At 39.3% G+C, this 57,671-nt stretch carries 59 protein-coding genes and 1 riboswitch (2 of these 60 cut by a window edge); of the genes, 50 read left to right on the top strand and 9 right to left on the bottom strand.

From position 1 onward, the window contains the following. Together JFL43_RS12710 and JFL43_RS12705 are read left to right on the top strand one after the other, a co-directional pair. Positions 1 to 339 carry the 3' portion of a DUF423 domain-containing protein gene (locus JFL43_RS12710; protein WP_200749322.1) on the top strand. 39 nt of this gene lie to the left of the window's left edge, so the window shows 339 of its 378 coding nt (coding positions 40-378); its start codon lies off the left edge, out of view; it ends in the stop codon at positions 337 to 339. 109 nt (positions 340 to 448) lie between these two features. Beyond that, positions 449 to 1,510: a beta-carotene 15,15'-monooxygenase gene (locus tag JFL43_RS12705; protein WP_200749321.1), complete on the top strand. Its 1,062-nt coding sequence runs from the start codon at positions 449 to 451 to the stop codon at positions 1,508 to 1,510. Between the two features lie 43 nt (positions 1,511 to 1,553). Here the strand turns inward: JFL43_RS12705 and gerQ are convergent, their stop codons facing one another. Continuing rightward, positions 1,554 to 1,898 (bottom strand): spore coat protein GerQ, encoded by a 345-nt coding sequence (gene gerQ, locus JFL43_RS12700; RefSeq protein WP_100794892.1) that lies wholly within the window; start codon positions 1,896 to 1,898, stop codon positions 1,554 to 1,556. A gap of 20 nt (positions 1,899 to 1,918) precedes the next feature. Then, a complete protein-coding gene (locus tag JFL43_RS12695) occupies positions 1,919 to 2,338 on the bottom strand; it encodes a cell wall hydrolase (protein WP_200749320.1) in 420 nt (139 codons plus the stop codon). A 97-nt stretch (positions 2,339 to 2,435) separates the two neighbouring features. Here JFL43_RS12695 and JFL43_RS12690 point away from each other — a divergent pair, with 97 nt between their 5' ends. Continuing rightward, on the top strand, positions 2,436 to 2,903 hold the full coding sequence (locus JFL43_RS12690) for a YbaK/EbsC family protein (protein WP_234447759.1): 468 nt from the start codon (positions 2,436 to 2,438) through the stop codon (positions 2,901 to 2,903). Positions 2,904 to 2,948: 45 nt separating this feature from the next. Continuing rightward, entirely contained in the window at positions 2,949 to 3,710 is a 762-nt protein-coding gene (locus tag JFL43_RS12685) for an HAD-IIB family hydrolase (RefSeq protein ID WP_200749319.1), read from the top strand. 83 nt (positions 3,711 to 3,793) lie between these two features. On the opposite strand, the gene pnuC is transcribed toward JFL43_RS12685, so the two are convergent. Then, positions 3,794 to 4,483: a nicotinamide riboside transporter PnuC gene (pnuC, locus tag JFL43_RS12680; protein ID WP_200749318.1), complete on the bottom strand. Its 690-nt coding sequence runs from the start codon at positions 4,481 to 4,483 to the stop codon at positions 3,794 to 3,796. A gap of 122 nt (positions 4,484 to 4,605) precedes the next feature. Next, entirely contained in the window at positions 4,606 to 5,358 is a 753-nt protein-coding gene (gene hemQ, locus JFL43_RS12675) for a hydrogen peroxide-dependent heme synthase (RefSeq protein WP_100794887.1), read from the bottom strand. 162 nt (positions 5,359 to 5,520) lie between these two features. Here hemQ and JFL43_RS12670 point away from each other — a divergent pair, with 162 nt between their 5' ends. After that, positions 5,521 to 6,360, top strand: coding sequence for a lipoate--protein ligase family protein (locus JFL43_RS12670; protein ID WP_200749317.1), 840 nt, complete (start codon positions 5,521 to 5,523; stop codon positions 6,358 to 6,360). Between the two features lie 121 nt (positions 6,361 to 6,481). Here the strand turns inward: JFL43_RS12670 and JFL43_RS12665 are convergent, their stop codons facing one another. Then, positions 6,482 to 7,135 (bottom strand): RsfA family transcriptional regulator, encoded by a 654-nt coding sequence (locus JFL43_RS12665; RefSeq protein WP_200749316.1) that lies wholly within the window; start codon positions 7,133 to 7,135, stop codon positions 6,482 to 6,484. Positions 7,136 to 7,361: 226 nt separating this feature from the next. On the opposite strand from JFL43_RS12665, the gene JFL43_RS12660 reads away from it, so the two are divergent. The 3 genes from JFL43_RS12660 (at position 7,362) to JFL43_RS12650 (ending at position 9,807) form a co-directional block, all read left to right on the top strand. After that, positions 7,362 to 7,598 carry a DUF1450 domain-containing protein gene (locus tag JFL43_RS12660; RefSeq protein WP_200749315.1) on the top strand — a complete coding sequence of 79 codons (237 nt, stop codon included), beginning with the start codon at positions 7,362 to 7,364 and terminating at the stop codon, positions 7,596 to 7,598. A 378-nt stretch (positions 7,599 to 7,976) separates the two neighbouring features. Further along, positions 7,977 to 9,275 carry an HD domain-containing protein gene (locus tag JFL43_RS12655; protein ID WP_200749314.1) on the top strand — a complete coding sequence of 433 codons (1,299 nt, stop codon included), beginning with the start codon at positions 7,977 to 7,979 and terminating at the stop codon, positions 9,273 to 9,275. A gap of 25 nt (positions 9,276 to 9,300) precedes the next feature. Continuing rightward, positions 9,301 to 9,807 carry a YwgA family protein gene (locus JFL43_RS12650; RefSeq protein WP_100794882.1) on the top strand — a complete coding sequence of 169 codons (507 nt, stop codon included), beginning with the start codon at positions 9,301 to 9,303 and terminating at the stop codon, positions 9,805 to 9,807. Positions 9,808 to 9,884: 77 nt separating this feature from the next. On the opposite strand, the gene JFL43_RS12645 is transcribed toward JFL43_RS12650, so the two are convergent. Next, positions 9,885 to 10,070, bottom strand: a complete 186-nt coding sequence (locus tag JFL43_RS12645) for a 2-hydroxymuconate tautomerase (RefSeq protein WP_200749313.1) — start codon at positions 10,068 to 10,070, stop codon at positions 9,885 to 9,887. 67 nt (positions 10,071 to 10,137) lie between these two features. On the opposite strand from JFL43_RS12645, the gene JFL43_RS12640 reads away from it, so the two are divergent. Beyond that, entirely contained in the window at positions 10,138 to 10,653 is a 516-nt protein-coding gene (locus JFL43_RS12640; RefSeq protein ID WP_200749312.1) for a YwhD family protein, read from the top strand. A gap of 259 nt (positions 10,654 to 10,912) precedes the next feature. On the opposite strand, the gene JFL43_RS12635 is transcribed toward JFL43_RS12640, so the two are convergent. Both JFL43_RS12635 and JFL43_RS12630 read right to left on the bottom strand, forming a co-directional pair. Beyond that, positions 10,913 to 12,967: a transglycosylase domain-containing protein gene (locus tag JFL43_RS12635; protein ID WP_200749311.1), complete on the bottom strand. Its 2,055-nt coding sequence runs from the start codon at positions 12,965 to 12,967 to the stop codon at positions 10,913 to 10,915. Between the two features lie 158 nt (positions 12,968 to 13,125). Continuing rightward, positions 13,126 to 14,211, bottom strand: coding sequence for a GGDEF domain-containing protein (locus JFL43_RS12630; protein ID WP_200749310.1), 1,086 nt, complete (start codon positions 14,209 to 14,211; stop codon positions 13,126 to 13,128). 222 nt (positions 14,212 to 14,433) lie between these two features. On the opposite strand from JFL43_RS12630, the gene JFL43_RS12625 reads away from it, so the two are divergent. The 24 genes from JFL43_RS12625 (at position 14,434) to JFL43_RS12510 (ending at position 42,258) form a co-directional block, all read left to right on the top strand. Next, positions 14,434 to 14,871, top strand: a complete 438-nt coding sequence (locus tag JFL43_RS12625) for a DUF1934 domain-containing protein (RefSeq protein ID WP_200749309.1) — start codon at positions 14,434 to 14,436, stop codon at positions 14,869 to 14,871. Further along, on the top strand, positions 14,871 to 16,538 hold the full coding sequence (argS, locus tag JFL43_RS12620; protein WP_200749308.1) for an arginine--tRNA ligase: 1,668 nt from the start codon (positions 14,871 to 14,873) through the stop codon (positions 16,536 to 16,538). The genes JFL43_RS12625 and argS overlap by 1 nt, the downstream gene beginning before the upstream one ends. 722 nt (positions 16,539 to 17,260) lie before the next feature. Further along, a riboswitch (cobalamin riboswitch) is annotated at positions 17,261 to 17,451 on the top strand. 130 nt (positions 17,452 to 17,581) lie between these two features. After that, positions 17,582 to 18,535 (top strand): ABC transporter substrate-binding protein, encoded by a 954-nt coding sequence (locus JFL43_RS12615; protein ID WP_200749307.1) that lies wholly within the window; start codon positions 17,582 to 17,584, stop codon positions 18,533 to 18,535. Between the two features lie 20 nt (positions 18,536 to 18,555). After that, positions 18,556 to 19,527, top strand: coding sequence for a FecCD family ABC transporter permease (locus JFL43_RS12610; RefSeq protein ID WP_407701978.1), 972 nt, complete (start codon positions 18,556 to 18,558; stop codon positions 19,525 to 19,527). A 2-nt stretch (positions 19,528 to 19,529) separates the two neighbouring features. After that, positions 19,530 to 21,002 (top strand): adenosylcobinamide amidohydrolase, encoded by a 1,473-nt coding sequence (locus tag JFL43_RS12605; RefSeq protein ID WP_200749305.1) that lies wholly within the window; start codon positions 19,530 to 19,532, stop codon positions 21,000 to 21,002. Position 21,003: 1 nt separating this feature from the next. Continuing rightward, the gene (gene cbiB / locus JFL43_RS12600; protein ID WP_200749304.1) at positions 21,004 to 21,960 is read left to right on the top strand and encodes an adenosylcobinamide-phosphate synthase CbiB; all 957 of its coding nucleotides are present in this window, start codon (positions 21,004 to 21,006) and stop codon (positions 21,958 to 21,960) included. Continuing rightward, the gene (locus JFL43_RS12595) at positions 21,947 to 23,041 is read left to right on the top strand and encodes a pyridoxal phosphate-dependent aminotransferase (RefSeq protein ID WP_200749303.1); all 1,095 of its coding nucleotides are present in this window, start codon (positions 21,947 to 21,949) and stop codon (positions 23,039 to 23,041) included. Before cbiB ends, JFL43_RS12595 begins: the two co-directional genes overlap by 14 nt. After that, entirely contained in the window at positions 23,014 to 23,586 is a 573-nt protein-coding gene (locus JFL43_RS12590; protein WP_200749302.1) for a bifunctional adenosylcobinamide kinase/adenosylcobinamide-phosphate guanylyltransferase, read from the top strand. Before JFL43_RS12595 ends, JFL43_RS12590 begins: the two co-directional genes overlap by 28 nt. 32 nt (positions 23,587 to 23,618) lie before the next feature. Beyond that, positions 23,619 to 24,389 carry an adenosylcobinamide-GDP ribazoletransferase gene (gene cobS, locus JFL43_RS12585; RefSeq protein WP_234447766.1) on the top strand — a complete coding sequence of 257 codons (771 nt, stop codon included), beginning with the start codon at positions 23,619 to 23,621 and terminating at the stop codon, positions 24,387 to 24,389. Beyond that, complete coding sequence (locus JFL43_RS12580; RefSeq protein ID WP_200749300.1) at positions 24,362 to 24,961, top strand: histidine phosphatase family protein; 600 nt, start codon at positions 24,362 to 24,364, stop codon at positions 24,959 to 24,961. Before cobS ends, JFL43_RS12580 begins: the two co-directional genes overlap by 28 nt. Beyond that, a complete protein-coding gene (locus tag JFL43_RS12575; RefSeq protein WP_200749299.1) occupies positions 24,913 to 25,314 on the top strand; it encodes a bifunctional adenosylcobinamide kinase/adenosylcobinamide-phosphate guanylyltransferase in 402 nt (133 codons plus the stop codon). The genes JFL43_RS12580 and JFL43_RS12575 overlap by 49 nt, the downstream gene beginning before the upstream one ends. A 21-nt stretch (positions 25,315 to 25,335) precedes the next feature. Further along, on the top strand, positions 25,336 to 25,932 hold the full coding sequence (locus JFL43_RS12570) for a cob(I)yrinic acid a,c-diamide adenosyltransferase (protein ID WP_200749298.1): 597 nt from the start codon (positions 25,336 to 25,338) through the stop codon (positions 25,930 to 25,932). After that, positions 25,901 to 26,422 (top strand): ECF transporter S component, encoded by a 522-nt coding sequence (locus tag JFL43_RS12565; RefSeq protein WP_234447758.1) that lies wholly within the window; start codon positions 25,901 to 25,903, stop codon positions 26,420 to 26,422. The genes JFL43_RS12570 and JFL43_RS12565 overlap by 32 nt, the downstream gene beginning before the upstream one ends. A 3-nt stretch (positions 26,423 to 26,425) precedes the next feature. Next, a complete protein-coding gene (locus tag JFL43_RS12560) occupies positions 26,426 to 27,103 on the top strand; it encodes an alpha-ribazole-5-phosphate synthase (RefSeq protein ID WP_100794864.1) in 678 nt (225 codons plus the stop codon). A 400-nt stretch (positions 27,104 to 27,503) separates the two neighbouring features. Beyond that, positions 27,504 to 29,657, top strand: a complete 2,154-nt coding sequence (locus tag JFL43_RS12555; protein ID WP_200749297.1) for a (Fe-S)-binding protein — start codon at positions 27,504 to 27,506, stop codon at positions 29,655 to 29,657. Between the two features lie 183 nt (positions 29,658 to 29,840). After that, complete coding sequence (locus tag JFL43_RS12550; RefSeq protein WP_100794862.1) at positions 29,841 to 31,046, top strand: acetyl-CoA C-acetyltransferase; 1,206 nt, start codon at positions 29,841 to 29,843, stop codon at positions 31,044 to 31,046. After that, positions 31,046 to 31,900 (top strand): 3-hydroxybutyryl-CoA dehydrogenase, encoded by an 855-nt coding sequence (locus tag JFL43_RS12545; protein WP_200749296.1) that lies wholly within the window; start codon positions 31,046 to 31,048, stop codon positions 31,898 to 31,900. The genes JFL43_RS12550 and JFL43_RS12545 overlap by 1 nt, the downstream gene beginning before the upstream one ends. Positions 31,901 to 31,915: 15 nt before the next feature. Then, the gene (locus JFL43_RS12540; RefSeq protein ID WP_200749295.1) at positions 31,916 to 33,052 is read left to right on the top strand and encodes an acyl-CoA dehydrogenase; all 1,137 of its coding nucleotides are present in this window, start codon (positions 31,916 to 31,918) and stop codon (positions 33,050 to 33,052) included. A 39-nt stretch (positions 33,053 to 33,091) separates the two neighbouring features. After that, positions 33,092 to 34,228, top strand: coding sequence for an acyl-CoA dehydrogenase (locus JFL43_RS12535; RefSeq protein WP_100794859.1), 1,137 nt, complete (start codon positions 33,092 to 33,094; stop codon positions 34,226 to 34,228). A 4-nt stretch (positions 34,229 to 34,232) separates the two neighbouring features. Beyond that, positions 34,233 to 34,865: a TetR/AcrR family transcriptional regulator gene (locus JFL43_RS12530; RefSeq protein ID WP_100794858.1), complete on the top strand. Its 633-nt coding sequence runs from the start codon at positions 34,233 to 34,235 to the stop codon at positions 34,863 to 34,865. A 150-nt stretch (positions 34,866 to 35,015) separates the two neighbouring features. Then, on the top strand, positions 35,016 to 38,264 hold the full coding sequence (gene icmF / locus JFL43_RS12525) for a fused isobutyryl-CoA mutase/GTPase IcmF (RefSeq protein ID WP_200749294.1): 3,249 nt from the start codon (positions 35,016 to 35,018) through the stop codon (positions 38,262 to 38,264). Positions 38,265 to 39,195: 931 nt separating this feature from the next. Next, on the top strand, positions 39,196 to 39,729 hold the full coding sequence (gene rpoE, locus JFL43_RS12520; RefSeq protein ID WP_200749293.1) for a DNA-directed RNA polymerase subunit delta: 534 nt from the start codon (positions 39,196 to 39,198) through the stop codon (positions 39,727 to 39,729). A 153-nt stretch (positions 39,730 to 39,882) separates the two neighbouring features. Then, positions 39,883 to 41,475: a CTP synthase gene (locus tag JFL43_RS12515; protein WP_200749292.1), complete on the top strand. Its 1,593-nt coding sequence runs from the start codon at positions 39,883 to 39,885 to the stop codon at positions 41,473 to 41,475. A gap of 216 nt (positions 41,476 to 41,691) precedes the next feature. Next, positions 41,692 to 42,258: a hypothetical protein gene (locus tag JFL43_RS12510; RefSeq protein WP_200749291.1), complete on the top strand. Its 567-nt coding sequence runs from the start codon at positions 41,692 to 41,694 to the stop codon at positions 42,256 to 42,258. Here the strand turns inward: JFL43_RS12510 and JFL43_RS12505 are convergent. Then, a complete protein-coding gene (locus tag JFL43_RS12505; protein ID WP_200749290.1) occupies positions 42,225 to 42,749 on the bottom strand; it encodes a DUF2529 family protein in 525 nt (174 codons plus the stop codon). The two genes, JFL43_RS12510 and JFL43_RS12505, sit on opposite strands and share 34 nt — an antisense overlap. 140 nt (positions 42,750 to 42,889) lie before the next feature. On the opposite strand from JFL43_RS12505, the gene JFL43_RS12500 reads away from it, so the two are divergent. The 17 genes from JFL43_RS12500 to JFL43_RS12420 form a co-directional block, all read left to right on the top strand. Beyond that, positions 42,890 to 43,249 carry a response regulator gene (locus tag JFL43_RS12500; RefSeq protein WP_100798036.1) on the top strand — a complete coding sequence of 120 codons (360 nt, stop codon included), beginning with the start codon at positions 42,890 to 42,892 and terminating at the stop codon, positions 43,247 to 43,249. A 96-nt stretch (positions 43,250 to 43,345) separates the two neighbouring features. Then, positions 43,346 to 44,200: a class II fructose-bisphosphate aldolase gene (locus tag JFL43_RS12495; RefSeq protein ID WP_100794853.1), complete on the top strand. Its 855-nt coding sequence runs from the start codon at positions 43,346 to 43,348 to the stop codon at positions 44,198 to 44,200. Positions 44,201 to 44,286: 86 nt separating this feature from the next. Then, complete coding sequence (fsa, locus tag JFL43_RS12490) at positions 44,287 to 44,937, top strand: fructose-6-phosphate aldolase (protein ID WP_100794852.1); 651 nt, start codon at positions 44,287 to 44,289, stop codon at positions 44,935 to 44,937. A 33-nt stretch (positions 44,938 to 44,970) separates the two neighbouring features. After that, entirely contained in the window at positions 44,971 to 46,263 is a 1,293-nt protein-coding gene (locus JFL43_RS12485) for a UDP-N-acetylglucosamine 1-carboxyvinyltransferase (protein ID WP_100794851.1), read from the top strand. 97 nt (positions 46,264 to 46,360) lie between these two features. After that, the gene (glpX, locus tag JFL43_RS12480) at positions 46,361 to 47,329 is read left to right on the top strand and encodes a class II fructose-bisphosphatase (protein ID WP_100794850.1); all 969 of its coding nucleotides are present in this window, start codon (positions 46,361 to 46,363) and stop codon (positions 47,327 to 47,329) included. A gap of 136 nt (positions 47,330 to 47,465) precedes the next feature. Further along, complete coding sequence (gene rho / locus JFL43_RS12475) at positions 47,466 to 48,749, top strand: transcription termination factor Rho (protein ID WP_100798035.1); 1,284 nt, start codon at positions 47,466 to 47,468, stop codon at positions 48,747 to 48,749. 195 nt (positions 48,750 to 48,944) lie between these two features. Beyond that, positions 48,945 to 49,145, top strand: a complete 201-nt coding sequence (rpmE, locus tag JFL43_RS12470) for a 50S ribosomal protein L31 (protein WP_100794849.1) — start codon at positions 48,945 to 48,947, stop codon at positions 49,143 to 49,145. 221 nt (positions 49,146 to 49,366) lie between these two features. Further along, positions 49,367 to 49,960 (top strand): thymidine kinase, encoded by a 594-nt coding sequence (locus JFL43_RS12465; RefSeq protein WP_200749289.1) that lies wholly within the window; start codon positions 49,367 to 49,369, stop codon positions 49,958 to 49,960. Between the two features lie 147 nt (positions 49,961 to 50,107). Then, positions 50,108 to 50,842: an N-acetylmuramoyl-L-alanine amidase family protein gene (locus tag JFL43_RS12460; protein WP_200749288.1), complete on the top strand. Its 735-nt coding sequence runs from the start codon at positions 50,108 to 50,110 to the stop codon at positions 50,840 to 50,842. A 134-nt stretch (positions 50,843 to 50,976) separates the two neighbouring features. Further along, a complete protein-coding gene (gene prfA, locus JFL43_RS12455) occupies positions 50,977 to 52,047 on the top strand; it encodes a peptide chain release factor 1 (RefSeq protein WP_100794846.1) in 1,071 nt (356 codons plus the stop codon). Beyond that, positions 52,040 to 52,906 carry a peptide chain release factor N(5)-glutamine methyltransferase gene (gene prmC / locus JFL43_RS12450; protein ID WP_325166678.1) on the top strand — a complete coding sequence of 289 codons (867 nt, stop codon included), beginning with the start codon at positions 52,040 to 52,042 and terminating at the stop codon, positions 52,904 to 52,906. The genes prfA and prmC overlap by 8 nt, the downstream gene beginning before the upstream one ends. Positions 52,907 to 52,949: 43 nt before the next feature. Next, positions 52,950 to 53,684, top strand: a complete 735-nt coding sequence (locus tag JFL43_RS12445; RefSeq protein ID WP_200749287.1) for a stage II sporulation protein R — start codon at positions 52,950 to 52,952, stop codon at positions 53,682 to 53,684. A gap of 104 nt (positions 53,685 to 53,788) precedes the next feature. Next, a complete protein-coding gene (locus JFL43_RS12440; RefSeq protein ID WP_200749286.1) occupies positions 53,789 to 54,829 on the top strand; it encodes an L-threonylcarbamoyladenylate synthase in 1,041 nt (346 codons plus the stop codon). A 110-nt stretch (positions 54,830 to 54,939) separates the two neighbouring features. Next, positions 54,940 to 55,866, top strand: a complete 927-nt coding sequence (locus JFL43_RS12435) for a hypothetical protein (protein ID WP_200749285.1) — start codon at positions 54,940 to 54,942, stop codon at positions 55,864 to 55,866. A 192-nt stretch (positions 55,867 to 56,058) separates the two neighbouring features. Continuing rightward, on the top strand, positions 56,059 to 56,556 hold the full coding sequence (locus JFL43_RS12430) for a manganese efflux pump (RefSeq protein WP_200749284.1): 498 nt from the start codon (positions 56,059 to 56,061) through the stop codon (positions 56,554 to 56,556). A gap of 53 nt (positions 56,557 to 56,609) precedes the next feature. Further along, a complete protein-coding gene (locus JFL43_RS12425) occupies positions 56,610 to 57,050 on the top strand; it encodes a low molecular weight protein arginine phosphatase (protein WP_200749283.1) in 441 nt (146 codons plus the stop codon). A 2-nt stretch (positions 57,051 to 57,052) separates the two neighbouring features. Beyond that, positions 57,053 to 57,671, top strand: partial view of a methyl-accepting chemotaxis protein gene (locus tag JFL43_RS12420; RefSeq protein ID WP_100794840.1) — the 5' portion only. 677 nt of this gene lie beyond the right edge of the window; only the first 619 of its 1,296 coding nucleotides appear in the window; it begins with the start codon at positions 57,053 to 57,055; its stop codon lies beyond the right edge, outside the window.

Here is a 57,671-nt window from a genome sequence, read left to right as displayed (position 1 = left end):
TTGGCAGTTGCATTAGGCGCATTTGGTGCGCATGCACTTAAGGAGAAATTATCAGATCACTATGCAACAGTATGGGATACAGCTGTACAATATCAAATGTTCCATGCAATAGGTTTAATCGCAATTGGTATATTAATGAGCTCCTCATTAATCGGACCTGTTGCTCAATTATCCCGCGCTGGTTATTTAATGCTTGCGGGTATCGTATTTTTTGCAGGAAGCTTATACGTTTTATGCTTAACAGGTGTCGGCGTTTTAGGAGCTATTACACCAATTGGTGGCGTGTTATTCTTAGCTGCTTGGGTTATGGTTATTCTTGCAGCACTTAAACTTGCTTAGTTTTAAAAGAAATCCTACTTGTTTACCGGGTAGGATTTTTTAGTAAAGGTTGATATGTTTTTGAAAGTATATGTTTTCTTTTTTTGTAAAATAAAAAAGAGGTGATGAAATGGTAGCAACAGAAAGAGATTTGAAAAGCTATATTTGGATGGCGTTACTTGTACTTGTCCTTTCTACGAACTTTGCATTATATCGCACGCCATTGTCGGGAATTATTTTGCAAGAGGAGACTAAAGCTGTTATTCTTGGAAGTCTTTTAGATTTAGCAATTGTTATACCGTTATTAATCCTCGCAATTGATCGAAAAAACAAATTTACTATAAAGCGCTTTATTATGCTGATGGCTGGTGGATTGATTTTCGCAAAGTTATTAATTCCAGCGCATCATCTTGAACCATTTGTAGCATTCTCTTATGTAGGATTTGCTATTGAAGGCTCCGTAGTTTTATTGGAGTTGAGTTTGATAGGTTTACTTTTCATACTTATGCCAGCGGTCATGCGAGAAGTACGTACGTATGATGAAGACTTATTATTTGCCTTCCCAAAGGCGGTACAACAAAAAGTATCTAAGAAACGAATCGTGCAGATGATTGTTTCTGATTTACTTATGTATTACTACGCCTTTGCTTCATGGAAAAAGCCTATTCCAGTAGCATCCAACACCTTTACTTTACATAAAAAATCCAGTCTACTCGCATTTCAAATTATGCTTATACATGCTATCGTGATCGAAACAATCGGTATCCACTGGTGGCTCCACGAAAAATCAATGGTACTGTCAATTATCTTACTGGTTTTGAATGTGTACACCGTTATCTTTTTCCTTGGAGATATCCAGGCAGTACGTTTGAATCCAGTACGTCTGAAAGAACAGAAACTATATTTATCTTTAGGCTTAGCAAAGCAGATGGAGCTTTCGATAGATGACATTGAATCAATTACGATAGATCAAGAAGAGCTTGAAAAAAAGCTTGATTCTAAAACAGCGATTGAATTCGTTGCAAGAGATTTTGAAGTCGTGCACCCACATGTCATTTTAGAACTGAAAAAACCTTGTACAGCATCTATTTTGTTAGGGTTTAAAAAGCAATATTCACGTGTTGCGATTCGTTTAGATGACCCAGCAACTTTTAAACAAGCCCTTCAACAACATTTGCAAGTTGAAAAGTAAACGATAAAACCCTTCCACTAAAATGGAAGGGTTTTATCATTTATTAAGGTCGATTTTGATCAAAGTAATTTAACGGTTCGTCAAATTCAGCATAATCAAAGTAAATCATCGGGAAGAGAAATCGGTGATTCGTTCTGAGATCACTTAAAATGACATGATCGCGCCCAGCCGCCTCCACGACACCGCGTACATTAAGCGTGTTTTCGCCACCATTTACTTTATGCTCAAACGAAAAGTGAAAATTCCCCGGCTTCCCACGATTTAATCGCAAAATATTTTCGATATAAGATTCCTCTCGTGGTAGACCACCCGGTGGTCTACCACTCGGAATTGTCATCTGGGGAGGAGTCATTTGTTGGTAGTTCGGTGTCCAATAGTACTGGACCATTCATTCATCCTTTCTAACAGTTAAATTTGTGGACAGTCACTTTCTGTTGGAGAGAAGAAACAATGCGATTTAAAGCGTCCTGTATTCCACTGACCATACCACTGTGCAGGACAAGCACCTTCAGGCATGAAAAACCATAGCGAGCGCGAAGCTGGGTGAAATCTTTCGCCATTAATCACTCTGCGTGCTAAACGTTTATCTTGTTCACGTGCCCGTTGATAAAAATAACCCTTAATCGTTGCTTCAAACCCACCTGGTCGTTGAAAAACCATTTGCTCAAGTGTTCGAATATCATTGAAGTCAAGGCAGCTAGCAATTACCCGGTTTACCCCAACATTGCCAACCATCAGCATGCCAAGTTCACCGTCACCTTCTGCCTCAGCTCGCATTAATCTTGCTAGTAATTCTAATTGCTTTTCCGTCGATTGTACGACAGGCATCGTAAAACCTCCTCTTTAAAATATATGCACTATTATGAAAATAAGACCGGTAATTCATGTATAATGAAAAAAATATCTATTTTAGGAGATGTATTCAATGAAAGAAAGCGCACTTGCAATTCAAACGACATTACAATCATTAGGTTTTGAAAATCAAGTAGTAGAGTTACCAGATAGCACGCGCACTGCCCAAGAAGCGGCAGATGCTATTGGCTGTACTGTTGCCCAAATTGCAAAATCAATCATTTTTCGTATGAAAAATACTAATGCGCCACTTTTAGTTGTTGCAAGTGGTAGTAATCGTATAAATGAGAAGCTAATTGCCAAAGTTGTAGAAGACAAGCTCGGTAAGGCGGATGCAGATTTCGTACGTGAGCATACAGGCTTTGTCATCGGCGGAGTTGCGCCAATTGGACATACATCGGAAATTGTTACGTTGATTGATGAAGATCTTTTTCAACATGATACAATTTGGGCAGCGGCGGGTCATCCAAAAGCTGTGTTTCAACTGACAGCAGATGAGCTCGTACAGCTCACAGACGGCAAAATTGTCGCAGTAAAATAACAAGAGGACAAAACTCACGAACCCTCAGAGAAAGAAGTGTCACACATGTATTTTGTTTTCGATTTGGATGGTACGATTTGCTTTAAAGGCCAACCAGTCACAGAACCCATTTTACAAAGCTTGGAGCAGCTAACAGCAAGCGGCCATGAAGTCGTCTTTGCTTCCGCACGTCCAATTCGTGATTTATTGCCAGTGCTAGATAAAAGATTTCACGGCTACAAAATGGTTGGTGGCAACGGTTCACTTATTTGTCAGAATGGGAATATTAAACAGGTAGCGGAGTTTAGCTTCATGATATTAGTACAGCTAAAAGCAATATTAGAAAAATACCGCGCTACATATTTAATTGATGGAGACTGGGATTATGCCTACACAGGCCCTGCAGATCACCCGATTTTAAACAATCTCAATCCTCATAATTTGGCAGAGAAGAAGCCACTAGAAAGACTAAACTCTATCGTCAAAGTACTCATTTTAACTTCGTATAATATGGATGCACTTTATGAAGAATTGAAGCCGCTAGATATTATTATTCATTTACACAAGGATGAAGGGGTTCTAGACATTAGCCCAACAGGTATTCATAAATGGAGCGCTTTGAAGCAACTATGTATTCCTCAAGGTAGCTATATCGCATTTGGTAATGATACGAATGATATCTCTATGTTCAAGCACGCCCATCATGCCGTCATGATCGGTCATCATGATATGCTTGCACCTTATTCTGATGAGACTATTTCAAATGATTTTAATGTTGAACAACAGATTATTGAGAAAATAGCAGAATTCAACGTGCGTTATGCGTGATATTTTAAAAATAAAACGTTTTTCGATTAAAAATGCACACTAAAAAAGTGAGCTCTTTTAAATATAGAGCTCACTTTTACAATTTATTTTACTTCTGAAAGCTGTTGCCCCTTCGACATTTTAATCCAGTTATAGTAGCCAAAGACCGAGTTGAAGAGGAAGGCGATCCACATGACAAGCATACTCCAATCATTCCCGCCTGATTGTGTTAATGTAACAACCCACAGCACTACAGATAAAGCATTGACGACAATCCACATAATCCATTGCTCAGCATAGCGCTTGATCATTAGGAACTGTGCAATAATCGATAATACTACAGCCATGGAGTCAATCCGAACTTGTTGCGCATTAATTAATGACAACAATTCTGCGTAAATCAGAGAAGCTACGATACTAATTGTAATAACCGTAATCCATCCCTTTTTAGTTAAACGTTTTACTTCAACATCTTCTCCAATAACATCATCTTTTACTTTATGTTTGTTCCACATATAAAGTCCGATAAATTGAATAGGAAAGTAAAATAGCCCATTTAACATGGCCTCTCCATACAATCCATATGTATACGAAATATAAGCATATGTAGATGTTTGAATCATACCGAAATAGTAGTTTGACATCTTCCCTTTTGCTACTAATACAACACAAAGCATTCCTGTAATTGAACTGATTAACCCTAATAGAGTATCATCCCAAGCAAAAAATAGATAAATATTAATAAGGGTAAAGCTGGTTAACCATAATTTTTCAAATAAAGTCCAATCTTTCATAATGCCCTCCAAATGTTATTTTTCACAAAGTATACACATAAATATTACAAGTGTAAATACACATAGTGCAATAAAAAAAGTAAGCTCTTTAAAATAAAGGGCTTACTTTTTTGGAATTGAGATTAAACAGATAGAAGTTTCACTAATTTTTCGTTGTCTAAAATATTACCAACGAAGAACGCGCCGAACTCAGCATAACGAGCACTTACTTCATCAAAACGCATTTCATATATTAGTTTTTTGAATTGTAACACGTCTTCAGCAAATAGAGTAACGCCCCATTCGTGATCGTCGAAACCGACAGAACCAGAGATGATTTGTTTTACTTTACCCGCATAGCTACGACCGATTAAGCCATGGCTGCGCATTAACTCTTTACGCTCATCCATTGGTAACATATACCAGTTGGCACCTTCTTGACGGCGTTTATCCATTGGGTAGAAACAAATATGATTCCAACGTGGTAATTCAGGATATAAACGAGAGCGTACATGTGGATTTTGGTAAGGATCTTCGTCAGATTCTTTACCTGCTAAATAGTTTGAAAGCTCAACAACTGAAACGTAAGAGTAAGAAGGAATTGTGAACTCAGCAATTGCTAGTTTGTTAAATTCTGTCTCAAGTTCTTGTAATTCTTCCATTGTTTCGCGTAATGTCATAAGCACGAAATCTGCTTTTTGACCAACGATTGAGTAGAAAGCATGGCTTCCTGTCTTCGCAATGTCAGCTTCGTTAATTTTTTCTAGATATTTGATGAATTCATCAATCGTTTCTTGGCGTTCTTCTGCAGAAATTAGTTTCCAAGAAGCCCAGTCGATTGAACGGAAATCATGTAATACGTACCAACCATCTAATGTTTGTGCTGCTTCGATCATTGTTATGGACACTCCTTTTAGTGAGAATCATTCACGATAAGTTTAGCATAAAAAGGATGATTAAGTCTCTTTCTTACTTGAAAGTCACGAATTTGACATGAGAAGTTTGACCGATTCGTGTATGCTAATGAAGAAAACCATTTTAGGCCAGGAGAATGAAAAATGTTAGCATACTTACAGCAAAAAATATGGCGTTTTTGGGATCAATCCGTTAGCGGGATAGGACATTCACCATTAGAATCATTCGCAGCTGACGACACACTTTGCCAGTTAGTTGGTCAAGACCTATCACCAGCAACAGTCCGCACATGGGTGCATGATAATTCAGTTGTACTTGGCATTCAAGATCATCGCTTACCTCATATTACAGAAGGCATGGCATTTTTATCAGCTAAAGGCTTTACGCCAATTGTTCGAAATTCAGGTGGGCTTGCTGTTGTGTTAGATCCCGGTGTTTTAAATATTTCTATTGTGTTGTCTGAACAACAATCAAGAATCGATATTAATACAGGTTACGATGTGATGGTCGAGCTCATCAAAGCATTATTTCCAAAAGCAGCTGAGCATATTGAAGCATATGAAATCGTCGGTTCTTACTGCCCAGGCTCATATGATCTCAGCATTGGTGGTAAAAAATTTGCAGGCATTTCACAACGCAGATTACGCCAAGGTATCGCTGTGCAAATCTATCTATGTATAGAAGGCAGCGGATCAGAGCGTGCAAATTTAATAAGAGAGTTCTATGAAGTCGGTTTGAAAGGTGAGACGACGAAATTTACCTATCCACAAGTACGCCCAGAAGTAATGGCCTCATTATCAGAGCTACTAGATGAAAAGTGGACAGTTCAACAGACGGTTATAGATTTACAAAGATTATTAATGGGACTTAGCGATGAACTTAAGATTGGATCATTGCAACAAAATGAGATGGAACTTTATAGTTTCTATTTGAATCGTGTTTTTGAACGTAATAAGAAAATGCTAGGAAATGAAAAGAATTAAAAAGTAAACCCGACTCTCAAGAGAGTCGGGTTTACTTTTGGTTTAAGGGTATTTGAGATTGAGCTATGAATCAGTAGTGTGAAAGAGTGTATGGGTAGCGCCACTCACTCAGAATCTCCACCTAATTCATAGGAGGCTCTTTCACAACTAAATTGCCATTGCGCTCCATAGTGAAAACTGGAGCAATATGCTCTTCCTCTTCATCTAGCGTAATCATACGGCGAGCGCGATTCATGATTTGTGCGAATTGCTCGTAATCTTTACGCATGTGGCGATTCTCCTTCTCTAGCTTCTCGAAATCGGCCTCTAAGCGTGCTACTTTTTCATTTGCAACATGCGCTAAATGGCGCCATCTCGTTGTCTCGGAATCGTTACCACTGCCCATATGCTGCAAACGCATTAAATAGGCAATGACAATATCGAGTGATAGCGATGATAGTGGAATGGAACGCTGTTGCTCGACAGGGCCAGTACTTTCACCCGCTCCACTATTAGGAAGTAGATAGATTCCTGTATTACGACGGCGTACAGTTTGCCCAAAAACGCGCATGCGCTCCTTGCGTTCCTTTTTTGCCTCTGCTAATTCATTTTCATAGATTTTTCGTACGACTGCATTCCAACGAAATCCACATGCAGCTGCAGTACGGTTTAATGCATCTCCAGCTTCTTCAAAGGCATTTAATTGTGTGCTACCTTCTTTTACGTGACGAATGACTGCTTCTGCTAATAATTCATCGTTTTCTTTTAACCAAGCATCTTGTCTGATTTTTACCATTTTATAACCTCCTACAATGTTGATAGTGTCAGCGTGCACACTTTCTCTATTTTTTATTCACAAACTTGCAAAATATTATGCTAGGTGTTGTGGCGCTTACTTTGCAGAGGTATAGTTTGTGAGTGTATGTGGCATGAAGTTCTATAATCCGCTTGAATGACTAGCTGTAAATGCGATACAATGACTGTTAGAATTCATACTTAGATATAGAAAGGGTTGTAGACAGATGGCAAACGAATTTCGAGTTTGCGATGAATGTCAGGCCGTTCATTTAAAAACATTAATTCCGAAATTAAAAGAAATCGATGCTGATGCTTCAGTCAATATCGCATGTCAGTCATATTGTGGTCCAGGACGTAAGAAAACGTTCGCATTCGTCAATAACCGCCCATGTGCTGCTTTAACAGAAGATGAATTAATGGAAAAGGTACGCGCCAAATTAAAATCACAGAATCGACTATAAAAGTCGTTTAATATGTTGATATGACAATCATTAGTAAAAAAATGTAACAAAACTTTCGGCTTATTAGCTCGGCAATTAGTTCATAATCTTACTAATTTCTTGACTAGAAGTCCGACTTTTGCCGCCTTTTCGAAAGGTGGTTTTTTCATTTATACTAAAAAGATGAACTTCATCGATAAGAGAGTGTGGAATCGCAATTTTCTTGTTATTTAGTGAGGAAAATCATGAGTAGTAGGTCGTTATATTTAATAGACTACGTATAAAAAGTAGTTGCCTGACATTCAAATATTGTGAGCTTTAGATTTGACTATTCTAAACATTAGTAAGAGCCATATATATTCAACTGAAAAATATGATCATCGGAAGTGGGGTGCCTTTATGAGTTACGCGACAGCAAAGCTAGAGGAAGAAAAGGTATTTAAAGACCCTGTTCATCGTTACGTGCACGTGCGAGATCAGGTTATTTGGGATTTAGTCGGAACAAGAGAATTTCAGAGATTACGCCGTATTAAGCAACTCGGTACAACTTATTTAGTTTTCCACGGGGCCGAGCATAGTCGATTTAATCACTCGCTTGGTGTCTATGAAATTGTCCGTAGAATGGTCGATGATGTGTTCAAAGGTAGACCAGAATGGGACGAAAGTGAACGACTTGTCGTTCTTTGTGCTGCATTGCTACACGATTTAGGGCATGGTCCGTTTTCACATGCATTTGAACATGTTTTTGACCTAGATCACGAAGAATATACACGCCATATTATTATGGGCGATACCGAGGTCAATGAAGTGCTGCGTCGCGTAGCATCCGATTTCCCACAAAAGGTTTCGAATGTTATTGCAAAAACGTATGTTAATAAACAAGTTGTCAGTATGATTTCGAGTCAAATCGATGCTGATCGTATGGATTATTTACAGCGGGATGCCTATTATACAGGTGTTAGTTATGGCCATTTTGATATGGAGCGTATTTTACGCGTTATGCGTCCACGTGAAGATCAAGTTGTTATCAAATCTAGTGGAATGCATGCGATAGAGGACTATATTATGAGTCGCTATCAAATGTATTGGCAAGTTTATTTTCATCCTGTTTCACGCAGTGCCGAAGTAATTTTGACGAAAATTTTACATCGTGCGAAAGCATTAAGTGAAAAAGGTTATACATTTTTACATGAGCCGACACATTTTCGTGCATTTTTCGTTGGGGAGATTAAACTTGAAGATTATCTTGCGCTTGATGAAAGTATTTTGTTGACGTACTTTCAATTGTGGATGCAAGAAACGGATCCCATTTTAAGCGATTTAAGCCGTCGATTTGTGAACCGTAAATTGTTTAATTATGTAGAAATTGACCCTGCTAAAGATTACCAGAAACTACGTGAGCTTGAGGAGTTATTCCGTAAGGCTGGTATAGATCCTACTTATTATTTAGTACTCGACTCCTCTTCAGATTTACCGTACGATTTTTATCGTCCTGGTGAGGAAGAGGAACGTTTGCCCATTCATTTATTAATGCCGAATGATGAAATTCGTGAGTTATCAAGATCGTCGGACGTTGTGGATGCCATATCTGGAAAACGTCGAACAGACCATAAATTATATTTCCCAGAAGATATTTTACAAGAAAGCGGTAAGAAAAAATTACTCAGAAAACAAATATTAGATATATTAAAAGGTTAGTAACCGCTCGGAAGGAGATTGAAAAGTGCTAGAAGAACACGCAAAAGTCGTACAATTTGTGTCGTTAGCAGGACAAGTCACTGGTCGCAAAAAATTACAGAAGATGGTCTATATCGCAAAGAAAATGCAATTCCCGTTCCAAGAAAAATACCAATTCCACATATATGGGCCTTACTCAGAGGAGCTTACATTACGAATAGAGGAGCTTTGTAATATGGGCTTTTTATCAGAAGAGAAGGAAGATAAAGGATCTTACGTTCAATATCGCTATGCAGTGACGGATGAGGGGACAAGCTTTTCCTCTATGCTTAGCAAGCAATGTGACAAGCTACCAACTGTTATCGAACTGATGAATGACAAAAGTGCGCGCTTTTTAGAGCTTGTGTCAACGCTACTTTACTTTGATGAGCTTTCAAAAGAAGAACGTATTGAAAAGGTACATGTTGTAAAGGGAAAGCTGAATTTCACAGAAGAAGAAATGTCGGATGCTTTTGAATTTATTGCGCAGCTAGAGCAACAATCGATTAACTAAAGATCCTCAGTATGGTGTTTTTTCGTACAAAAAAAGCTATCCCAAAGCGAGACAGCCGATCAGGCAAACGTATGTAATTATTGATCGCTCTTACGTACGCCACCAATAGCGAAGTGTGCTTTTTGCATTTCTTCAATGATAATTGTGATGTTTTCTTTTGGTGCGTCTACAGATTCGGTAATTGCAGCGGTTACTTTCTCTACTAAATTGCGTTTTTGATCGTCAGTGCGACCTTCAATCATTTTTATTGTAACTACAGGCATAAAGAGCCCTCCTCATTTAAAATATAGTGTATATTCGTTATAATAACAGAACGGAGGGATTATGCGAATGACTAATGAAGAAAAACCGAAACAAAAATTAGGCTTTACGATAATAAAAAACGATCCAACTGATGGCCATAAAGGATTTGGCATAGGTTCTTTAACACTTGAAAACGTTTCGCCAGTCATCATTGACATCGAGGAAAAAAAAGCAACAGTTGAAGTTGGCGCAATGCACGCTCGTAGTGATATTGAGCGCGGCATTAAATTTACGACGAATCGAGAAGATTCAGCAGGTGGCAAACGATATTGGCTAGTATGGGTCACAATCGATCATAAAGAAGAAGGCGCGTATTTTGCAGGTGTAACAGCTTGTGAGATGATTGTCAATAGAGAAAAACGACGCGGCTATAAAATTTTAGCTGACCATGTCAATAAAATGGATAAATCAATGAAACGACATATCATTGTGGACCATATGGATGACGAGTCAAAACAAGTGTTAGGCGAGTTTTTACACAGCTTCAACGAGGAAATATGGACTCGTAGTACAGAACAATTGCATAAAGAATTAAACTTCTAATATTTTGCAAATCATTGAACAAAGTGTGACATTTCGAAGCAGTCTCAATCCATGGTTGAAACTAACATTGAAAGGAAGTACACTTTAACTACAGCTTACAAAAGTAAGCTAGGACATTAGGTAACCGATTTCACATGAGAGACATGCGGCATTTTAACAAACCCAAGCCGAATGCCCCATGTAACTCATGTTTTCGAGAACCAAAAAGCTTCCTCTTCCAATGGATAACGGACTCCTTGGAAGAAGAAGCTTTTTTTTGTTATTCGAAAAGCGAAAACGGAAACAGATGCCAAGATGATTCATCTTTTTTCGTTAAATCACTTACAATACTAGGATCAGTACAAAGTTTTTTCGGAACATCCTTACTTTTCATGTAAACAAGTCGCTGTTTATCACAGCTTGCTGTTGCAAGACCACCTGTTTTCACATCAACAATAACGCCTTCAATACCATCTGGTGCCATAAACGGCTCACTTGCAAGTCCTTCATGTGCTTTTTCCATAAACTCAATCCAGATTTGCTTCGTTGCACGTCCATCTTCTGCGTCCGTCATTTGTTTCCCTTTATCATAACCGTTCCATACACCGGCTGTTAATGTAGGAGAATAACCGACCATCATCTGATCTGTTAACGTCGTACCAGATTTAGCTGCATAAGGTCTTGTTTGTTTATTTCGAATCGAAATGCCTGTCGAAGGTGCATAATCATTAAATACAGGATCGAACATACCTGTCATCAATTGTGTAATTAAAAACGCATCATCTTTTTCAATCACTTGTTTCTTTTTCTGCTTCTTATTTGCTTTATACACGATTTTGCCGTCTGCATCTGTAATCGATAAAATCGTCGTTGGCGTCTTTTGAACACCATTTGCTGCCAAAGTATTATAAGCTGACGTTAAATCCATCAAGCTTACTTCAGAAGTGCCAAGAGCCACTGCGGGTGAATTTTTCAACTTACTTTGAATTTTAAAGCGCTCCATCACATTGTTGAATGCCTTAAAGCCAATTGTCTCAAACGTCTTTACTGCGTAAATATTATCCGAAATCGCAATTGCCTGTGCCAAAGACATTGGATGATTTGCAAATTCACCATTTACATTTTTGGGCTCATATTTAGAACGCCCATCATCATAAGTGAAAATGGTCTTGCTAGTATCTAAAAACGTTAACGGCGTATAACCTTTTTCAAGTGCTGCACTATACAAAAATGGTTTAATAGCAGAGCCAGGCTGCCTTTTTGCCTGTGTCACGCGATTAAAAGTACTTGTTAAATAATGACGCCCACCAACTAAAGAAGTGATATAACCAGTAGTGGGATCCATGCTAACAAAACCAACTTCTAGCTCATCATTAGGTAACCACTTTTCAACAGCTTTCTCAGCGGCTTCTTGATGATACGTATTCAAAGTCGTTTTAATCACCCAGCCACCTTCTTCAAAACGGCGTCCTTTGGAAGTCAGTATACCTTTTGCTTCCTGCCAAGCTGTATCTAAAAAGTATGGTGCTAGGGACTTCGAATTTTCCCATTCTTCAAATTTAAAAGCGAGTTGTTCATTTTTAGCTCGGTTTAGCTGTTCTTCAGAAATGGCCTTTTGATCAGCCATCAACCTTAATACTAATTGCTGACGTTCAATTGCTTTTTCCTTATTCACAGCAGGGGAATAAACGCTAGGTCCTTTTGGAATTGCAACGAGCATCGCAGCCTCAGGTAATGTTAAATCTTTCGCAGCTTTTGCAAAGTAAAATCTACTTGCAGCCTCCACACCATACATACCATGGCCGAAGTACACCGTATTCAAATAGCCTTCCAAAATCGTATCTTTATCATAAAAAACTTCTAGACGGTATGCATAGAGCGCCTCATTCGCCTTTCTCAACCAAGTCTTCTCATGAGACAAATATAAGTTTCGGGCGTATTGCTGTGTAATCGTACTCGCACCCTCTACTTTGCGCATCGCCTTCACATCTTTCAATAATGCACCTGCAATACGGGTATAATCAAAACCGTTATGCGAATAAAAATTTCGATCCTCCGTTGCAACAAGAGCATCTGCAACGAAAGGAGAAATCTCATCCAGGCTTACCCAATAACGACGTTCTTGTGAAAACTTATCGCCGGCTTGGTGCCCATCTGCATCTAAAAAAACGGTCGCCTTCGGAACAGCGAGAGAAGGCGCACCAGCAATTTGCGCGTATATTCTGAGAGACAGAAATGCTGTTAAAACAGCTGTAATGCTCAAAACACTCCACATAACAGTGCGTTTCCAGCGTTTGTTTATCCTTCTTTTGCGCCAATAGTCTGCTCGATTCATAAGAACAGCTCCGTTCTACCAATTTAACGGTAGTATGTGAACAATAATGATAAAATAAACGGACAAAAAAATTTAAAAAGGATTAATTTGGTAATTATTTGGAAGCGACAAAAAACGCTAAAAGAGTAGATTATACTCTTAGCGTTTTCTAAAAAACATTAATTATTCAATTGATTTACGTGAACGATTTGATTTTGTCCTTTCTCGATTGCTTTCATCACAGCTCTGTCTGCTAAAAACGCAAGATCTGTTAATGTTTTACCATTATCGGGATAAGAACAAATCCCGATGGAGACTGTAATAGTGATGACATGTCCAGTAGACACAACGAACGGAGTTTTGGCAATTTGCGTACGAATTCGATGCGCATCGTGAATGCTAATAGCAGGTGCAGCATCTCTACAGACAACGTAAAATTCCTCACCACTAATGCGAGCTGCTTCACCATTAATCGTTGTCACAAAATCTTTTAGCTGGGCACCGATTTTCTGTAAAATTTCATCGCCAACAGGATGACCGTAAGTATTATTAACCTTTTTAAAAGAATCAATATCAATTAATAGTAATGAAAAAGGTTCATCATTCGTAAGTAATTCATCGATCACTTGTTGAAAGCGTCGGTTATTTGCCAGTCCTGTTAAATAATCAGTTTCAGCCATTTCTTCAATTTTACGCATACGTTCAAATTGGTTTCGAAAGGATTTTAATACTAGTAAAGTTACATAAAGTACACCAAAATTAAAAAGCAGGGTTTGAATCGTATTTTGAAAACCATATATCCAATTATCTGAAAGAATGAAGATGACTATGCAATCTTGTACAATCAGAAAAGTAAAATAAAAATAGATATTGCGGAATGTAATTGGCCTTTTCCATGAAACGAAAGCCAGGACACACCCAATTACTAAAATATCTACCCCAGCGGAAATGGATGTTTCTGATAAGCCATACACGTAAAATCGAAAGATCCCAACAATGACAGAAGACACCGCAATTGCAATTGGACCGCCAACTAGGCCGCTGATCAAAATACTTACAAAGCGTGCATCACCGATAATGCCATTTTGGAAGTGAACAGCAGTGCCCATCAAAAGCAAGCTCGTAATACCAGCTACTAACCCTACAATCCAAGGATGTAACTCCATATCTTTAAATTGATAAGGCTCTAATGACTCGTATATCCAATACGAAAGAACAACAAATGTAAATAAAATAGAAAAATTAATGATCAAATCGAGTAACATGTAGATTCTCTCCTACCAGTTAATCCCTCAATTATAGCACTCAATTCAACAAGGAAAGTAAATAAATGTTTATTTTTCGCTAAGAAGCGACATGAAATATTTGAGTATTGGGAATTTGGAGGAATCTAAAATTCTTCAAACTTCACTTCTATCTTGAAAAGATAACCTAACCTAACCTATAATAAGAAGGTTATATAAAGAATGAAACGGAGGCGCATAAGTATGAAAACTGAACTTAAAGCACCCGTAAAACTAAAGCTAATTACGACAATTCGACAAACTGAAGCTGAAACAGAAACTTATGAGCTTTGGTCAGAAGGTACGCTTGTTCAAAAAAGAGGCCAAACGTACTTACAATATGAAGAAGTACAAGAAGATAAACAAATTCGTTCTACTTTAAAATTCGGCAATAATGAGGCTGTTATTCTTCGCAATGGAGATGTGAAAATGCGTATGCCATTTTTACTTCATCACGAACAAAACGGCCATTATAATAGTGAGTATGGTACACTGCCGATTGTGACGTATACGAAGGAAATGCAATTCGAACCGCATGCAAGCGAAAATAGCGGACGATTTTATTTACAATATGACTTACTCATTGGCGGACAATCAGCCGGCGAGTACACTTTAGAAATGATCTATACGGAGGGAAAATAATGAATGCAGTAGAACAAGTGCAACAAGCAATCAAAGAAGCGCTTCTTGCAGCAGTAACCAAAGCAGGTCTTGTAGAAGACACATCAACATTGAACGTACATTTAGAAACACCAAAAGATAAATCAAACGGTGACTATGCAACAAATATTGCAATGCAACTAACAAAATTAGCGAAAAAGCCACCGCGTTCAATCGCTGAAGCTATTATTGAAAACCTGGATACAACAGGCACAGCAATTGAGAAAATTGACATCGCAGGTCCTGGTTTCATGAATATTATACTTCGTAAAGATTACTTAGCAGAAGTGATCACAACCGTTTTAGCACAAGGAGCAGATTACGGTCGTTCTCAAGCAGGTGCAGACGAAAAAGTCCAAGTTGAATTCGTATCAGCGAACCCAACTGGTGACCTTCACCTAGGACATGCACGCGGTGCTTCTGTTGGCGATTCACTTTGTAATGTATTAGATTTCGCAGGCTATGATGTCTCACGTGAATACTACATCAATGATGCTGGAAACCAAATTAACAAACTAGCAGCCTCTTTAGAAGCTCGTTACAAACAAGCATTAGACTTAGCAGCTGAAATGCCTGAAAATGGCTACCACGGCCAAGATATCATTACGATTGCTGGCAATTTAGCAAAAGAATTCGGTCAATCTGTCTTAGAAAAAACGGATGAAGAACGTTTCGAATTCTTCCGCCAACATGGCTTGAAATTAGAGCTTGGTAAACTACAAACAGACTTAGCTAACTTCCGCGTGGATTTTGACGTTTGGTATTCAGAAACATCACTTTACAAATCAGGCAAAGTGGAAACAGCTCTAGAAAAATTACGTGCCAACGGTCATGTCTTTGAAGAAGATGGCGCTACTTGGTTCCGTTCTACTACATTCGGAGATGACAAAGACCGCGTACTTATTAAAAACGATGGAACTTACACATACTTAACACCTGATATTTCATATCACGAAGACAAAATTCAACGTGGTTTTACAAAACTAATCAACATCTGGGGTGCTGACCATCATGGTTATATACCACGTATGAAAGCTGCAATTGAAGCACTTGGCTACGACCGCGATACATTAGAAGTTGAAATAATCCAAATGGTAAACCTAATGAAAGACGGCGAAAAAGTGAAAATGAGTAAACGTACAGGTAACGCAGTTACTTTACGTGAACTAGTTGAAGAAGTAGGCCTAGACGCAGTACGCTATAACTTCGCAATGCGTGCTGGTGATACACATATGGACTTTGACCTTGACCTAGCAGTTAAGCAATCAAACGAAAATCCTGTCTATTACGCACAATATGCACATGCACGTATTTCTTCAATCTTGCGCCAAGCAGCAGAGCAAGGCCTAGCGGCAACTGAAGAACATTTAGATCTATTAACAGCTGAAAAAGAAATCGATGCTTTGAAAAAAGTAGGAGATTTCCCACAAATCGTGGCAGACGCTGCAAAAAATCGCGCACCACACCGTATCACAAACTATATCCAAGAGCTAGCAGCTGCATTCCACAGCTTCTACAATGCTGAAAAAGTGCTAGACACTGACAACAAAGATCGCTCAGAAGCACGCCTAGCCCTAATCACAGTAGTACGCACAACAATCGCCAATGCATTAAAACTAATTGGCGTAACAGCACCGGAAAAAATGTAATTATAAATGCTGAGGACGCCCGTTTAGCTGCGACAGGCACTGGAGGGCTCGAATCAAAGGCGCTTTTTGCCTTTGACCGAGAGACCGAAGTGACCCAAGCAGCTGGCGTCCGAAGCTGGATATGCCGATTAATGCTGAAGGCGCCCGATCAAGGAAGGCAACCTAAGTTCGCGACGTCCTGTCGCAACGGTTGCATGACCCGCATCGTGTGGGCCCAAGTGACCTCGAGAGTCTAGCGCCTGAAGCTAGATAAGCCGATAAATGTCCAGTAAAAAAGACTACTACACACCCAAAAAGTGAGTAGTAGTCTTTTTGTTTGGGATAAATACCCGGAATGAACATAGGAATTTATTTTTTTGGAATGGAACCAGCTAATCTAAGCATAGTGATTGATTCAATTAAAAAAAGATATCTGTTAGAAGCATAACCCCCAAAAAGTTGAGAGTAAAATTGAAAAATAAGGAAGTAGCCTCGAGAGTTTAACTCCCGAAGCTGGATATATGGGTAAATGTTGGAGACGCTTGATTAACTGTGACAACGGAGGGCTCAGCTATTATGACTCAAGCTCCAAATTCAATTACTCTCAACTTCCTGACCGCTCAGTCTGACATTACTCTTATCCACCACTTTTTACTATGGATAATTCCGTAAAGCCTTTTTGCAACAGCTTGGACAAGTATTAAATTTTCTGTATAATTAAACACGATGTAATAAAAAAATTGCATATTGTGAAACATGAAGGTTCTTTGCATAGATTATGTAAAGTGAAAAGGGAAATCGGTGGAAATCCGATGCGGTCCCGCCACTGTAAGTGTGAGTAAGTCGTAATTTGTCACTAAAAGCCTAGCGCTTTGGGAAGGCACGACGAGCTATGACCACGAGCCAGGAGACCTACCAGCATGTCGACCACCAAGTAGAACTACGCGGATAGAAATGGTGGCAGTAAATTTGTAGTGTAATCACTGCTAGAATTTTAATAACTGTCATCGCATCTCTCGTCGCAAAAACGAGGGATTTTTTTTATGAATAAGGAGGAATATTAAATGAAAAAAGTTTGGCAATTTTGGTTAGTCCTTGCGCTTACTCTAGGATTACTAGTTGGCTGTAACCAAGAAGACGTAAAGAAAAAAGAAAATAATGAACCAGCAACAGAGCAACAGGCAGCTGAATTCCCATTAACAACTACTGATGCATTAGGCAATGACGTGAAATTTAAAGAAGCACCAAAAAACATCGTTTCACTTATGCCAAGTAATACGGAAATCCTTTTCGCATTAGGACTAGATAAAGAAATTATAGGTGTTTCTGATTTAGACGATTATCCTGAAGCTGCAACAAAAAAGAAAAAAATTGGTGGTATGAAATTTGACGCTGAGAAAATCATTAGTTTAAACCCAGATGTTGTTTTCGCACACGAATCAAGTGTGACATATGCTGAAGCAGGTTTACAACAGCTTCGTGATGCAGGGATTAAGGTTTTCATTGTAAAAAATGCAATAAGTTTTGTTGAAACCTATGCAACAATTGAGCAAATTGGTCGCATTACAGGCAAAACAGATGAAGCGACTAAAATTGTCTCAGATATGAAAGCAAAAGTAAAAGAAGTACAAGCAAAAGTAAAAGATGTAAAACAAAAAACAGCATTTGTCGAAACACAAGGTGAACCTGAAATTTACACAGCTGGTAAAGATACATTTATGCAAGAAATGTTTGACTTAGCTAATATTAAAAATGCTACAGCAGATCAAACAGGTTGGTTCAAAATTAATCCTGAAGAAATAGTAAAACGCAATCCAGATGTAATTATCGTACAGTACAACTATGTAAAGGGGATTGTCGAAAAGGTGAAAAAACGTCAAGGTTTTGATAGTATAACAGCTGTTAAAAATGATGCTGTTGTTCAAGTGGATGCCAACTTAACAAGCCGTACAGGTCCTCGTCTTGCTGAAGGATTAGAGGAAATTGCAAAAGCTGTATATCCAGAGGCTTTTAAGTGAGAAAAACGTTCTTAGGATACATCATAGCTATTGTGATTTTAATCGTTAGTATTTGGCTAGGTGTATCGATTGGCTCTGTTAAAGTGTCGATCAGCACGTTATGGAATACGGCAGCGGATCCAACCGCGACGAATATATTGTGGAAAATACGCATGCCGCGCGTTGTGCTTGCAGGATTAGTAGGAGCTTCACTGGCAATTGCAGGTGCGGCTTTCCAAGGGCTGCTGAAAAACCCGCTCGCCGATCCGTATACGTTAGGAGTGTCATCTGGTGCCTCAGTAGGTGCCGTGGTGACGCTCTTTTTCGGCATTTCGACCCCTATTTTAGGTATTTACACATTACCCACCTTCAGCATGATAGGGGCGTTATTGGCGATGATGGGTGTGATGGCATTTGCACGATTAGTAGATCGAACTCTGAAAATGGAGACATTAATTTTAACGGGCATTATCGTTAGTTCATTTTTAGGGTCTGTTATTTCGTTGATGATTGCTTTAACAGGTGAGGAGTTACGTCAAATTATTGGTTGGCTTATGGGAAGTGTCTCGATGCGTGGCTGGCCATATGTCAAAATGGTGTGGCCTTTTGTCCTTATCGGTTCATTTTTATTATGGTTAAATCGCCGCGAATTAAATGCAATGTTATTTGGAGAAGAACGTGCAAAATATCTTGGTGTTGATGTGAAAAAGAGCAAAATAATGATATTAACAGGTGGTTCAATGTTAACAGGTGCCGCGGTTGCAGTGTCTGGAACAATTGGTTTTGTCGGACTTGTGGTGCCACATATGACACGATTAGTATTCGGTGCCGATCATCGACATCTTTTACCATTATCATTTCTTAACGGTGCGTCACTATTAATCATCTGTGATTTGGTTGCTCGTACAATTATTGCGCCAACAGAATTACCAATCGGCGTTATTACCGCATTTATCGGTGCGCCTGTATTTTCATATATCTTTTTCCGTCAGAGAAGAACGAAAGGTGCGTAATTATGCTTACTGTAGAACATATTACTGGGGGTTATGACGCCGCCAAACCGATAGTACAAGACGTTTCGTTTACTGTAAAAAAGGGTGGAATTCTTGGCATATTAGGACCAAATGGTAGTGGTAAATCCACGTTATTAAAAGTAATTAGTGGCATTTTACCTTCAACAAATGGCCAAGTACTTATTGCAGAGCAAAATATCAAAACTTTCTCACCGAAAGCATTTGCACGAAAAATTGCTGTATTACCTCAGCTTCATGCGCATGCCTTTTCACATACGGTACGTGAAACGGTAACATTAGGTCGCTATCCACATCAAAATAGTTGGTTTTCAACATGGTCTGAACAGGATGAAGAAGCAGTACAAAAGGCAATGCAGCAAACAGGTGTCGATTGCTATGAACATACAAATCTTGAGTTTTTATCTGGCGGTGAGCAGCAACGGACATTTGTAGCGCAAGCGCTTGCTCAGCAGGCCGATATTCTACTTTTAGATGAACCAACCAATCATTTAGATATTGCACACCAGAGACAATTACTTGATATGATTCGCCTGGAGGCAGTGCAAAATGGCTTAACAGTTGTCTCTGTTTTTCATGATATGAATTTAGCATCGCTATATTGCGATCAGCTTTTATTGATGGAAAAGGGGCGTGTGAGAGCTATTGGGGAACCACATGAAGTATTAAAAGAGCAACAAATATTTGAAGTATATAATACACGTGTCTCAAGCTATCCACATCCAGAATTGCCAAAGCCGCAAGTAACATTGATGCCGTCAGTTTCTGAGTCGCATGCACCATATGTAGTGACGAAGGAACAATTCAAAATACGTGATGAATTCGTTGAGCTACGTACTGATTTTCCATTAAAAGCGGTCTCCTCAGCTGTTCATAACGCTGGTTTTGGTTGGTTCCAGTCATTCGTCAATCGTGCAGTTGATCTGAATTATATGTGTGAAGATGCACATGAGGAGTTAAAGCGATATCTTGAGAAGCATGATTTTATGCCATCTAATACGGTAGCAATGATGACGGCAGTTGCGGTGGAGCATGTCGTCATTCGAGAATTCTCAAGCTCTATAGGGAGTATTATTGTCGCTGTAACTGCAGGTGTTGGAAATGCAGTAGATGTTTCAAGGGCACATGAAAGAGTAAGTGCGCCATATATTGGAACGATTAATACTTGGGTGATCATTAACGGAAAGTTAACGGATGAATCCTTTATGCAAGCTATGATTACAGCGACAGAAGCAAAAACAAAGGCTATGCACAGTGAAGAGATTATGGATCCGATATCAAATACAATTGCAACAGGCACATCAACAGATAGTCTTCTCATTGCATCAACTCAAAGTGGTACGTTTATGGAATACGCTGGACCTATTACAGATATAGGTAAGCTTATAGGTCGGGGCGTTTTTGAAACTACAGTTATTGCGCTACAAGATTACAAACGTGCCAAGGGATGGATATAAAATGTTAGCACATATACTTGCTTGTACAATCGGGGTCGCGTTAGATCGTTTAATCGGTGATCCACCTAACATGCCACACCCCGTACGCTGGATTGGCACGCTCATTGCTAAGCTAACAGAACGATTGAATAAAGGGAATAACCGTAAGTTAAAGGGGTTGTTCCTCGTCATAATTGTTGTCGGTTTAACAACAGCTATGTCATTTGCGGTGACTTACATAGCTTATTCTATTGATATTTTCTTAGGTATTCTTGTTGAATCCGTTTTAATTGCTGTTGGCTTAGCGCAAAAGAGTTTAAAAGAAGCGGCATTAGATGTATACAATCCGCTTGTGGCTGGGGATTTACAGGAAGCACGTGTGAAATTATCTTGGATTGTAGGTCGCGACACAGATCATTTAACAGTACCTGAAGTGACCCGCGGTGTTGTTGAGACAGTATCCGAAAATACGAGCGATGGTGTAACAGCACCTCTATTTTGGGCGTTTTTATTCGGCGGGGCTGGATTGTGGATGTATAAGGCAGTAAATACACTCGATTCCATGGTTGCCTACAAAAATGAGCGCTTTGCTGATTTCGGATACGTTGCAGCACATGTGGACGATGTATTAAATTATGTACCAAGTAGAATGACCGGTTTACTGCTTATGATAGGGACAAGAAATGACAGTGGAAAATCATTTACATATCGCATAAAAGGGTGGTTGCGGGATGCCAAAAAGCATCCGAGCCCGAATAGTGGCTGGCTAGAAGCGGCTACTGCGTATCAATTAGGTATTCAACTAGGTGGTGTTAATAGCTATAAAGGTATTGTCTCTAATCGTGCGAAAATGGGTGAGCGTCTTATTGAATTAGCGCCACAGCATATTAAACGATCTATTGAACAGATGCAATCTGTGACAGTATTATTTTGGCTACTGATGGTCATTTTGGGAGGGATTTACGTTGTCATTACCTAATCACGGAGCAAATCCACATCGTTTATTTGCGCAGCTGGGTATCAAACAGCCTAGTAATATATTGGACTTCAGCGAAAATGTAAATCCTGCAGGAGCACCGGACTTTATCAAAAATGATTGGGGAAATTTCTTACCATTATTGCAGCGCTATCCGGATCCAGAAGGCGAGCCCTTTCTATCTACTGTCGCTAATTATCATGGCATTTCTACAGAAAGCATCGTTTTAGGTAATGGTGCGGCAGAAATATTCTCGCTTCTTGCGACATATTTCCGGGGAAATAATGCAATTATTGTACATCCAACCTTTTCTGAATATGAAGCGACATTAAAGGGAAATGATGTAGAAATACAGCACGTTATTTGTGAAGATATCGCCAGTTGGAAGTTACCATTAGACGAACTTCAACATGCTATGCAAAATGCAGATGTTCTATATCTTTGTACTCCTAATAATCCGACTGGTGTATTGCCACCAAAAAAGGATATTCAACAGTTGATTGCTTCGGCAAAAAGTGCTAATTGTAGCATCGTTTTAGATGAAGCTTTTATAGACTTTGTTGATGAGGGGGAATCCTTCATAAATGCAGTAACGCAAAACCCCCATCTAATTATCGTCCGTTCTATGACGAAAATGTACGCGATTGCAGGTATTCGACTTGGCTATATGGTGGCATCTTCTGAAGTCTCAAATGAAATACAAAGATTAGCGCCTCATTGGCATATTAATGGTTTAGCAGCCGAAATTGGTGCACATTGTTTAAGTAAGGAGCAAGATGTATTTCGCCAGCAAGCTTGCGAATATGCAGCGAAAATGCGTATGCGTTTCCAAGTGTTTTTACGTGAAAATAATTGTCTTGTCACGGATAGTGTGACGAATTATGTAAGTTTTCAATTACCGAATAGTGAGCAGTCGAAAGCATTTTTCATGTATTTGCTAGAGCGTGGCATAGTGCTTAGACATACGGAGAATTTTATTGGAATGGAAGGTGCATGGTTCCGAGTGGGCATGAAAGCACCTGAAGCAATGGAGAGATTAGAGGAGGCGATGACGCAATGGTTTCAAGTGAACTCGTCTTTATAACAGGAGGCGTGCGTAGTGGTAAAAGTGCCTATGCAGAAAAGTGCCTAGAAGGTTTAGCATCTACAATGCCAAAAAAGCATCTTGTGTATGTTGCAACAGGTGTCGCGTTTGACGAAGAAATGAAACAGCGTATCGCGCGCCATCAAAATGATCGTGCTGGGCAACAATGGAAGACAATTGAGCAGTCTACTGATTTCCCAAAGGTTCTTACTAAAGTAAAAGTCGGTGACGCAATTTTATGGGATTGCGTCACTACTTGGCTAACAAATGAATTTTATGATGGCTATGAAAAGGGGGTTAGTTGTTTTCAAAAAGAGGGTTGTCTAGAGCGAAAATTTATAGCGATGCAAAATACGATTCGTACATTACGAAAAAGAAGTATTCCGCTTGTCGTTGTCTCCAATGAAGTGCTAGATGAACCGCTTTCAACTAGTTATGAAGTAAGCCTTTATCAACAGTGGCTAGGCCGCATACATCAATGGTTTGTAGCAGAAGCAACAACTGCAATTGAAATGGAATATGGACAAATGCATCAATGGAAATAATATCGATTTAGTAAGGGGGTGCTCTTTTGCGCATGATTATTTATGGTATTTTACTTGCCTTTCAATTTTTTACTGTCGTGCCAGTTCAGAAGGAGTTACCGCTGACAAAGCCGACGATTACGAGTATGTTTTCATTTTTACCGTGGTTAGGCGCGTTAATGGGTGCTGTCATAGCAGCTCTTTTTTATAGTTTGCAAACGTGGACTGATATTAGCCCCTTATTAACAGCATTTATACTCGTTCTTGGATTTATCATTTGTACAGGTGGTTTGCATTTAGACGGTTGGGTCGATATGGGAGACGCATTTTTTTCATATCGAGATACAGAGAAACGACTTGAAATTTTAGATGATCCCCGTATTGGTGCTTTTGGTGCGATGTCATTATTATTTTTAGTATTAACGAAGATTTTCTTTATAGCAGAATTGATTGCGAATGGTGGACTTTCGATTGTATGGCTCGTCACGGTACCTTTTTTGGCGCGGCTTGGGATGTCCTTATACTTTATCCAAACGAAATGTTCAAAGGAAAAAGGGCTTGCATACTTTTTTAAAGAAAAATTATACGCACCTCGATTTCTTGCTATGACTTGTATTTCTATGCTCATTGGCATGCCAGTCATTATTTGGTGGAGCGGAGATTTTGTCATACCACTCATTTTATTTGCGATTGCTATCATATCATCAGGTCTTTATAAAATTTGGACCTTGCGTAATTTTCGGGGTAGTTCGGGTGATTTACTTGGCGCCTTTATCGAAGGAATGGAGGCCATTTTATGGATTACGCTATTACTGTTGAGCTAATGCGCCATGCAAAAACGAAAAGTAATGTGGAGAGAAAATATCTTGGCTGGACTGATGAGTCAATTATTCTGAATCAAGATTTGCCGATTATTGATGAATTAGCAACTGTCGTTTTCGGCAGTGATTTAAAACGTTGCGAGGAAACAGCTGCTTGTTATTTTCCAAATGCTAATTACATAAATAATAGAGGGTTTCGTGAAAGCTACTTCGGTGATTTTGAATGCCAAACATATGAGCAGTTAAAAGATTTATACGCATATCGTAATTGGATCGACAATCCTTATGAATTAGCCCCACCTAATGGAGAAACATTAAAACAAGTCATGTTTCGCGTTACAGAAGCTGTGAAATCTTTGCCAAAAGGATTGTCGCATTACAGAATTGTCGCGCATGGAGGTTCAATTAGAGCAATGCTCATGCAATTTGCACCGGAGGAAAAAACGTTCTGGGAATGGCAAGTGTCGCATGAAGAACGTTTTCTATTACATTGGTCAACAATAAAACAGTTTGAGGAGGGACAACGATGCACGTTTTTATCGGTGGAGCCTATAACGGCAAAAGGCAATATGTAAGAAGCTGGCTAGAAGAGCAGGGCAAACAAGATATAGCATGGCTAGAAGGCGAGCTGCCGATGGTGATGCCTGAAGCTGCGACAATCGTTGTTGCTGGACTTGAACATGTATTGGCAGACAAACTGGAAATGGATGAGGATACGTTGGCAGCTGAGTTTATAGAACAGCTTAAAGTATTAGATGCATCGAGGGAACTTATCGTTATTGTGACTGAGATGGGCAGAGGTATCGTTCCAATCGAAGCCAACGCCCGTAAACTCCGTGATGTTTGTGGAAGATTTTATCAGCAATTATTTAAAATTAGCCCACAAATTACTCGTATTTGGTATGGTATAGCTGAACCAATAAAATAAAACAGGAAAGAAGGATGAGAGATGAATTTATACACACGTACAGGTGATAAGGGGAAAACAAGTATTATCGGAGCACGAGTGGACAAAGACAATCAACGCGTTGAAACATACGGTACAATTGATGAATTAAATTCATTTATCGGTAAGGCGATGACTGAACTAGATCCTGTTATATTCCAAGATATATTAGAAGACTTAGAATCTATGCAAAACGAATTATTCGATTGTGGTGGGGACCTTGCAAACGTCATGAAGGAACGCCATTACAAAATGACAGAAGAGCCTATTCAAGTTATGGAAAAACGCATTGATGTATTAATGGATGAACCACCTTTACTTGAACGATTTATCTTACCTGGTGGCTCACCTGCAGCAGCTACATTGCATATTGCACGTACAATCACACGTCGTGCGGAGCGCCAAATGGTCACGTTATTAAAAGAAACAGAAGAAGGCGATGTACCATTAGTTGTACAACGCTATTTAAACCGTTTATCTGATTATTTATTTGCAGCAGCGCGCGTAGTGAACGCACGTTTAAATGTACCTGATAATGAATACGTTCGTAGTGCAAAAGTGTTTAAAGATGGCGGACGTTCAAGAAAAGCAAAGGAATGAATACACGAATATGAAGCTTAGAACATTAACATTAACAGCGATAATTGCAGCTCTATGTGCAGTTGGATCCATGATAAAAGTACCGGTTGGTATTAGTTCAGCGGCACTGGATTCGGCGCCTGCCTTTTTAGGTGCAGTCTTTTTACCACCAGTAGCAGCAGGTGCAGCGGCCGCGATTGGCCACCTCGTATCTGCGATGACAGGTGGATTTGCCCTTGGTCCATTACATTTCCTTATTGCAGCAGAAATGTTCCTAGTATTATGGGGTTTTGCTAAGCTTCACCATGCAGGTAGAACGTATTCGAAATGGATTTTTGCTATTATTGCTAACGGTATTTTATCTCCACTGCCATTTTATTGGATTATTTCTCCTGCATTTTTCTTTTCAGCAGTACCTGGTATTTTTATAGCAACAGTTTTAAACATTACGATTGCAGCGATTGGTATGCCCGTATTATCTCGTGCCTTTCAAAGAAAAGAGGCACACTAAAAAATGAGAAATGCGATGCAATTATCGAATGGTTTTATTGTAACAACTGATAATTCCGGCGCAATTGGAGAAAAAGAACAAGATATCGTTCAAGTGCCCGATGATGTAACAAGTTATTATTCTGCCCGTGTGACTTTACTAGAGCAATGGGCAGCAGGAGCAGAACCGGAAGCAATCATTATGCATAATTTCAGCAGTGAAGCGAGCTGGGAGCGGTATGTGAAAGGCATCACTTGGCTCTTTGATGAGCTAAGTTTGCCGGTGCCGCCAATCAAAGGCAGCTCAGAAACGAATATGCCAACTTTGCAATCTGGTGTTGCTGTCACAATGATTGGAGCTCCGGTTCGCCCGCTGCCGGAAGCCAAAACACTACAATGGTTTACATTTGGTAAACCATTAGTAGGGAATGAATTACTAGAGCAGCCAAAATACATCGCGAATTTATTATTTGTGAAAAATGCGCTTGATACAAATATTGTAGAACGTGTATGGCCGGTTGGATCAAAGGGAATTTTCTCTGAAGTTAGAAGATTGCTCGGAGATTTTTCTTTTACAAGCTCACTAGACTGCGAAAAAACAGCCGGCCCAGCGACAGTTATTTTACTCGGCATTTCTGAAGAGAAAATGCAAGCAGCAGAGCAACATTTCGGCCCATTATTAGAACGCATTATTTTTGATTAAAACGGAACTGTCCTAAAGTTGATCTGTGAATCGGCAAGGGGGCAGTTCTTTTTTTCTAAGGAAAATTTCAAATGATTGGATTTGACCCGTAATTCTCAGTAAATCTCTGGAAATATTTAAAAAATTCTGAATTGACATGTAATTCCGGCGAGAACTATGCTAGAATTTTTAGTAAACTTAGAGAAACATGTATGAACTACAAGACAACGAATAGATTAAACGGAATTATTGCAAAAAATATAATGGAAGAAGTAACAATTACCATTGACTGAATGCTCATTCATATTTTACAATGATAAAAACAGATACATTTACATGATAAATTACTAAACTTTAGTAATTTTAGTGGAATGTAGGGGTGTAGCAATCGTATAACGAGCATCATAGAGGGGGAAATGTTATGAATCCATTGCTAATCGCAAACTGGATACTATTTGTAGTAGTAGTAGCTTATGGTTTATTTTTATTCGGATACTTGTTAAAGACGCGCTATGAATTCGTCAAAATGGGGAAACAAGTTGAGTTCGATAATGATGTTAAGGCACGACTACACAAAATTTGGGTGAATGTATTTGGTCAAAAGAAGCTATTAAAAGATAAAAAGAGTGGCGCTATTCACGTTATGTTCTTCTATGGCTTCCTATTAGTTCAACTAGGCGCAATTGATTTCATTTGGAAAGGTTTGAAACCGGGATCGCACTTACCTTTAGGGCCGTTGTATCCATTTTTCACATTCTTTCAAGAAATTGTGTCATTAGTAATTTTAGTAGCAGTCGTATGGGCATTTTATCGCCGTTATGTTGAAAAACTTGTGCGCCTAAAACGCGGCTTTAAATCAGGTTTAGTATTAATCTTTATCGGTGGGCTAATGGTTTCAGTACTCGTCGGGAACGGTATGGGCATGATTTGGCATGATCACGCAGCAACTTGGTCAGAGCCGATAGCATCTACTATTGCCACTGTTTTTGGATTTTTGCCACCAACAGCAGCAATTGTTATATTCTTCATCATGTGGTGGATTCATTTATTAATTCTTTTAACTTTCTTAGTTTACGTTCCACAATCGAAACACGCGCATTTAATCGCAGGTCCAGTAAATGTTTACTTCAACCGTTTAAATCAAGTTGGAAAGCTAACGCCTATCAACTTTGAAGATATGGAAGAAGGGGAAGATGGAGAGGAAGAAATGCCATCATTCGGTGTTGGGAAGATTACCGACTTCACACAGCTACAACTAATTGATTTGTATGCTTGTGTAGAATGTGGCCGTTGTACCAATATGTGTCCAGCAAGTGGTACAGGAAAAATGCTGTCACCAATGGATTTAATAACAAAATTACGTGATCACTTAACATTTACAGGAGCGGTTGCAACACGTCAACAACCGTGGGTACCATCATTAATGTTCAAAAAAACACAAGGCAATCAGCTAGCAATGGCGGCTGGAGCTGAAGGTGCAGTACTTGAAGATATCTACAGTCCGTCATTAATCGGAGACGTCATCACAGAGGAAGAAATTTGGGCATGTACGACTTGCCGTAACTGTGAAGACCAATGTCCAGTAATGAATGAGCATGTCGATAAAATAATTGACCTGCGCCGTTATTTAACAATGACAGAAGGACGCGTTAACCCGGATGCACAACGAGCAATGACTAACATTGAACGCCAAGGAAATCCATGGGGAATTAACCGTAAAGAAAAAGAAAACTGGCGCGATGCTCGCTCGGATGTTCACATTCCAACGGTGAAAGAAGTGTCAAAAGCAGGCGAAGAGTTCGAGTACCTATTCTGGGTTGGCTCAATGGGCTCATTTGATAACCGCTCACAAAAAATTGCATTATCTTTTGCAAAGTTAATGAACGAAGCAGGCGTTAAATTTGCGATTTTAGGTAATAAAGAAAAGAACTCAGGAGATACACCACGTCGCCTTGGTAATGAATTCTTATTCCAAGAATTAGCAACAGCTAATATTAGTGAGTTCGAGAAAACAGGCGTCACAAAATTAGTAACAATTGATCCGCATGCTTATAATATTTTTAAAAATGAGTACAGCGACTTTGGTTGGAGTGGTGAAGTATATCATCATACAGAATTGCTTTACGATTTAGTACAACAAGGTCGTCTTAAACCACAATATGCAATTGAAGAAACGATTACATTCCATGATTCATGTTACCTAGGTCGTTACAATGATGTTTATGATCCTCCACGTGAAATTTTAAAAGCAATTCCTGGCGTGAAGTTAGTTGAAATGGAACGTAATCGTGAAACAGGTATGTGCTGTGGCGCTGGTGGAGGCTTAATGTGGATGGAAGAGCATGTAGGTAACCGCGTTAACGTTGCGAGAACTGAGCAAGCACTTGCAGTGAGTCCAACAATGATTTCATCAGGCTGTCCATACTGCTTAACAATGCTTTCAGATGGTACGAAAGCAAAAGAAGTTGAAGAGCAAGTAGGCACATATGATATTGCTGAATTACTAGAGAAATCAGTATGTGGCGAATATAAACCACCTGTTGAGGAAGTAATTGAAGAGCCGATTATCCAATAAGTAATTGAAATAAAATGGCAATTTATGTACAATATTACTAAGAAAAATAGAGAGTGCTAGACACTCTCTATTTTTCTAAAATTCTGTTGAGCGAGCGTTCAGTCGTAAAGTTTTAAAAGAACACTCGTTTATTTTTAAATAACAATGTAAGCGTATGCATAATGAAGACAAGGGGTGTCTGATTTGACAAAAACAGTGATTTTAAATGGCGCGCGAACAGCATTTGGGAAATTTGGAGGAGCACTAAGCTCCTTAACGGCTAGTGATTTAGGTGGCGTAGCGATTCAAGCTGCCTTACAAAGATCTAATGTCCTGCCAGATCAAGTGGATGAAGTAATTATGGGAACTGTATTACAAGCAGGGCAAGGGCAAATTCCTTCTCGACAAGCAGCGGTAAAAGCAGGAATCCCGTTGTCAGTGAAAACAGAAACGATTAACAAAGTTTGTGCTTCTGGATTGCGCAGTGTGACATTAGCAGATCAACTTATTCGTTTAGGGGACGAGGAAGTGATTGTAGCTGGTGGCATGGAGTCTATGTCTAATGCTCCTTACTATTTACCAAAAGGCCGATTTGGCTTGCGCATGGGAGATGCGGTAATGGTAGACGGTATGGTTTATGACGGTTTATCTTGTTCTTTCGATTCAGAGCATGTACATATGGGCACATATGGAGATTCCACGGCAAAAGACTTTTCATTAACAAGAGAATCGCAAGATGAATGGGCATATCGCAGTCATAAGCGAGCATTAGCTGCGATGGACGCGGGCAAATTTGCAGAGGAAATTGTTTCAGTAAGTATTGCACAACGTAAAGGTGATCCAGCTGAAATCGATACGGATGAAGCACCAAGAAGAGATACGTCACTACAATCTTTAGCAAATCTTAGAGCAGCATTTACGACTGAAGGTACGATTACAGCGGGGAATGCACCGGGTATTAATGATGGTGCTTGTGCAGTTGTTCTTATGAATGAAGAACGTGCTAAAGCAGCAGGTCACGCACCGCTTGCCTATATTTTAGGGCATGCAGAAATCGGTGTTCTGCCACAACATTTCCCGCAAACACCAGGCTTAGTCATCAACAAAATTTTAGAAAAGACAGGGAAAACGTTACAAGATATTGATTTATTCGAAATTAATGAAGCATTTGCAGCCGTTGCGTTAGCAAGCAATCAAATTGCAGAGCTAGATGCAGAAAAAGTTAATGTCAACGGTGGAGCAGTCGCATTAGGGCATCCAATCGGAGCATCTGGTGCACGCATTATTTTGACACTCGCTTATGAGTTAAAGCGTCGCGGCGGAGGTATTGGTATTGCAGCTATTTGTTCTGGCGGAGGTCAAGGAGATGCCATCATGATTGAAGTACCAAAAACGGGGGGATTCGAGTGATGAGTATTCAGAAAATAATGGTAATTGGAGCAGGTCAAATGGGCTCTGGTATCGCGCAAGTGTGTGCGCAAGCAGGATTTGACGTCAAACTAAACGATATGAAGGAAGAGTTTTTCGCAAGAGGTTTAGGTACTATTACAAAAAATCTCTCACGCAATGTTGAAAAAGGTCGTATGACAGAGAGTGAAAAAGAAGCCGTTCTTGGCCGTCTAACAAAATCACTCGATATCAATGATGCAAATGATGTCGATTTAGTCATCGAAGCAGCCGTAGAAAATATGTCAGTAAAGCAAGCTATTTTCAAACAGCTAGATGCCATTGCACCGGCGCATGCCATTTTAGCTTCTAATACATCATCATTACCAATTACAGAGCTAGCGGCTGTGACAAATCGTCCAGAACAAGTAATCGGCATGCACTTTATGAATCCAGTACCAGTGATGAAGCTGGTTGAAATCATTCGTGGTTTAGCTACTTCAGATGATGTCTATCAAGCAATTGAAGATATGACGAAAAAACTTGAAAAAGTACCAGTCGAAGTAAATGATTTCCCAGGGTTCGTTGCAAACCGCATATTAATGCCGATGATTAACGAAGCCATCTATACACTATACGAAGGTGTTGCGAACAAGGAAGCCATTGACGATGTTATGAAACTTGGCATGAATCATCCCATGGGACCACTAACATTAGCAGATTTTATCGGCTTAGACACTTGCCTCTACATTATGGAAACATTACACGAAGGCTTTGGCGACAGCAAATACCGTCCATGCCCACTGCTACGTAAATACGTTAAAGCAGGCTGGTTAGGGAAGAAAACAGGACGCGGCTTCTACATCTACGAATCTTAAAAGGGGTGTTCCACTATGGAATTAAAGTTCACGGAAGAACAACTTATGACGCGCAATATGGTAAGAGAGTTTGCGCAAACAGAAATTGCTCCAAAAGTTGAAAGCATGGAAAATGGGGATTTTCCACGCGACATACTAGCGAAAATGGGAGAGCTAGGACTAATGGGCATTACAACACCTGAACAGTATGGTGGAGCCAATATGGATTTTACATCTTACATTATCGCCATTAACGAATTATCGAAAGTGAGCGCGACAATTGGTGTTATCTTATCTGTTCATACATCTGTTGTCACAAATCTAATTCTCTATTACGGCAATGAAGAGCAAAAACAAAAGTATGTACCTAAGCTTGCAACAGGTGAGTACCTAGGTGCTTTTTGTTTAACAGAGCCCTCTGCAGGGTCTGACGCGGGTTCGTTAAAATCTAAAGCTGTGAAAGATGGCGACAACTACATTATCAATGGTTCAAAAGTATTTATTACCAATGGTGGCGAAGCAGAAGTCTATATCGTCTTTGCCTCAACAGATTTAACACAAGGTTCGAGAGGGATTTCAGCCTTTATTGTCGAAAAAGGAACTGAAGGGCTAATTATCGGAAAAGATGAACAGAAAATGGGTTTACATGGCTCACGCACTGTTCAACTAACATTCGACAATCTAATTGTCCCTGCAGAGAACTTGCTCGACCAAGAAGGAGAAGGCTTCAAAATTGCAATGGCGAACTTAGATGTCGGTCGTATCGGTATAGCTGCACAAGCACTTGGCATTGCCGAAGCCGCTTTGGAAGAATCAATTGCCTATGCACAGCAACGTACCCAATTCGGGAAGCCGATTGCCGCAAATCAAGGCGTCGGATTTAAACTAGCTGATATGACAACAGCTGTCGAAGCAGCGAAGCTACTCGTATACCGTGCTGCAGATTTACGTGCTAAAGGATTAACTTGTGGCAAAGAAGCATCTATGGCGAAACTATTTGCTACCAAAACAGCTGTAGAAGTCTCAATAGAAGCAATCCAAGTATTTGGAGGCTATGGCTATACAATGGATTATCCGGTTGAGCGGTTTTTCCGCGACGCCAAAGTAACGGAAATTTACGAAGGCACAAGCGAAATTCAGCGACTCGTCATTAGCAAGCATTTAATCAAGTAGGGTTTCTAAAAAATTAACAAAACAAAGGTGGAGACAGAGATGAACTTTCAATTATCAGAAGAGCATGAAATGATTCGTAAAATGGTACGTGACTTCGCAGAAAATGAAGTAGCACCTACTGCAGCAGAACGCGATGAAACAGAGACTTTCGACCGTGCAATCTTCGATAAAATGGCAGAGTTAGGCTTAACAGGTATCCCATGGCCAGAGGAATACGGCGGTATTGGCTCCGATTACTTGGCATATTGTATTGCAGTTGAAGAGTTATCGCGTGTATGTGCTTCAACAGGTGTAACACTTTCTGCACATACATCTTTAGCAGGCTGGCCAATTTATAAATACGGGAATGAAGAACAAAAACAAAAATACTTACGCCCAATGGCTGAAGGTACCAAAATTGGTGGCTACGGCTTAACTGAACCGAGTTCGGGATCAGACGCTGGTGGCATGAAAACAACAGCTAAATTAGATGGCGACGATTATATCTTAAACGGCTCTAAAATTTTTATTACAAACGGTGGCATTGCTGAAATTTATGTCGTATTTGCTGTAACAGATCCGACATCTAAGCAAGGCACAAGCGCATTTATCATAGAATCTGATTTTGAAGGTTTCTCGGTAGGTAAAAAGGAAAAGAAACTAGGCATTCGCTCGTCACCAACAACTGAAATTATTTTCGATAACTGCCGCGTACCAAAAGAAAACTTATTAGGTGCGGAAGGCGATGGTTTTAAAATTGCGATGAAAACATTAGATGGCGGTCGTAATGGTATAGCTGCTCAAGCGGTGGGTATTGCACAAGGTGCATTAGATGCATCGGTTGAGTATGCAAAAGAGCGTGTTCAATTCGGCAAACCTATTACAGCAAATCAAGGGGTATCTTTCAAACTGGCAGATATGGCTACATCAATTGAAGCTTCACGTTTATTAACGTATCAAGCGGCGTGGTTAGAATCGAACAACCTTCCTTATGGTAAAGCATCAGCAATGGCAAAATTAATGGCTGGAGATACAGCGATGAAAGTATCAACTGAAGCTGTGCAAGTGTTCGGTGGCTACGGTTATACAAAGGACTATCCAGTTGAACGTTATATGCGTGATGCGAAAATTACGCAGATTTACGAAGGAACACAAGAGATTCAGCGTCTTGTTATCTCTCGTATGTTAACGAAATAAATATATGTCAAAAAACCAAAGTAAGAGGCAAGTAGAATCGTCTGTCAAAGATGAAAATCTTATTGAGAAGCGCCGTACTGAGATGATTCAAGGTGCGGTCAAACTTTTTAAACAAAAAGGCTTTCACCGTACGACGACGAGAGAAATTGCCAAGGAAGCTGGCTTTAGTATAGGAACGCTATATGAATATATTCGTACGAAGGAAGACGTGCTGTATCTAGTCTGCGACAATATTTATCGTGAAGTAAGCTCAAGATTAGCGAATTTACCAACTGAAGCTGGAACAATAGAAGGATTAAGGGCATCCATACGTCAATATTACTTGCTTATCGACTCCATGTCGGATGAAATTCTCGTCATGTATCAAGAGTCCAAATCTTTAAAGAAGGATGCACTACGTTACGTATTAACAAAAGAGTTTGAGATGGTCAGGTTATTTGAAAATCTATTAGCTGGTTGCGTACAGTCGGGGGAATTGACGCTATCGGAAAAAGAAATCAACCTAATCTCAAACAATATCGTCGTGCAAGGCCAAACTTGGGCTTTTAGACGATGGGCTTTCCGAAGAAATTACACAATTGATGATTATATTGACATGCAAACGTCTATTTTTTTAAATGGTATTTTGAAGAAATGATTTTACGCTTTGTGCAAGGTAAGAAGACTCGAACTCTTTATATAGTTTCAGTTTCTAGTACCTTGCACATTTTTTATCCAAACATTTTGGGGAAAATGGTGGGAGAAACGTTCAACTAGTATTTCGTTCATGACAAGGGGGAATTTATATATGGTCCAAGCAACAGTGTACCGTCCGAAAAATCACGTACGATTTGTCACGGCATCTAGTCTCTTTGACGGTCATGATGCATCTGTTAATATTATGCGTCGTATTTTGCAATCGAGTGGTGTCGAGGTTATTCACCTTGGGCATAACCGCTCTGTTGAAGAGGTAGTTAATGCAGCCATCCAAGAAGATGCGCAAGGGGTAGCGATTTCTTCTTATCAAGGTGGTCATGTTGAATACTTTAAATACATGCAAGATTTATTTAGGGAAAAAGGCGCTCCGCATATCGGCATTTTCGGTGGTGGAGGTGGCGTTATTTTACCTCGTGAAATTAAGGAGTTACATGAATACGGCATTAAAGGTTTATTCTCGCCTGAAGATGGTCGTGAACTTGGCTTACAAGGCATGATCAACAAAATGATTGAAAAAAGCGACTTCACGACGATTAAAGAGAATCTAATTAGCAAGTTAGATACATTATCAACGGAGCAACCGGAAGTACTAGCACAACTCATCACAGCAGCTGAAGAAGCACAAGAAGGTGAGATAACAGACTTTCTAGAAAAAGCCCGTAGTTTATCAAAAAACACACCTGTGCTCGGAATTACAGGAACAGGTGGAGCAGGGAAAAGTTCATTAACAGATGAATTGATTCGCCGTTTCTTACAAGAGTTTCCAGAAAAAAAGGTTGCAATTCTTTCAATCGATCCAACAAAGCAAAAAACAGGTGGAGCGCTACTTGGAGACCGTATTCGCATGAATGCTATATTCAACAACCGCGTTTACATGCGTAGTCTTGCAACACGTGGTTCACACTCCGAACTATCAGATGCAATCGCAGATGTTCTAGACGTTGTAAAAGTAGCAGGATATGATTTAATCGTCATTGAAACGAGTGGTATCGGTCAAGGTGATGCGGCAATTACCACAGTTTCTGATTTATCAATGTACGTCATGACAAGTGAATTTGGTGCACCAACGCAGCTTGAGAAAATTGATATGATTGACTTTGCAGATCTTATTGTCATCAATAAATTCGAACGAAAAGGCTCCGAAGATGCGCTTCGCCAAGTGCAGAAGCAATACCAACGTAGTCATGAACTTTGGACGAAAGATCTCGATCAAATGCCCATATTTGGTACAATTGCTAGCCAGTTTAACGATAAAGGAACGAATTCTTTATTCGCTGAACTAGTACAGGTTATCAATGAAAAATGCAATCTTGATTGGGAAACGTCTTACGAGCATTTTGTGAAAACACAAAAGCAAGATGTCATTATTCCGAATGATCGTCGCTATTATTTACGTGAAATTACAGATGCTATACGTAATTATCATAAAAAGTCTGAACAGCAAGTCGAATTTGCCCGTAAGCTATTCCAACTAGAGGGGACGATTACAACTGTTCAGGAAAAAGCACCGAATGATGCGTTAATTGAATCTCTTACTTCATTGGCAGTGGATATAAAAAATCAATTAACTGCAGAATCACAGCAAATTTTAGCAAACTGGAAAACATTGAAGGAAGCATATGCAGGGGACGAATTTGTCACAAAAGTGCGTGACAAAGAAATCCGCACAATCTTAACAACAAAAAGTTTAACGGGCTTAAAAATCCCAAAAGTTGTGCTACCTAAATTCGTGGACTACGGGGAAATATTACGCTGGGTTTATAAAGAAAATGTGCCAGGTTCATTCCCGTATACAGCCGGTGTATTCCCGTTCAAACGTGAAGGTGAAGACCCGAAACGTCAATTCGCAGGGGAAGGAACACCCGAGCGTACAAACCGCCGCTTCCATTACTTATCAAAAGATGATGATGCTAAACGCTTATCTACAGCATTTGACTCTGTAACATTGTACGGTGAGGATCCAGACTACCGCCCAGATATCTACGGTAAAGTAGGTGAATCTGGCGTTAATATTTGTACTTTAGAAGATATGAAAAAACTCTATGATGGCTTTGATTTATGTGCACCATCAACATCTGTTTCGATGACAATTAACGGGCCGGCACCAATTATTTTAGCGATGTTTATGAACACTGCAGTAGATCAGCAAGTGAAAATACAAGAAGATAAATTAGGGCGCTGTTTAACAGTTGAGGAATTCACCGACGTTCGTGAAAAGACACTTCAAGTTGTGCGCGGTACAGTGCAGGCAGATATTTTAAAAGAAGATCAAGGGCAAAACACTTGTATTTTCTCTACAGAATTCGCATTACGTATGATGGGTGATATCCAACAATATTTCATCGATCAAAAAGTACGTAATTATTACTCTGTATCTATTTCTGGCTATCATATTGCAGAAGCGGGAGCGAACCCGATTTCACAGCTAGCATTTACATTAGCGAACGGCTTCACTTATGTGGAATACTACTTAAGCCGTGGCATGAATATCGATGATTTTGCACCTAATTTATCGTTCTTCTTCTCAAATGGATTAGACCCAGAATACACTGTAATCGGACGCGTGGCCCGTCGCATTTGGTCGATTGTTATGCGTGATAAGTACGGTGCAAACGACCGTAGTCAAAAACTGAAATACCATGTTCAGACATCAGGTCGAAGCTTACACGCGCAAGAAATCGACTTCAATGATATCCGCACAACGCTACAAGCATTAATGGCACTGCAGGATAACTGTAATTCATTGCACACGAACGCTTATGATGAAGCCATCACAACGCCGACAGAAGAATCCGTACGTCGTGCGATGGCAATCCAGATGATTATTACAAAAGAACATGGCCTTACGAAAAACGAAAACCCACTGCAAGGAGCATTCATAATTGAAGAACTAACAGACCTTGTAGAAAATGCTGTCTTGGAGGAGTTCGACCGCATTAATGACCGAGGTGGTGTCCTTGGAGCAATGGAAACTCAATACCAACGTGGCAAAATTCAGGAAGAGTCAATGTTCTATGAAATGCTGAAGCACTCAGGCGAGCTACCAATCATTGGCGTCAACACATACTTGAACCCGAACCCACCATCAGCAGAAGCCATAGACAGCATGGAAATTGCGCGTGCTTCACAAGATGAAAAAGAAACACAAATTAAAAATTTGCAAAAATTCCAAACGAAACACGCAGATCAAACCGCCGCTGCTCTTAAACGTCTAAAAGAAGAAGCAGTAACCGGAGGCAACATCTTCGCAGAATTAATGGAAACAGTAAAATTCGCAAGCTTAGGCCAAATCACCAACGCCCTATACGAAGTAGGCGGACAATACAGACGGAATATGTAATTAAATGCTGAAGGCGCTCATTCATCTCTTGTGCCGAAAGACCGAAGTGACCCGAGGGGCTGGCGTTCGAAGCTGGATGTGAATAAATGCTGCGGACGCCCATTTAGCTCCGACAGGCACTGGAGGGCTTGAACACAAGACGCTTTTTGTCTTGTGCCGAGAGACCGAAGTGACCCAAGGGGCTGGCGTCCAAAGCTGGATGTGCCGAGAAAATACTTAAAGCATATCCAAGTGACTAAAGCGCAGCCCTGAGTGATAAAAGAATGGTTCTGAGTCATAGAAGAGAACTCGAGTCATCGAAGTTAAGGCGTGAGTCATAGAAGAGCAGCCCTGAGTGATAAAAGAATAGTTCCGAGTCATAGAAGAGAACTCGAGTCATCGAAGTTAAGGCGTGAGTCATAGAAGAGCAGCCCTGAGTGATAAAAGAATGGTTCTGAGTCATAGAAGAGAGCTCGAGTCATCGAAGTTAAGATGCGAGTCATAGAAGCGCAGCCCTGAGTGATAAAAGAATGGTTCTGAGTCATAGAAGAGAGCTCGAGTCATCGAAGCCATACACCCAATCACAAAAACGAGCCACAATCATAAGTAAAAAACTCATCTAAAAATAAAAAAATGAAGGAACTAATCATTTCATTAGCCCCTTCATTTTTATTTTTTGTATAATGAGGAGTAAACCAAATTTTAAGGAGCTCTTGTTTATATGAAAAGTCTACTACATTGTCTATTTATCTTAATCTGCCTGGTGCTTATTTTCTTTTTGTATGACAAGCAATTAGGGGCCATCCCTATCCTTATTTTTTCCATATATCTGTTTGTTTACGGCTATCGACAATTAAGAAATCAAAAAAAGAATAATTGATTGTGGCGTAATCAAAGAAAGATTGTATATAATGGATATTATGTTTATGTATTAAGAAGGGACGTGCACGATTTGAACTTTCGTGAAATGACAAAAGAACAACTGACAGAAGAATCGTTTATCGATTTAGCATACGCTATTTTAGTTTCAAAAAAACAACCTCTATCTTTCCCAGAATTAATGAGTGAGATCCAAGCTATAAATGGCTGCACTGATGCAGAAATGAAAGAACGTTTATTACAGTTCTACACAGATCTTAACATCGAAGGGCGTTTTATCGTACTTGGAGAAAACCGCTGGGGACTTCGTGAGTGGTACGCAATCGAACAAATTGAAGAAGAAACAGCACCAACAGTAAAAGTACGTAAGAAAAAAACAAAAGCTGCTGTTGCGGGTGAAGATGATAGCGAAGAAGATGAAGACCTAGAATTCGAGGAAAACTTCGATGAATTCGTAGAAGACCCAAATGCGGAAGAAGAGGAAGAATTCGAAGATGTCACTATCGATGATATTGATGAAGACATCGATGAGGACTTACTTGAAGAAGAAGATGAATTCGAAATCGTTGATGAAGAAGAGGAAGAAGAAGAAGAGGAAGAAGAATAATTTCTTGACATCTTCTCGAGTTCCATATAATCTTTTACTTGGGCTCCTTAAAAGGAGAATGACCGTATAATTTATACGCTCCCCCTGCAATTACTTGCGGGAGGAGCGTTTTTTATTTTTTCTAGAGTGTTTAATTTAAAGGAGGAATTGGCTTTGACCAAATATATTTTCGTAACAGGCGGCGTTGTATCATCACTTGGTAAAGGGATTACAGCAGCATCACTTGGGCGTTTACTAAAAAACCGTGGATTAGAAGTAACAATCCAAAAATTCGACCCATACATTAACATTGACCCAGGTACAATGAGTCCGTACCAACACGGGGAAGTTTTCGTAACAGATGATGGTGCAGAGGCAGATTTAGACTTAGGTCACTACGAGCGTTTCATCGACATTAACTTAGGTAAACACAGTACGGTAACTTCTGGCCGCGTTTACGCATCTGTCTTGAAAAAAGAACGTCGCGGTGATTACAACGGTGGGACTGTACAAGTTATTCCACATATCACAAACGAAATTAAAGAACGTATCCAACGTGCAGGTCGTGAAACAAGCGCGGATGTTGTTATTACAGAAGTAGGTGGAACAGTAGGAGATATCGAATCACTACCATTCCTAGAAGCAATTCGTCAAATGAAATCAGACCTTGGTGGAGAAAATGTAATGTACATCCACTGTACTTTAATTCCTTACATCAAAGCAGCTGGTGAATTAAAAACAAAACCAACGCAACACTCGGTAAAAGAATTACGTTCACTTGGTATTCAGCCGAACCTTCTTGTTGTACGTACAGAACAAGAAGTACCGCAAGAAATGAAAGACAAGTTAGCGTTATTCTGTGATGTAAAAGCACGTGACGTAATCGAATGTCTAGATGCAAAACATTTATACGAAGTACCATTAAACTTACAAGCACAAGGTATGGATGATATCGTTCTAGAACACTTCGGTATCACTGCACCACAAGCAGACATGGTAGAATGGACTGCATTAGTAGATCGCGTTTTAAACTTATCAAAAACAGTTAAAATTGCACTTGTTGGTAAATACGTTGAATTGCAAGATGCTTATTTATCAGTAGTTGAAGCATTAAAACACGCTGGTTACCCAGTTGATGCGGATATCGAAATTGACTGGATCAATTCCGAAGATGTAACAGCTGAAAACGTTGCAGAATTATTACAAACTGCAGACGGAATTTTAGTACCAGGTGGCTTTGGTGACCGTGGTGTTGAAGGTAAAATCATCGCTACACAATATGCACGTGAAAATGACGTACCATTCTTAGGTATTTGCCTAGGTATGCAATTAGCTACTGTTGAATTTGCACGTAACGTTCTAAACTTAGAAGGCGCGCACTCAGCAGAACTTGATGCAGACACAAAATACGCAATTATCGACTTATTACCAGAACAAAAAGACGTGGAAGACTTAGGTGGTACACTACGTCTTGGTTTATATCCATGTAAATTAACAGCTGGATCAAAAGCAATGGATGCATATCACGAAGAAATCGTTTACGAACGTCACCGTCATCGCTACGAGTTCAACAACGAATACCGTGAAGCATTCGAAGCAGCAGGATTCGTCTTCTCTGGTACAAGTCCAGATGGCCGTCTAGTTGAAATTATTGAATTACCAGAGAACAAATTCTTCGTGGCATCTCAATTCCACCCAGAATTCATCTCACGCCCGAATCGCCCGCAACCACTGTTCCGTGAATTTATTGCAGCAGCAGTGAAATAATAAAATGCTGAATCGGCCCATTTAGGCCCGACAAGCGTTGGAGTCTTCGAAACAAAAGCATAGCTTTTGCCGGAGAAGACGGCAACGACTTCGAGCCGTTAGCGTCCGAAGCTTGATACCTAATATAAATGCTCAAAACCCTAGCCAAGATCATGTTGGCTAGGGTTCTTTTTATTTTAAGATATGAATGTTCTGATAAATAACAAACAAGAAGAGTTGAGCAACAAACAAGCAGAGATAAGCAACAAACAAGAGGAGTTGAGCACCAAACAAGCAGAGTTGAGCAACAAACAAGCGGAGTTGAGCAACAATCAAGCAGAGTTGAGCAACAAACACGCAGAGTTGAGCAACAAACAAGCGGAGTTGAGCAACAATCAAGCAGAGTTGAGCAACAAACACGCAGAGTTGAGCAACAAACAAGCGGAGTTGAGCAACAATCAAGCAGAGTTGAGCAACAAACACGCAGAGTTGAGCAACAAACAAGCAGAGTTGAGCAACAAACAAGAGGAGATAAGCAACAAACAAGAGGAGTTGAGCAACAAACAAGTGGAGTTGAGCAACAAACAGGCAGAGATAAGCAACAAACAAGAGGAGTTGAGCAACAAACAAGCAGAGATAAGCAACAAACAAGAGGAGTTGAGCAACAAACAAGCAGAGATAAGCAACAAACACCAACACAATCCCCTAAAAAGTAACAAAAAGACCACTCTCAAATCGTTCAAGAGTGGACCTGATAAAAAGTATTGGCATTATAGCTGGTCATCTGATAGCATTTCGTCATAGGCCATTTTTATGGCTTCATATACATACAAAGAGGCAAAACTATATGGCAATACAATTCGTTCACCGAAATTATTCGGCAATAAACCTTTTTCGATGCCTAAAGAGATATATGTATAAGCTAAATCCCCCATTTCACCACAATCCGCAAACTTTTCACTTGCAACAACAGCAAATGGAATAAATGCATCATATAAAGAGTGGGCCAAAGATAACGCCTTAGCATTGTCTGCATGACGAGTGAAAATACAAACACGATCTGTCGAAATTAACTTAGTATCTTTTGTCCAAGGCTTTAATTTGGCAAAAGGTTCAGCACCGTGCAAAGCGTTGATTTCTAACGCCTGCATCTCTTCAAAGCAAGCAAAATAAACAGTACCTTCCGCAATACCCGCCTGTGCTAACAATCGAGCCGTTTCTTCTATTTCTTCCTCTTGGCTAGTAGAAATTCGTTGTAATAGACCGCCAAGCTGTGTCGATAATATTTTTAACATGACATTCACCTCATGCCTATAAGTATAATAATTGTTCATTTTAAATGCAAAATGAACAATTATTATGGATTTAAAAGGGAAAATGATGTATATTGGCGAATAATTAGTATGGGGGAATAAAATAAGGGAGTATGGTAAAGTTGAAAAAAATACTTATTGTCGACGACCAACAGGGGATTCGCTTGCTGCTCAATGAAGTGTTCAAGAAGGAAGGCTATGAAACATATTTAGCTGCTAATGGCCTGGAAGCATTGGAGTATACAGAGAAAATAGTAATGGATTGCGTTTTGCTAGATATGAAAATCCCTGGAATGGATGGGATTGAGATATTAAAACGCATTCATAAGCAATTGCCTGAACTGCCTGTTCTTATGATGACTGCGTACGGTGAACTTGATTTGATCAAAGAAGCTGAGTCGCTTGGCGCGAAACATTATTTTACAAAACCATTCGACATTTACGAAGTTCGGGACGTAGTTAATAAATTATTGAAAGATTAATGACGAGCAGTGGTCAACACCGCCTGTTTTTGATATTATGAGTAGTGATATTAACTAACATTAATACCACGCTATATCCTAAAGGAGGATTTTGTAATGGCTTTGGTTTCCATGAAAGAAATGCTGATTAAAGGTAAAGAAGAAGGTTATGCAGTTGGCCAATTCAACATCAATAACCTAGAATTCACTCAAGCTATTTTACTTGCTGCACAAGAAGAAAACTCACCAGTCATTTTAGGTGTTTCTGAAGGTGCCGGAAAATATATGGGAGGCTTCATTGCCGTTGTATACATGGTAAAAGGCCTAATCGAAAGCTATAAAATTACAGTTCCAGTAGCAATTCACTTAGACCATGGTTCAAGCTTCGAAAAATGTAAAGAAGCGATTGATGCTGGTTTTACATCAGTTATGATTGACGCTTCACATCATTCATTTGAAGAGAATATTGAAATTACTTCTAAAGTAGTTGAATATGCACATGCTAAGGGTGTTTCTGTAGAAGCTGAACTTGGTACTGTTGGTGGCGATGAAGATGGTGTAATTGGTGGCATTATGTATGCAGACCCGCAAGAATGTAAAAAACTTGTAGAAGCTACAAACATTGATTGCTTAGCGCCTGCATTAGGTTCTGTTCACGGCCCTTATCAAGGTGAGCCAAACTTAGGATTCAAAGAGATGGAAGAAATCTCAAACTTTGCTGATTTACCATTAGTATTACATGGTGGTACTGGTATCCCTACAAAAGATATTCAACGTTCAATCTCTTTAGGAACAGCTAAAATTAACGTTAATACTGAAAATCAAATCGCAGCAACTAAAGCGGTACGTGAAGTATTAGCAAATGACACAAAAGTATATGATCCACGTAAATATTTAATTCCAGCTCGCGAAGCGATTAAAGCAACAGTAATCGGCAAAATACGCGAATTTGGTAGTGCTCAAAAAGCATAAAACAATTATACAGATGATAACAGGAGAAGTGTTCGGTTAAAATAATCGTCCTTCTCCTATTTTCCATCATTCAGGAGGAAATATAAGTGAAATTTTTTATCGATACAGCGAACTTTGAAGAAATCAAAGAAGCACATTCTTGGGGTATTATCTCAGGTGTAACAACAAACCCATCTCTAGTAGCAAAAGAACAAAATATTTCATTTCACGACCGTTTACGCGAAATTGCAGAATTAGTCGACGGCTCTATTAGTGGTGAAGTGATTGCACTAGATGCAGAAGGTATGGTCAAAGAAGGTCTTGAACTTGCTGCTATCGCACCGAACATTACCGTGAAATTACCTATGACACCTGCTGGTCTAACAGCGTGTTCTACACTTTCAAAACAAGGTATTAAAACAAACGTAACATTAATTTTCAGTGCTAACCAAGCTCTTCTAGCAGCTCGTGCTGGTGCAACTTACGTATCTCCATTCTTAGGACGTCTAGATGACCTAGGTCAAGATGGGATCGAATTAGTGCGTCAAATTGCTGAAATCTTCGCGATTCATGAAATCGATACACAAATCATTGCAGCTTCTATCCGTCATCCACAACATATTACAGAAGCGGCTCTTGCGGGTGCGCATATTTCGACAACACCTTACAATGTTTTGACTCAATTATTCAAACATCCATTAACGGACAAAGGAATTGAAGGATTCTTAGCGGATTGGAATAAGAAAAACGGTAAATAATAATAGAAATATCCGAAGATGAAGGAGATTCAAATGGACGTTTATAAAATTAAAGGCGACAAGCGTTTGCAAGGAACAATCAAAGTAAACGGTGCTAAAAATAGCGCTGTAGCCTTAATTCCTGCATCCATATTGGCTAATTCACCTGTCACAATCGAAGGCTTACCAGAAATTTTAGACGTTACAACGTTAAAAGCCTTGCTTGAAGAAATTGGTGGAGAAGTACAATTTTCTGATGGACATATGGTCATTGATCCACGTGCAATGGTTGATATGCCTTTACCAAACGGCAATGTCAAAAAACTCCGCGCATCATACTATATGATGGGAGCAATGCTTGGACGATTTAAAAAGGCTGTTATTGGTTTACCGGGTGGTTGTCATTTAGGACCTCGCCCTATCGATCAACATATTAAAGGTTTTGAAGCACTAGGCGCTAAAGTAACAAATGAACATGGTGCAATCTATTTGCGTGCAGATGAACTAGTCGGTGCAAAAATTTATTTGGATGTTAGCAGTGTTGGTGCCACAATTAACATTATGCTAGCAGCTGTTAAGGCAAAGGGACGTACAGTCATTGAAAATGCTGCAAAAGAGCCGGAGATCATCGATGTCGCAACATTATTAGCGAATATGGGTGCTAAGATCAAAGGTGCAGGTACAAATGTTATTCGTATTGACGGCGTTGAAGAGCTACACGGTACAAATCATACAATTATTCCAGACCGTATTGAAGCTGGGACATTCATGATTATGGCCGCGGCTATTGGCGATGGTATTACAATTGATAACGTGATTCCTTTACATGTAGAAGCTGTTACAGCAAAACTTCGTGAAATGGGTGTCAAAGTAATCGAGGAAGAAGAGCGCCTCTTCATTCCTAAAGTAGAAAATCTTCAATCAGTTGATGTGAAAACACTTGTATATCCAGGGTTCCCAACGGATCTGCAACAACCATTTACCGTGTTATTAACACAATCACAAGGTTCATCAGTCGTGACAGATACAATCTATTCTGCCCGTTTTAAACATATTGATGAAATATCTCGTATGGGTGCGAACGGTAAAGTAGAAGGCCGTTCAGCTATCATTAATGGTTCGACTACGCTAGAAGCTGCTACAGTGACTGCTACAGATTTACGCGCAGGTGCAGCATTAGTCATCGCAGGCTTATTAGCTAAGGGCGAAACAGAAATTCATGACATTTACCACATTGAAAGAGGCTACAGTTCATTGGTTCCGAAGCTACGCGCGCTAGGTGCAGACATTCGCCGAGAAACGCTACCTTCAGAACAAGAAAATGTAACATCTAAAAGATCAAACTGAAAAATATTCGCACAGAATAATCTGTGTGCTACAATAGATTTAGTTTTACAGGATTCCAACCATTAAGTGGATTGGAAAGCGGGGGGAACAGTAAAAGATGAAACGCAGTTTATCAATGGAAGTAGTACGTGTGACAGAAGCAGCAGCAATTGCCTCAGCAAGATGGATGGGCCGAGGATTGAAAATGGAAGCAGATGACGCGGCAACAACAGCAATGCGTCAAGTATTCGATTCCATTCCTATGCAAGGAACAGTCGTAATCGGTGAAGGTGAAATGGACGAAGCGCCAATGCTATATATTGGTGAACAATTAGGCCATGATGAAAACGGCCCACATGTTGATATCGCCGTAGATCCACTTGAAGGAACGAACATCGTAGCAGCAGGTAGTGGTAACGCACTAACTGTACTAGCAATCGCTGATCGCGGAAACTTACTACATGCACCTGACATGTACATGGAGAAAATCGCAGTAGGTCCAGAAGCAGCAGGGAAAATTGATATTGATGCACCAGTAATCGATAACTTACGTGCAGTTGCTAAAGCGAAAAACAAAAATATCGAAGACGTAGTGGCAACACTTCTACAACGTGAACGCCACCAACCAATCGTAGATCAAATTCGTGCAGCAGGTGCTCGCATTAAATTTATCTCTGATGGAGATGTTGCAGCAGCTATCAATACAGCATTTGATGAAACAGGTGTAGATATTTTATTCGGTAGAGGTGGAGCTCCTGAAGGTGTTATTGCAGCAGTAGCTTTAAAATGTCTTGGAGGAGAATTCCAAGGTAAGTTAATTCCATCGAATGACGAAGAAATCGAACGTTGCAAAAAGATGGGTATCGAAGTTAATAAAGTGCTATATATGGATGATCTTGTTAAAGGTGACGATGCAATCTTCGCCGCAACAGGTGTGACAGATGGAGAGCTATTAAAAGGTGTTCAATTTAAAGGCGGACACTGTACAACTGAATCAGTTGTTATGCGCGCTAAATCTGGAACAGTTCGATTTATTGAAGGTCGCCATAGCTTAACTAAAAAACCTAATCTATTTATGGAATATTAAACTTCAATATTTATTGCCCGGCATTTGTCGGGCTTCTTCTTAAAGTTCATTTCATTTCATTACTCGCAACTCTCACACATCTATGTTGACCAAATTCATCTTTACAAAAAAACTATATAAGAGTGGTGCTATGTCTATGACAACAATGACAATTTCTCAGCTTGAAGATATGAAACTGAAAGATTTATATGCGCTTGCGAGAGATTATAAAATTTCATACTATAGTAAGCTGACGAAAAAAGAATTAATTTTTGCGATTTTAAAATCAAGAGCAGAGCAAGAAGGTTACTTTTTCATGGAAGGTGTCCTTGAAATTATTCAACAAGAGGGTTTTGGTTTCCTAAGACCAATCAACTATTCTCCAAGCTCTGAGGATATATATATTTCAGCATCACAAATTCGTCGCTTTAGCTTACGTAATGGTGATAAAGTTACAGGAAAAGTGCGTCCTCCAAAGGAAAATGAACGTTACTACGGGCTATTACATGTGGAGGCAGTGAATGGGGAAGACCCTGAAACAGCGAAAGAGCGCGTGCATTTCCCTGCGCTGACACCACTATATCCTGATCGTCATATTAAACTTGAATTAGAACCGAATAAATTATCTACACGTATTATGGATTTAGTAGCACCAGTTGGTTTTGGTCAACGTGGTCTTATTGTAGCTCCACCAAAAGCGGGTAAAACATTACTATTAAAAGAAGTTGCGAACGCGATTACAGAAAAATATCCTGAATCTGAACTAATTGTACTATTAATAGATGAACGTCCAGAAGAAGTAACGGATATTGAACGTTCAGTAGCAGCGGATGTTGTTAGTTCAACATTCGATGAGCTACCAGAAAACCACGTAAAAGTAGCGGAGCTTGTGTTAGAACGAGCTATGCGATTAGTAGAGCATAAGCGTGATGTCATCATTTTGATGGACTCTATTACGCGACTTGCACGTGCTTATAACTTAGTCATTCCACCAAGTGGTCGTACATTATCAGGTGGTATTGATCCTGCGGCGTTCCACCGTCCAAAACGTTTCTTCGGTGCAGCTCGTAATATTGAAGAGGGTGGTAGCTTAACGATTTTAGCAACTGCTTTAATTGACACAGGCTCACGTATGGACGAAGTAATTTACGAGGAGTTCAAAGGAACGGGTAACTTAGAGCTTCATTTAGACCGTAGTCTAGCAGAACGCCGTATATTCCCAGCAATCGATATTCGCCGCTCAGGCACACGTAAAGAAGAACTATTAATTCCAAAAGAACAACTTGATAAGCTATGGGCTATTCGTAAAACATTCTCAGACTCATCCGATTTTGCAGAGCGTTTCTTGAAAAAATTACGCCAAACAAAAACAAATGAAGAGTTTTTTGAACAGTTGAATTCTGACATGAAGACTGCTCGGAACGGTAAAGGTTTACTGTAAAAGTAATGTGGTCTTCTGCAAGTAATTTAATTCGGTAGATTTATTTGCTTGCAACACTCTATAATTTTTGATATACTGCTTACAGTATTGCATGAAACGTGTTGCATATGCGGCAAACTAATCTGGGTCGTGTAAGGCAACAGTTCGAAAAAAAACTCTGTTCCAGATGGTTCAGGGCGAGAGGAGATCATACACATGAAACAAGGTATTCATCCAGACTACAAAGAAGCAGCAGTAAGTTGTTCTTGTGGTAACACTTTCAAAACTGGTTCAGTAAAAGAAAACATCGTTATCGAATTCTGTAACGAATGTCACCCATTCTATACTGGCCGTCAAAAATTCGCGTCTGCTGACGGACGTGTTGATCGTTTCAACAAAAAATACGGTATTAAATAATTTAACCCGTAGTCATAAAATACCTGCCCGGCAAGTAATTGCTAGGCAGGTATTTTTCTTGCGTCAAAAAGATTTTTCGTGTAGTATAAAGCACGTTCGCTTAAAGTAAAAAACTATATAAAAAAGATGACATAACATAAATTTTATATAAAAAAAGAGAGGTAATCTCTCTCTTTTTTCGTTATGATGGTGGAATATAAGTTTTGAAAGGAGTCTATTTCATGTATGTAATGACTCAAAACGGTTGGATTGAAGTAATATGTGGAAGTATGTTCTCAGGGAAATCTGAAGAACTGATTCGCCGAGTTCGCAGATCTCAATTTGCAAAGCAGAAAATTGCGGTTTTCAAACCGGAAATTGATAATCGCTATAGTGAAGAAGCGGTTGTGAGCCATAATGGCACAACTGTGATTGCAAGCCCAATCAAATCAGCACAAGATATGTGGAGTCATATATCAGATGATTTTGATGTGATTGCAATCGATGAGGCACAATTTTTCGATGATGCTATTGTTGAAATAGTTCAGCAGTTAGCTAACCATGGATTCCGTGTTATTTTAGCGGGACTCGATCAAGATTTCAAAGGGGTTCCATTCGGACCAATGCCGAAGTTGATGGCTATTGCAGAGCAAGTAACGAAATTACAAGCGGTATGTAGTGTATGTGGTTCACCATCGAGTCGTACGCAACGTTTGATTAATGGACAACCTGCGGGATTCGATGACCCAGTGATTTTAGTAGGTGCATCTGAAGCGTATGAACCTCGCTGCAGACACCATCATGAAGTACCAACAGGAACATCAATTCATCAGTAAGAATGGAGTAGCTAATTGGCTACTCTTTTTTGTTGTTTATATAGGTTGAATATTACAATTATAATTTATATTTTACGTAAAAGGATATTATTGGTCTGCTTATGCTAATGTTAGTAGTGGCTAAATCTATTTTCGAAAGGAGATAATGTGAAGAAAATAATATTTTTACTACTGTCATTTATCGTGCTATTTAATATTTTCCAAGCAGGACAAGTAATGGCGAAAACAACAGTAAAGAAAACAAACAAGAAAATTATTGTCATTGATCCCGGTCATCAGCAATTTGCGAATATTGGAGCTGAACCAATCGGACCTGGTTCTAAAAAAACAAAGTTTAAAGTGACGGACGGTACTCACAGCCCTTATACAAACAAAAAAGAATCGGATCTAACTTTAGAGGTGTCTAAAATGCTTGGTAAAACATTAGAAAAGCGCGGCTATAAAGTTATTTACACACGTACTAAGCAAACTGTGAATATTAGTAACCGAGAACGTGCTAATATCGCCAATAAACAGCAAGCAACCTTATTTATACGAATACATGCTGATGGCTCGATCAATCGAAAAGAAAAAGGTTTCTCAGTCTTAACAGCATCATCCAAAAATCCATACATAACAAAAGACGTCTATAACAAAAGTCTATTAATATCAAAAACAATTCTCAAAAAAGTAGAAAAAAATAAAAAGGTCAAAGATATAAAAGGCATCATTTATCGCGATGATTTATCGGGAACGAATTGGTCAAAGGTACCTACCACTTTAGTGGAGTTGGGTTATATGACAAATAAAGAAGAAGACAAGAAGCTTGCAGATAAAAAATATCTACTAAGCATGACGAATAGTATAGCGGACGGTATTGATGAATATATGAAGAAAAAATAACGTTCAATTCTCAAAAGAGTAGCGATAGCTGCTCTTTTTCTTTATACTATTGAAGGAGCACTTTTCAAGCAACAGTACAAACATATATAGTAGTGCAATAAAAACTAAAATGAAGAAAGGTCAAGGTGAACGAAATGTTTGATCGCCTACAAGCCGTTGAGGACCGTTACGACCGATTAAATGAATTACTTAGCGACCCTGAAATTGTCAACGACTCAAAAAAATTAGCGAAGTTTTCAAAAGAACAGTCTGATATCAGTGAAACAGTAGATGTTTATCGAGAATATAAAGAAGTGAAACAACAGTATCAAGAAGCAAAAGAAATGTTTGAGGATAAACTAGATCCTGAAATGCGTGAGTTAGTAAAAGAAGAAGTAAATGAATTAGAAGAACAAATTACAAAGCTAGAAGACCACCTACGTCTTTTATTAATTCCGAAAGACCCGAATGACAATAAAAACGTTATTATGGAAATCCGTGGTGCTGCTGGTGGTGATGAAGCTGCTCTATTCGCCAATACATTATTCCGTATGTATAGTCGTTATGCTGAAACACAAGGCTGGAAAATTGAAGTCATGAACGCCAACCCAACAGAACTTGGTGGCTATAAAGAAATTGTCTTCATGATTAACGGTCAAGGCGCATACTCAAAATTCAAATTCGAAAGTGGCGCACATCGTGTACAACGTGTACCTGAAACAGAATCACAAGGCCGCGTGCATACTTCAACATCCACTGTAGTTGTAATGCCTGAAGCTGAAGAAGTAGAGTTAGACATAGCTGATAAAGATATCCGAGTAGATATTTATCACGCAAGTGGTGCAGGTGGACAGCACGTCAACAAAACAGCATCTGCTGTTCGAATGACGCATATCCCGACAGGCGTTGTTGTTGCAATGCAAGATGAACGTTCTCAATTAAAAAACCGTGATAAAGCTATGAAAGTATTACGTGCTCGCGTATATGATAAATTACAACAGGAAGCACAAAATGAATATAATGCGGAACGTAAATCTGCAGTTGGTACAGGTGATCGTTCAGAACGTATCCGTACGTACAACTTCCCTCAAAACCGCGTAACAGATCACCGTATCGGTTTAACAATTCAAAAACTCGACCAAATTATTGAAGGTAAGATAGATGAAATTTTCGATGCATTATTTTTAGAAGAACAAGCAAAAAAACTTGAAAGCCTAAATGATTAATATGACGAGACAAGTATTTGAGGCCCTCAACCGGGCTTCTTCTTTTTTACAGGATAATGGTCGAGAAGAACACGCTGCACGTTTACTATTACAACATCTATTAAATACATCCTATACAGGGCTACTGCTGGCTATGCAGGATGAAATGACAGAAGTGCAGTGGGAAAACTACTTCGAAATGATTGAAGAGCATATTAAGGGACGTCCCGTTCAGTATATTACGGGGGAAGAAGAATTTTATGGCCGGACATTTAAAGTAGATAAATCGGTTCTAATCCCGCGTCCAGAAACAGAAGAGCTAATCGTTGAAGCATTAAAACGTATCGAGTCACTATTTCCGGCAAGAGAGAGGATCCGGTTAGCTGATATCGGAACGGGTAGTGGCGCTATCGCCATTACAATGAAAAAAGAAGCACCGCAAGCGACAGTTATTGCGACTGATATTTCCCCGGTGGCACTTACAACAGCTAAGTATAATGCGAAGCAATTAGATGCCGAAATTGACTTTAGAGAAGGCGATTTAACAGCACCAATCGTGGAAGAGAAATGGGATGTTGTACTATCCAATCCGCCTTATATTGCATTTGATGAGGCGAAGGAAATGTCCGATGTCGTTTTAGAGCATGAGCCGCATAGTGCATTATTTGCGGAAGAAAGTGGCTTAGCTCTATATAGAAAGCTTGCTGAAAAGTTGCCACCACTTATGAAAAAAACAAGCTTCATCGGTGTTGAAATTGGTTACACACAAGGTGAGGCAGTAGCTGAATTTTTCAAAAAGAGTTTTCCACAGGCGAAGGTGAAAATAGTAAAAGACATTAACAAAAAAGATAGAATGATTTTTTGTGAGATTTGTGAATAAAACATCCTAATCCTGTCCATCCTTGTGACAGGGAGGGATTCATATGATACAAGATTACAAGAATATTAAAATGCTAAATCACAAAACAAAAACAATTTCAGTGTTACAATTTATTGTGGCATTGCTCTTTATACAAACACTATTATTCTTACTACCACAATGGTTTACAGAGGAAAATACATCACTAGCAAATACAGATCAGATGAGATTTCGCATTGTTGCAAATAGCAACTCAACGCAAGATCAACGTGTAAAAAAAGAAATTCTAAAGGAAATAGAGCCTATTATTACACAACTAGCGCTCCAAACGAATGGAGTGGGAATGGACCAGAATCTAGCAATTGTGGAGCAAGAAATTCAAAATAAGTTATCCACAAAATTCAGTCAACAATCGGTACAAATTGCTAGAAAGAAAGAGTTATTCCCAGCTAAACGCTATGAAGGATTTTTATATCCACAAAATTATTACGAAGCACTTGTTGTGACAATTGGTAGTGGCAAGGGTGATAATTGGTGGTGCGCGTTGTTCCCAAAAGTGTGTTACCGCGAGGAAAAACCAAAAGAACCAAAAGAATCACAAGAGCCAAAAGAATTAAAAGAGCCAAAAGAATCAAAAGAACCAAAAGAACCGAAAGAACCGAAAGAACCGAAAGAACCGAAAGAACCGAAAGAACCGAAAGAACCGAAAGAACCAAAAGAACCAAAAGAATCACAAGAGCCAAAAGAAGAAACACAGAAATTTTTCATAGTGGAATGGTTAAAAGGAATTTTCTCATAATAGAGTTTTGCACAATAATTGGTAAATTGTCCACAATATACACAAAGTTATCAACATATTGTGTATAACTTTCTGAAAACTCTTAATAGAAGGGAGAAACAGAGATGGAAACAAAACGTCTAATTGTGGATATTCATGTGGATAATGGAAAAAGTTATTCACAGGCTGTGGATTTACTAAATAATGGAGAAGTAGTCGCTTTTCCGACCGAAACTGTCTATGGTTTAGGTGCAGTCGCTACGGATGAAAGAGCAGTGAAGAAAATTTTTGCAGCAAAAGGTCGCCCGTCGGACAATCCATTGATTGTCCATATAGGTACTTGCGATGAACTAGAAAATTATGTTGAACATATTTCTCATAAAGCAAAGCTTTGTATGGATGCATTTTGGCCAGGGCCTTTAACGATTATTTTCCGAGTGAAATCGGATGTCCTTGCAACTAGCGTTACAGCTAACTTAAAAACAGTGGGTATTCGCATGCCTGATCATCCAGTTGCATTACAATTACTACAACAATTAGGGAAACCAGTAGCTGCCCCGAGCGCCAATCGTAGCGGTAAGCCGAGTCCGACAGAGGGCATCCATGTAGAAGAAGATTTATATGGCAGTATCCCACTAATTTTAGATGGAGGTTCTACAGGTATCGGTGTTGAGTCAACTGTACTCGACTTAACTTTGGATACGCCTGTTATCCTGCGTCCAGGTGGCGTCACAAAAGAAATGCTTGAAGCTGTCATTGGTCTCGTTTTTCAGCCTTCACATACAGAACAAAATAACGGGGAAGCTCCAAAAGCACCTGGCATGAAATATACACATTACGCGCCAAATGCACCAGTCTTTTTAATAGATAAAGAGGAAGCTGCAGTTGCAAAAGCGCTTACTACTCTACATGAAAAAGGGCATAAAGTGGCATTGCTAGCACCTGAGAATTTTAGCCATCTTCCAGCGGAGTGGTTTTTTACATTCGGTGAACAGGATACCAATGAAGAGATAGCTGCAAATCTCTACCATGCACTACGCTCATGCGATGCTACGGCAGCAGATATTGTCCTCGCTACAACGACATCAACAGATGGTGTTGGAGCAGCAATTATGAACCGCCTTGAGAAATCAGCTGGAGGTAAATGGTATACAGATGATATGTAATGATAAGACCAAACTTTACATATAGATTAGTAAGTAACTATATATAGGATTTTCAAATAGACAAAGACTTTGATTATATCAAAGTCTTGTTTTTATGGGGAGTATGTAACGTGAAGCAAACAATATTATTTATCATGATCATTGTCTCACTCATCGTGGTAGCAACTTTTACAATTGAGCAGAAAAAACAACAACAAATTACAATTGAAACGGAAATAGGAGATAAAATAATTAGGAAGTTAGAGAGTCAATATGGGAGTTTTATTGATTATGAATGGTCAGATGATAATTATGAGAAGTATAAATCACTTGTTGTTTATGATGTGAAACACTCACAATTAGAACATCAAAAGTTTGCAAATAATAAAACGGTTAAGCATAAGGATTTTGTTGGGGATACATCTATGCACCAAGAGATTTGGCAAGATTTTAAAAATTTATTTGACCAAGAATATACAAACAGCGTAGAAGTGCTTGAAATAACGACAGATGGTGTTGGACAAGAAATGGCGGCAGTGGAATCAATAGATGATTTAAATAAAACTTGGACGTTGTATATTGACTATCAAGAAAGAAAGAATTCTAAAGACTATTATTCAACATTAATCCATGAATTTGGGCATCTACTTACTTTAAGAGATGATCAAACTAACCAATTCTCTCTAAAAACCTCATTTTGTTTTACATATCAAGTAGCTAACCTTTGTAGTCTTAAAAACTCCTATATAAATCAATTTTATAAGCGTTTCTGGATAAATTTAGAGCAGGAGTGGGAGGAGAAAAAAGTAGGAGAAGATGATTACGAAAATCTTTTATCCTTTTATAATGTGCATTCAGATGAATTTGTAACAGACTATGCAGCTACTAATGCAGAAGAAGATATTGCTGAAAGCTGGATGTACTTCATACTGAGTTTAAGTGATGAAGACTATGGCGAGCGCGTGAAGTTTTTTTATGAGTATCCAGAGTTAGTAAAGCTTCGTGCTAACATTCTTAAAAAGTTAGCGATAGAATATCCTAAAAGTAATGGTGTTTAAAGCTGTTCTTTCTATATAAAATAGGGAGCAGCTTTTTGTATATTAATAATAGAGAAAAATATCGTTATGAGCATAATTTTGCCTCGGACATTGTTACATTCTAAATATACCGCAACCATCTAATCTAACTAGCATAAAGCCTATCACCCCTTGCATATCGTAAAGAGATATCCAAAGACGAGGGGGTGTAGCATGCAGGAAATAATAGCGGGCATTATTACAGCATTGGATGTCCTAGCCTTATATCTCATTTTACCGAAAGTTCGTTTTCGGTTCGCCCTTTCTTGTTGGACAGCCGGTCTCCATGTACTTTTTCCTCTTATTGGATTTCAGGTAGGTGAATGGGCTGCCCAATATTTATTGACTATCGCAAAAATGCTCTCGGGTGTACTACTCGCTCTGATTGGTCTCCAGCTTTTACTATCAGCAAAAGTCAAAGAAGTGCCCAAGCTATCTCCCATGCTTTTGGCGGTTACAGCTAGTCTTGATACCTTTTCAGTAAGCGTATCTTTTGGTATGCTTCAATTACAAGAAGGTTTATTTATTATGAGTACGGGAATCACAACATTTCTTTTTTCGTATATTGCCCTATCAATAAAGAGAAAGACACCAGTAGATTTAGGTATAATGTTTCAAGTTATTGCAGGGGTTGCATTACTTTTAATAGGTATATTATCAATATTTCAATAATTATATGGAACAATAATACTACAATGATATATAATGAGGAATGAGGGTGCGAAATGAATATTTATTTTATCTGTACTGGAAACACATGTAGAAGTCCAATGGCAGCAGCTATTTTAAAAGCGAGGAAATTAGACGGTGTAGTAGTTCGTTCAGCAGGGATTTACGCGATGCCAGGCGGTGGGATTTCTGAGAATGCCAAGATGGTATTAACAGAGCAAGCTATAGTATTCGAACATGTTTCACAGCAAATTGAAGCGCAAGATTTACAGTGGGCAAATCTCATATTGACGATGACATCCGCTCATAAAGAAATGATTTTGCAAGCATTTCCGTCAATCTCTGAGAAAATATTTACGCTGAAAGAGTACATAGCGCCATATGGTTCGTATGATGTTTCGGATCCTTTCGGAGGAGATGTGAATATCTATCGCCAAACATTCCAGGAGTTAAATAAATTAATTGATGCACTCGAAACAAAATTATCGGAGGACTAATCATGAATAAACGAAGTGTGAACTATTCTTTCGGATTGAAAAAGCAACTCGTATTATTTGTAACTATTTTAGCAGTCATCACTTACACAGTTAGTTTTGTTTTTATCGAATATATTCAACCACAATTTTTCCCTAATATTAAACGATCAGTATTTGAAATTGTTACTTATGCTTTAGGAATTGCATGGTCTGGCATTTTAGCTGCAGTGTTTAGCTCATTTATTATTAAGCCACTACAAAAGTTGGAGAAAGCTACAAATCGTGCAGCGGATGGTTTTATAGGGGAAGATGTTGAATTGCCTAGAGCGAATGATGAAATTCGCGCATTGGCAGTGGCATTCCAAGCTATGTTAGAAAATCTTCGTAAAATGGTAGATAGTATTGATCAAAATTTCCAATCAACAAATAAAACAGTTCTTGATTTATCAAAGGAAACTGAAATTGCAGCCAATCAGGCAGAGGCGATATCTTTAACAATCGCACATATTTCCGAAGGTGCAGCAAGCTCTGCGGTTTCGATTCAACAAACAGCAGAGGCACTTGAAGATGTGCGCATACTTGCTAAGGAAGTCAACGGTCGTGCGGAATTATCATCACAACATTCGGAGCAAATGATGAAAG

It is taken from the genome of Viridibacillus soli, assembly GCF_016612995.1.
In the GTDB taxonomy this organism is placed as follows: Bacteria; Bacillota; Bacilli; order Bacillales_A; family Planococcaceae; genus Viridibacillus; species Viridibacillus soli.
This window is presented reverse-complemented; position numbering and strand designations above follow the sequence as displayed.

Bases quoted from the DNA above. Each gene is read 5' to 3' on its own strand.
- JFL43_RS12705 (WP_200749321.1), top strand. From the start codon at position 449: ATGGTAGCAACAGAAAGAGATTTGAAAAGCTATATTTGGATGGCGTTA.
- gerQ (WP_100794892.1), bottom strand. From the start codon at position 1,898: ATGGTCCAGTACTATTGGACACCGAACTACCAACAAATGACTCCTCCC.
- JFL43_RS12695 (WP_200749320.1), bottom strand. From the start codon at position 2,338: ATGCCTGTCGTACAATCGACGGAAAAGCAATTAGAATTACTAGCAAGA.
- JFL43_RS12690 (WP_234447759.1), top strand. From the start codon at position 2,436: ATGAAAGAAAGCGCACTTGCAATTCAAACGACATTACAATCATTAGGT.
- JFL43_RS12685 (WP_200749319.1), top strand. From the start codon at position 2,949: ATGTATTTTGTTTTCGATTTGGATGGTACGATTTGCTTTAAAGGCCAA.
- pnuC (WP_200749318.1), bottom strand. From the start codon at position 4,483: ATGAAAGATTGGACTTTATTTGAAAAATTATGGTTAACCAGCTTTACC.
- hemQ (WP_100794887.1), bottom strand. From the start codon at position 5,358: ATGATCGAAGCAGCACAAACATTAGATGGTTGGTACGTATTACATGAT.
- JFL43_RS12670 (WP_200749317.1), top strand. From the start codon at position 5,521: ATGTTAGCATACTTACAGCAAAAAATATGGCGTTTTTGGGATCAATCC.
- JFL43_RS12665 (WP_200749316.1), bottom strand. From the start codon at position 7,135: ATGGTAAAAATCAGACAAGATGCTTGGTTAAAAGAAAACGATGAATTA.
- JFL43_RS12660 (WP_200749315.1), top strand. From the start codon at position 7,362: ATGGCAAACGAATTTCGAGTTTGCGATGAATGTCAGGCCGTTCATTTA.
- JFL43_RS12655 (WP_200749314.1), top strand. From the start codon at position 7,977: ATGAGTTACGCGACAGCAAAGCTAGAGGAAGAAAAGGTATTTAAAGAC.
- JFL43_RS12645 (WP_200749313.1), bottom strand. From the start codon at position 10,070: ATGCCTGTAGTTACAATAAAAATGATTGAAGGTCGCACTGACGATCAA.
- JFL43_RS12640 (WP_200749312.1), top strand. From the start codon at position 10,138: ATGACTAATGAAGAAAAACCGAAACAAAAATTAGGCTTTACGATAATA.
- JFL43_RS12635 (WP_200749311.1), bottom strand. From the start codon at position 12,967: ATGAATCGAGCAGACTATTGGCGCAAAAGAAGGATAAACAAACGCTGG.
- JFL43_RS12630 (WP_200749310.1), bottom strand. From the start codon at position 14,211: ATGTTACTCGATTTGATCATTAATTTTTCTATTTTATTTACATTTGTT.
- JFL43_RS12625 (WP_200749309.1), top strand. From the start codon at position 14,434: ATGAAAACTGAACTTAAAGCACCCGTAAAACTAAAGCTAATTACGACA.
- argS (WP_200749308.1), top strand. From the start codon at position 14,871: ATGAATGCAGTAGAACAAGTGCAACAAGCAATCAAAGAAGCGCTTCTT.
- JFL43_RS12615 (WP_200749307.1), top strand. From the start codon at position 17,582: ATGAAAAAAGTTTGGCAATTTTGGTTAGTCCTTGCGCTTACTCTAGGA.
- JFL43_RS12605 (WP_200749305.1), top strand. From the start codon at position 19,530: ATGCTTACTGTAGAACATATTACTGGGGGTTATGACGCCGCCAAACCG.
- cbiB (WP_200749304.1), top strand. From the start codon at position 21,004: ATGTTAGCACATATACTTGCTTGTACAATCGGGGTCGCGTTAGATCGT.
- JFL43_RS12590 (WP_200749302.1), top strand. From the start codon at position 23,014: ATGGTTTCAAGTGAACTCGTCTTTATAACAGGAGGCGTGCGTAGTGGT.
- cobS (WP_234447766.1), top strand. From the start codon at position 23,619: ATGATTATTTATGGTATTTTACTTGCCTTTCAATTTTTTACTGTCGTG.
- JFL43_RS12580 (WP_200749300.1), top strand. From the start codon at position 24,362: ATGGATTACGCTATTACTGTTGAGCTAATGCGCCATGCAAAAACGAAA.
- JFL43_RS12575 (WP_200749299.1), top strand. From the start codon at position 24,913: ATGCACGTTTTTATCGGTGGAGCCTATAACGGCAAAAGGCAATATGTA.
- JFL43_RS12570 (WP_200749298.1), top strand. From the start codon at position 25,336: ATGAATTTATACACACGTACAGGTGATAAGGGGAAAACAAGTATTATC.
- JFL43_RS12565 (WP_234447758.1), top strand. From the start codon at position 25,901: ATGGCGGACGTTCAAGAAAAGCAAAGGAATGAATACACGAATATGAAG.
- JFL43_RS12560 (WP_100794864.1), top strand. From the start codon at position 26,426: ATGAGAAATGCGATGCAATTATCGAATGGTTTTATTGTAACAACTGAT.
- JFL43_RS12555 (WP_200749297.1), top strand. From the start codon at position 27,504: ATGAATCCATTGCTAATCGCAAACTGGATACTATTTGTAGTAGTAGTA.
- JFL43_RS12545 (WP_200749296.1), top strand. From the start codon at position 31,046: ATGAGTATTCAGAAAATAATGGTAATTGGAGCAGGTCAAATGGGCTCT.
- JFL43_RS12540 (WP_200749295.1), top strand. From the start codon at position 31,916: ATGGAATTAAAGTTCACGGAAGAACAACTTATGACGCGCAATATGGTA.
- JFL43_RS12535 (WP_100794859.1), top strand. From the start codon at position 33,092: ATGAACTTTCAATTATCAGAAGAGCATGAAATGATTCGTAAAATGGTA.
- JFL43_RS12530 (WP_100794858.1), top strand. From the start codon at position 34,233: ATGTCAAAAAACCAAAGTAAGAGGCAAGTAGAATCGTCTGTCAAAGAT.
- icmF (WP_200749294.1), top strand. From the start codon at position 35,016: ATGGTCCAAGCAACAGTGTACCGTCCGAAAAATCACGTACGATTTGTC.
- JFL43_RS12505 (WP_200749290.1), bottom strand. From the start codon at position 42,749: ATGTTAAAAATATTATCGACACAGCTTGGCGGTCTATTACAACGAATT.
- JFL43_RS12495 (WP_100794853.1), top strand. From the start codon at position 43,346: ATGGCTTTGGTTTCCATGAAAGAAATGCTGATTAAAGGTAAAGAAGAA.
- JFL43_RS12485 (WP_100794851.1), top strand. From the start codon at position 44,971: ATGGACGTTTATAAAATTAAAGGCGACAAGCGTTTGCAAGGAACAATC.
- glpX (WP_100794850.1), top strand. From the start codon at position 46,361: ATGAAACGCAGTTTATCAATGGAAGTAGTACGTGTGACAGAAGCAGCA.
- rho (WP_100798035.1), top strand. From the start codon at position 47,466: ATGACAACAATGACAATTTCTCAGCTTGAAGATATGAAACTGAAAGAT.
- rpmE (WP_100794849.1), top strand. From the start codon at position 48,945: ATGAAACAAGGTATTCATCCAGACTACAAAGAAGCAGCAGTAAGTTGT.
- JFL43_RS12465 (WP_200749289.1), top strand. From the start codon at position 49,367: ATGTATGTAATGACTCAAAACGGTTGGATTGAAGTAATATGTGGAAGT.
- prfA (WP_100794846.1), top strand. From the start codon at position 50,977: ATGTTTGATCGCCTACAAGCCGTTGAGGACCGTTACGACCGATTAAAT.
- prmC (WP_325166678.1), top strand. From the start codon at position 52,040: ATGATTAATATGACGAGACAAGTATTTGAGGCCCTCAACCGGGCTTCT.
- JFL43_RS12445 (WP_200749287.1), top strand. From the start codon at position 52,950: ATGATACAAGATTACAAGAATATTAAAATGCTAAATCACAAAACAAAA.
- JFL43_RS12440 (WP_200749286.1), top strand. From the start codon at position 53,789: ATGGAAACAAAACGTCTAATTGTGGATATTCATGTGGATAATGGAAAA.
- JFL43_RS12430 (WP_200749284.1), top strand. From the start codon at position 56,059: ATGCAGGAAATAATAGCGGGCATTATTACAGCATTGGATGTCCTAGCC.
- JFL43_RS12425 (WP_200749283.1), top strand. From the start codon at position 56,610: ATGAATATTTATTTTATCTGTACTGGAAACACATGTAGAAGTCCAATG.